At 42.5% G+C, this 57,671-nt stretch carries 47 protein-coding genes and 2 riboswitches (1 of these 49 running past the window's edge); of the genes, 22 read left to right on the forward strand and 25 right to left on the reverse strand.

Annotated features, from left to right (window positions below; all coding sequences use genetic code 11):
• Positions 1-564: 564 nt before the first annotated feature.
• The 3 genes from JMA39_RS05470 to JMA39_RS05480 are packed head-to-tail and all read left to right on the forward strand — an operon-like array spanning position 565 to position 2,466.
• Positions 565-921 (forward strand): hypothetical protein, encoded by a 357-nt coding sequence (locus JMA39_RS05470; RefSeq protein WP_202720833.1) that lies wholly within the window; start codon positions 565-567, stop codon positions 919-921.
• Entirely contained in the window at positions 918-1,871 is a 954-nt protein-coding gene (locus JMA39_RS05475) for a hypothetical protein (RefSeq protein ID WP_202720834.1), read from the forward strand. The genes JMA39_RS05470 and JMA39_RS05475 overlap by 4 nt, the downstream gene beginning before the upstream one ends.
• Positions 1,861-2,466: a hypothetical protein gene (locus JMA39_RS05480; protein WP_202720835.1), complete on the forward strand. Its 606-nt coding sequence runs from the start codon at positions 1,861-1,863 to the stop codon at positions 2,464-2,466. The genes JMA39_RS05475 and JMA39_RS05480 overlap by 11 nt, the downstream gene beginning before the upstream one ends.
• A gap of 350 nt (positions 2,467-2,816) precedes the next feature.
• Here the strand turns inward: JMA39_RS05480 and JMA39_RS05485 are convergent, their stop codons facing one another.
• From JMA39_RS05485 to JMA39_RS05525, 9 genes are all read right to left on the reverse strand, one after another.
• Positions 2,817-3,962, reverse strand: a complete 1,146-nt coding sequence (locus JMA39_RS05485; RefSeq protein ID WP_202720836.1) for a hypothetical protein — start codon at positions 3,960-3,962, stop codon at positions 2,817-2,819.
• Positions 3,963-4,691: 729 nt separating this feature from the next.
• Entirely contained in the window at positions 4,692-5,303 is a 612-nt protein-coding gene (gene cas6f, locus JMA39_RS05490; protein ID WP_202720837.1) for a type I-F CRISPR-associated endoribonuclease Cas6/Csy4, read from the reverse strand.
• A gap of 1 nt (position 5,304) precedes the next feature.
• The gene (csy3, locus tag JMA39_RS05495) at positions 5,305-6,402 is read right to left on the reverse strand and encodes a type I-F CRISPR-associated protein Csy3 (protein ID WP_202720838.1); all 1,098 of its coding nucleotides are present in this window, start codon (positions 6,400-6,402) and stop codon (positions 5,305-5,307) included.
• A 9-nt stretch (positions 6,403-6,411) separates the two neighbouring features.
• Positions 6,412-8,517 carry a type I-F CRISPR-associated protein Csy2 gene (locus JMA39_RS05500; protein WP_202720839.1) on the reverse strand — a complete coding sequence of 702 codons (2,106 nt, stop codon included), beginning with the start codon at positions 8,515-8,517 and terminating at the stop codon, positions 6,412-6,414.
• Positions 8,511-9,746: a TniQ family protein gene (locus JMA39_RS05505; RefSeq protein WP_202720840.1), complete on the reverse strand. Its 1,236-nt coding sequence runs from the start codon at positions 9,744-9,746 to the stop codon at positions 8,511-8,513. Before JMA39_RS05505 ends, JMA39_RS05500 begins: the two co-directional genes overlap by 7 nt.
• A 382-nt stretch (positions 9,747-10,128) precedes the next feature.
• Positions 10,129-10,305, reverse strand: coding sequence for a hypothetical protein (locus JMA39_RS05510; protein WP_202720841.1), 177 nt, complete (start codon positions 10,303-10,305; stop codon positions 10,129-10,131).
• A 30-nt stretch (positions 10,306-10,335) separates the two neighbouring features.
• A complete protein-coding gene (locus JMA39_RS05515; RefSeq protein ID WP_202720842.1) occupies positions 10,336-11,382 on the reverse strand; it encodes a serine/threonine-protein kinase in 1,047 nt (348 codons plus the stop codon).
• A complete protein-coding gene (locus JMA39_RS05520; protein WP_202720843.1) occupies positions 11,375-11,833 on the reverse strand; it encodes a hypothetical protein in 459 nt (152 codons plus the stop codon). Before JMA39_RS05520 ends, JMA39_RS05515 begins: the two co-directional genes overlap by 8 nt.
• Positions 11,834-12,264: 431 nt before the next feature.
• On the reverse strand, positions 12,265-13,074 hold the full coding sequence (locus tag JMA39_RS05525) for a hypothetical protein (RefSeq protein ID WP_202720844.1): 810 nt from the start codon (positions 13,072-13,074) through the stop codon (positions 12,265-12,267).
• Between the two features lie 229 nt (positions 13,075-13,303).
• Between JMA39_RS05525 and JMA39_RS05530 the strand changes: the two genes are divergently transcribed.
• Entirely contained in the window at positions 13,304-19,069 is a 5,766-nt protein-coding gene (locus tag JMA39_RS05530) for an ATP-binding protein (RefSeq protein ID WP_202720845.1), read from the forward strand.
• 88 nt (positions 19,070-19,157) lie between these two features.
• On the opposite strand, the gene JMA39_RS05535 is transcribed toward JMA39_RS05530, so the two are convergent.
• Positions 19,158-19,484 carry a helix-turn-helix domain-containing protein gene (locus JMA39_RS05535; protein WP_202720846.1) on the reverse strand — a complete coding sequence of 109 codons (327 nt, stop codon included), beginning with the start codon at positions 19,482-19,484 and terminating at the stop codon, positions 19,158-19,160.
• A 220-nt stretch (positions 19,485-19,704) separates the two neighbouring features.
• Here JMA39_RS05535 and JMA39_RS05540 point away from each other — a divergent pair, with 220 nt between their 5' ends.
• Complete coding sequence (locus JMA39_RS05540) at positions 19,705-20,229, forward strand: hypothetical protein (protein ID WP_202720847.1); 525 nt, start codon at positions 19,705-19,707, stop codon at positions 20,227-20,229.
• 4 nt (positions 20,230-20,233) lie between these two features.
• A complete protein-coding gene (locus JMA39_RS21390) occupies positions 20,234-21,634 on the forward strand; it encodes a DEAD/DEAH box helicase (protein ID WP_202720848.1) in 1,401 nt (466 codons plus the stop codon).
• Between the two features lie 58 nt (positions 21,635-21,692).
• Here the strand turns inward: JMA39_RS21390 and JMA39_RS05550 are convergent, their stop codons facing one another.
• The 11 genes from JMA39_RS05550 to cobC form a co-directional block, all read right to left on the reverse strand.
• A complete protein-coding gene (locus JMA39_RS05550) occupies positions 21,693-22,691 on the reverse strand; it encodes a TniB family NTP-binding protein (protein ID WP_202720849.1) in 999 nt (332 codons plus the stop codon).
• Positions 22,692-22,693: 2 nt separating this feature from the next.
• A complete protein-coding gene (locus JMA39_RS05555) occupies positions 22,694-24,547 on the reverse strand; it encodes a Mu transposase C-terminal domain-containing protein (protein ID WP_202720850.1) in 1,854 nt (617 codons plus the stop codon).
• Complete coding sequence (locus tag JMA39_RS05560; RefSeq protein WP_202720851.1) at positions 24,540-25,139, reverse strand: TnsA endonuclease N-terminal domain-containing protein; 600 nt, start codon at positions 25,137-25,139, stop codon at positions 24,540-24,542. Before JMA39_RS05560 ends, JMA39_RS05555 begins: the two co-directional genes overlap by 8 nt.
• A 171-nt stretch (positions 25,140-25,310) precedes the next feature.
• Positions 25,311-25,928, reverse strand: coding sequence for a cob(I)yrinic acid a,c-diamide adenosyltransferase (gene cobO, locus JMA39_RS05565; protein WP_202720852.1), 618 nt, complete (start codon positions 25,926-25,928; stop codon positions 25,311-25,313).
• A 363-nt stretch (positions 25,929-26,291) separates the two neighbouring features.
• Positions 26,292-27,821: a cobyric acid synthase gene (locus tag JMA39_RS05570; protein ID WP_202721280.1), complete on the reverse strand. Its 1,530-nt coding sequence runs from the start codon at positions 27,819-27,821 to the stop codon at positions 26,292-26,294.
• A gap of 42 nt (positions 27,822-27,863) precedes the next feature.
• A complete protein-coding gene (cobU, locus tag JMA39_RS05575; RefSeq protein ID WP_202720853.1) occupies positions 27,864-28,406 on the reverse strand; it encodes a bifunctional adenosylcobinamide kinase/adenosylcobinamide-phosphate guanylyltransferase in 543 nt (180 codons plus the stop codon).
• Entirely contained in the window at positions 28,403-29,182 is a 780-nt protein-coding gene (locus JMA39_RS05580; RefSeq protein ID WP_202720854.1) for an adenosylcobinamide-GDP ribazoletransferase, read from the reverse strand. The genes cobU and JMA39_RS05580 overlap by 4 nt, the downstream gene beginning before the upstream one ends.
• A gap of 118 nt (positions 29,183-29,300) precedes the next feature.
• Positions 29,301-30,329, reverse strand: a complete 1,029-nt coding sequence (gene cobT, locus JMA39_RS05585; RefSeq protein ID WP_202720855.1) for a nicotinate-nucleotide--dimethylbenzimidazole phosphoribosyltransferase — start codon at positions 30,327-30,329, stop codon at positions 29,301-29,303.
• Between the two features lie 103 nt (positions 30,330-30,432).
• The gene (locus tag JMA39_RS05590; protein ID WP_202720856.1) at positions 30,433-31,488 is read right to left on the reverse strand and encodes a FecCD family ABC transporter permease; all 1,056 of its coding nucleotides are present in this window, start codon (positions 31,486-31,488) and stop codon (positions 30,433-30,435) included.
• A complete protein-coding gene (locus JMA39_RS05595) occupies positions 31,481-32,371 on the reverse strand; it encodes an ABC transporter ATP-binding protein (protein WP_237732666.1) in 891 nt (296 codons plus the stop codon). Before JMA39_RS05595 ends, JMA39_RS05590 begins: the two co-directional genes overlap by 8 nt.
• Before the next feature lie 130 nt (positions 32,372-32,501).
• Positions 32,502-32,654, reverse strand: a riboswitch (cobalamin riboswitch).
• A gap of 411 nt (positions 32,655-33,065) precedes the next feature.
• The gene (gene cobC, locus JMA39_RS05600; protein ID WP_308440730.1) at positions 33,066-33,725 is read right to left on the reverse strand and encodes an alpha-ribazole phosphatase family protein; all 660 of its coding nucleotides are present in this window, start codon (positions 33,723-33,725) and stop codon (positions 33,066-33,068) included.
• A 260-nt stretch (positions 33,726-33,985) separates the two neighbouring features.
• Between cobC and metH the strand changes: the two genes are divergently transcribed.
• Positions 33,986-37,741, forward strand: a complete 3,756-nt coding sequence (gene metH, locus JMA39_RS05605; RefSeq protein ID WP_202720857.1) for a methionine synthase — start codon at positions 33,986-33,988, stop codon at positions 37,739-37,741.
• A gap of 70 nt (positions 37,742-37,811) precedes the next feature.
• Here metH and JMA39_RS05610 read toward each other — a convergent pair whose 3' ends face one another.
• The gene (locus JMA39_RS05610; RefSeq protein WP_202720858.1) at positions 37,812-38,555 is read right to left on the reverse strand and encodes a hypothetical protein; all 744 of its coding nucleotides are present in this window, start codon (positions 38,553-38,555) and stop codon (positions 37,812-37,814) included.
• Positions 38,556-38,906: 351 nt separating this feature from the next.
• Here JMA39_RS05610 and JMA39_RS05615 point away from each other — a divergent pair, with 351 nt between their 5' ends.
• The 13 genes from JMA39_RS05615 (at position 38,907) to JMA39_RS05675 (ending at position 52,474) form a co-directional block, all read left to right on the forward strand.
• Positions 38,907-39,077 carry a hypothetical protein gene (locus JMA39_RS05615; RefSeq protein WP_202720859.1) on the forward strand — a complete coding sequence of 57 codons (171 nt, stop codon included), beginning with the start codon at positions 38,907-38,909 and terminating at the stop codon, positions 39,075-39,077.
• A 233-nt stretch (positions 39,078-39,310) separates the two neighbouring features.
• Positions 39,311-40,228, forward strand: coding sequence for an urease accessory protein UreD (locus JMA39_RS05620; RefSeq protein WP_202720860.1), 918 nt, complete (start codon positions 39,311-39,313; stop codon positions 40,226-40,228).
• A 72-nt stretch (positions 40,229-40,300) separates the two neighbouring features.
• The gene (gene ureA / locus JMA39_RS05625; RefSeq protein WP_202720861.1) at positions 40,301-40,603 is read left to right on the forward strand and encodes an urease subunit gamma; all 303 of its coding nucleotides are present in this window, start codon (positions 40,301-40,303) and stop codon (positions 40,601-40,603) included.
• A gap of 48 nt (positions 40,604-40,651) precedes the next feature.
• Entirely contained in the window at positions 40,652-40,969 is a 318-nt protein-coding gene (locus tag JMA39_RS05630; protein ID WP_202720862.1) for an urease subunit beta, read from the forward strand.
• Between the two features lie 2 nt (positions 40,970-40,971).
• A complete protein-coding gene (gene ureC / locus JMA39_RS05635; RefSeq protein WP_202720863.1) occupies positions 40,972-42,675 on the forward strand; it encodes an urease subunit alpha in 1,704 nt (567 codons plus the stop codon).
• Positions 42,676-42,754: 79 nt separating this feature from the next.
• The gene (gene ureE, locus JMA39_RS05640) at positions 42,755-43,273 is read left to right on the forward strand and encodes an urease accessory protein UreE (RefSeq protein WP_202720864.1); all 519 of its coding nucleotides are present in this window, start codon (positions 42,755-42,757) and stop codon (positions 43,271-43,273) included.
• 3 nt (positions 43,274-43,276) lie between these two features.
• Positions 43,277-43,960 carry an urease accessory protein UreF gene (locus tag JMA39_RS05645; protein WP_202720865.1) on the forward strand — a complete coding sequence of 228 codons (684 nt, stop codon included), beginning with the start codon at positions 43,277-43,279 and terminating at the stop codon, positions 43,958-43,960.
• Positions 43,961-44,067: 107 nt separating this feature from the next.
• On the forward strand, positions 44,068-44,691 hold the full coding sequence (gene ureG / locus JMA39_RS05650; protein WP_202720866.1) for an urease accessory protein UreG: 624 nt from the start codon (positions 44,068-44,070) through the stop codon (positions 44,689-44,691).
• A gap of 188 nt (positions 44,692-44,879) precedes the next feature.
• Positions 44,880-46,118: a RidA family protein gene (locus JMA39_RS05655; RefSeq protein WP_202720867.1), complete on the forward strand. Its 1,239-nt coding sequence runs from the start codon at positions 44,880-44,882 to the stop codon at positions 46,116-46,118.
• 420 nt (positions 46,119-46,538) lie between these two features.
• Positions 46,539-49,820, forward strand: coding sequence for a mechanosensitive ion channel domain-containing protein (locus JMA39_RS05660; protein WP_202720868.1), 3,282 nt, complete (start codon positions 46,539-46,541; stop codon positions 49,818-49,820).
• A gap of 280 nt (positions 49,821-50,100) precedes the next feature.
• The gene (locus JMA39_RS05665; RefSeq protein WP_202720869.1) at positions 50,101-50,349 is read left to right on the forward strand and encodes a YdcH family protein; all 249 of its coding nucleotides are present in this window, start codon (positions 50,101-50,103) and stop codon (positions 50,347-50,349) included.
• 164 nt (positions 50,350-50,513) lie between these two features.
• Positions 50,514-50,613: riboswitch (purine riboswitch) on the forward strand.
• A gap of 90 nt (positions 50,614-50,703) precedes the next feature.
• Positions 50,704-51,699, forward strand: a complete 996-nt coding sequence (gene add / locus JMA39_RS05670) for an adenosine deaminase (RefSeq protein WP_202720870.1) — start codon at positions 50,704-50,706, stop codon at positions 51,697-51,699.
• Between the two features lie 433 nt (positions 51,700-52,132).
• On the forward strand, positions 52,133-52,474 hold the full coding sequence (locus JMA39_RS05675; protein WP_202720871.1) for a TM2 domain-containing protein: 342 nt from the start codon (positions 52,133-52,135) through the stop codon (positions 52,472-52,474).
• Between the two features lie 80 nt (positions 52,475-52,554).
• On the opposite strand, the gene JMA39_RS05680 is transcribed toward JMA39_RS05675, so the two are convergent.
• The gene (locus JMA39_RS05680) at positions 52,555-53,880 is read right to left on the reverse strand and encodes a hypothetical protein (RefSeq protein WP_202720872.1); all 1,326 of its coding nucleotides are present in this window, start codon (positions 53,878-53,880) and stop codon (positions 52,555-52,557) included.
• Between the two features lie 57 nt (positions 53,881-53,937).
• Positions 53,938-54,612: an RDD family protein gene (locus tag JMA39_RS05685; RefSeq protein ID WP_202720873.1), complete on the reverse strand. Its 675-nt coding sequence runs from the start codon at positions 54,610-54,612 to the stop codon at positions 53,938-53,940.
• Positions 54,613-55,193: 581 nt separating this feature from the next.
• On the opposite strand from JMA39_RS05685, the gene JMA39_RS05690 reads away from it, so the two are divergent.
• Positions 55,194-56,027, forward strand: coding sequence for a leucine-rich repeat domain-containing protein (locus JMA39_RS05690; RefSeq protein ID WP_202720874.1), 834 nt, complete (start codon positions 55,194-55,196; stop codon positions 56,025-56,027).
• Between the two features lie 372 nt (positions 56,028-56,399).
• Here JMA39_RS05690 and JMA39_RS05695 read toward each other — a convergent pair whose 3' ends face one another.
• Positions 56,400-56,864 carry a hypothetical protein gene (locus tag JMA39_RS05695; RefSeq protein ID WP_202720875.1) on the reverse strand — a complete coding sequence of 155 codons (465 nt, stop codon included), beginning with the start codon at positions 56,862-56,864 and terminating at the stop codon, positions 56,400-56,402.
• Between the two features lie 510 nt (positions 56,865-57,374).
• Here JMA39_RS05695 and JMA39_RS05700 point away from each other — a divergent pair.
• A protein-coding gene (locus JMA39_RS05700) for a basic amino acid ABC transporter substrate-binding protein (RefSeq protein WP_202720876.1) crosses the window boundary here: on the forward strand, positions 57,375-57,671 show its start. It continues 441 nt past the right edge of the window; the window shows 297 of its 738 coding nt (coding positions 1-297); its start codon is at positions 57,375-57,377; the stop codon falls past the right edge of the window.

Here is a 57,671-nt window from a genome sequence, read left to right on the forward strand (position 1 = left end):
ACTAGTAATGCTGATCCTTCCATCGATAACCTTACAAATAATATCGACAGTGAATTGGGATTGGGAGTCCATGTAAAACATCCTTAGTGCCCTCTGAATTTTGAATTTATTTATTCAGAAGACACAAAAAAAGAGTTACGTCAATTTCCCTTGGTAGTTACAGCAATGACAAAGTTGCTTGGTAATTAAGATACGACAGAATTGCTTGGTGATCACAGAGTCAGCGCAGATCTCGCTGACTCGAAGCTGGACAGAAACGGTTTAGAGTTAAAGCTCTTTAAGTAACAATTAGCATGAGGAGATGTATGGCAAACTGACACACCGCTAACGCTACCTTCTTCGATGCTGGTTTGGAAATACGAGAACCAATTAAGTAAAGACGAAAGTTTAAACTTCCTAAGTTACTCCAAAATGATATTAACCAGTTACAAAGCTACTTTACTTATAAGTCTCCGTTTCAATTAGGTTTATGCCTGTACTCATTTTTTTGTGGTAACATCTCGGCAGTGTGAGGAGAGATACAATATTTATACTACTCGGTAAAACCGACCAAAGGATTGAGGTATGCAAATAGAACAGATTAAGCCATTTATACTTAATTATGCGACGCAACGAGTTGCATCTTCAGCTCCATCCCTCGGTGGGCACTATTGTGACCAATTACACATGTGGGTCGAAGATGAATCTAACACGCCTATCATTAATATTGTTGATGCCAGAAACGCAGAGCTTTTAACAAAAACTAGTGTTCGAGTAGAACAAGATGATGAGTCATTTTGCCTAGAAATGCTAACGAAAACTAAAGTAAACGTCGAAAGTGATGATATGGATAGCAAACTGTGTCATCTAAGCGAATTACTAACTAAAACTGACGTCATTCAAGAGTCAGATGATAGCTCTAGTTGTATGGACATTGTATGATTCTTTTAGTAACAAATCAGCGAGATCTCACAACTGATTATATCGTCAGAGAGTTGCAGAATAGAAAAGTTCCGTACTACAGACTTAATACAGAAACCATTTCAGCTCATAAATGCTCTATTGGCTACAAGTCGTTAGATGATTGGAATATAGGTAATATTGAGGGGAAATCGGTGAGCTCAGCCTATTTTAGGAGGCCAAGCGCACCTATTTGCAGGCTTAAGTCATTAAAAATTGAAGAACAAGAATACGTACAAATGGAGTGGCTAGCTTTCTTAAAAAGCATCTATTCTAGACTTGACGGAAAATGGTTTAGTTCGCCAATAAATATTTCTTTAGCCGAAGATAAACCAAGACAACTTTTATTAGCTAGTGAAATTGGTTTTAACATACCTCAAACTATTATAAGTAATAACGTTAGTCATATTATATCTAGAACACCAAATAAAAACCTTATAGCAAAACCCTTACGTCAAGCACTTATAAGCGGTTATGATGAAAAAGTTGTGTTTACAAGTCGAATACCTAAAATCACCCACGAACATGAAGCGTCTATTTCTTTTGCACCATCGATTTTTCAGCAAGAGATAATCAAAAGATTCGATGTAAGGGTTACGGTTGTAGGTCAGAAGGTATTTCCTGTAGCTATATGGTCACAAGAAACTACTGAGACTGAAGTTGACTGGCGCAAAGGTGGTAACATTAACTTAGTTCATGAACATATAGACATACCTTCTAATATTAAAGATAAATGCATTGAGTTAGTAAACACGTTGGGTTTAAAGTTCGGAGCCATAGATTTAATTTGTGACAAAAATAACAACTATTGGTTTTTAGAAATCAACCCAAATGGTCAGTGGGCTTGGATAGAAAACCAAACCAAACTACCAATAGCTTCGACCATCGTTGATGAGTTATTAAAAATCAATGAGAATAACGATGAACGCTGATCTGTTTTGGCCCACACTTACAAGAAACAATAACAACATTGCTGATAAAGTTAATGAAGATATTTGTAAAATTCAAAATTCAAAACCAAAATCTGCCAGAACAGTTGTATTGGATGAAGCTAGACGCCTATACGACCAAGAACAAAATCGACGTTCAACTACAGATAGTAAAGCAGGAATCTATATTGCTATCTCTACTGCATTAATTCCAACGCTACTTTCATTAACTCCTTTTATAATGAGTGGCGAAAGACCAATAGTTTTAAATTTTATAATACTTTGTTCGTTTTTATTATCAATCATCACTTTAAGCAGATGTGCTTTGTGGTCTCATGAAGCATTACAGGTATCACCATTCTATCAATTAGATTGGAAGGTGTTAATTTCTTCTAAAAGTACAAAAAAACTGGAAATATGTCTAGCTAAACAGTTACTGTGTAATTTACGTAAAAATTATGAACTTACAAATGAAGCTGTTACATGTATAAAGATGGCACATGCACTAGTTACGAGTGCATGGATTTGGCTTTTTATTTGCATACTAGTTAGGTTATTCTCATATATATACGTAGATTTTATTGAACCAATTAACTAGTTCACTATCTTCTAGTATCTATATTGTAAGTGTTCACCTGTGGGGGACTGATGGTCTGATGCAAGTTACGTAAATTATAGCTATCAACCATTGCCTCAATTGATACTATTCCCACCTAGAACTACGATTATTTACAAGTAGGGTCTGGTGAACGGTTACGATAATTACACTACTGCTTACTAATTTAGAAAAAGAGGCTAAAACACAGGGGTGGACATAAGTTTGTTAGTGCTAAACTCAAATGATGTATATTTAGACTAAGAAATATAGGCCACCAGATATTAACAGGCTAAGCTTACGAAGCTATGGCCCGCTGTTTATAGTCCTTGTGAAATTGTCTTGTTATATTTTTATGTTTCCATTTCAGCTTCAAATTCTGCCATTTGAGCATCAAATTCTCTCCTTGCGTCATCTTCACATAAGTGACAAGCGAAGTAGACTATTTTGTCACGATCTCCAGTTACATATTCATCACAACGTTCGCAGAGCATAATACGCCAGCCTTGTACCCTGCAGAAGACACAAACCTCTATACCGTTAATTACAACAACTGAAGGTGTTTCAGATTCACAATTGTGACAATGACCAATAGGATAGCAACAAGCTAAATCATCATCATCTTCTTCTTCTCCTTCATCAACATAATCAATACGATATAACTTTGTGTATTCAGATAATGCATACTCTTCACTAATTGTATTTTGACAATGATTACACTTCTCATCAGGAAGCAAAAAATATGAGACTTGTTTATTACAATGATTGCAAGGAATTGAATCCTTAATCTCCATAGGGATTTCATCTTTTACATCACACACCAGGCATTCAAAATCTTTCCCCCAGTAATTGACTTTTTTAATTACTGCGCTATTTAGTTGGCAAGATGGGCAACTTACGACTTCATTCCCTTTATTCTTTTCAATATCAATTTTATTTTTAATCGCGTCATATTTAACTTTTAAAAATTCATTGTTTCTATAAATCCTTTTATTTAGTTCTTCAAAGTGCTTTCGATAATCATCAAAAGTTTCCGCCCACTGAGAACTAAGTAAATCGTATAAATAATACCAAGAAGCCCAATGCTCTAATATAACTACATTCTTTTTTTCACCAAAACCTGTATGAGCGAAATGGACTATTTGATTTCGATGCTCACCTATAGCCTTGAAGTTATCCATGGCTTCTTTTTTGAACTTTTCACCACATATATTTTTTAACCTTTTCTCAGACTGCTCAAGATATACAGAATGAAAATCACCATTTTCAAAGCTTGTAATCTTTGCTTCTTCTGGACGAGTAATGATTAATGACCAATGCTCTTTCATTAACCTTGCTTTAAATAAAAGCTCAATTGCGGTATATAAATCTATAACGGAATTTCTTGGAGAGCTTTCCAAGTGTTCAATTGAGGATTTCAAAAATAGAATTGCATTTTTTACTACAGAATTAAACCAATCGTCTTTATTCTGTTTTTTTTGATTGACGAATTTACCCACAAAGCCTCCAAAAAAGTAACATTTGTATACACGCCTTTCGAGTTTGCCCAGTTAGACCAATCAAAGCGAAAACGCACACTTTATTTACCTCGTGCCTCTTGCATATCGAGTATGCACTTCTTTTAGTTACTTGAATCTACATTGTTTTTTATTTTCACTCAATAGCAAGTCGTGACCTGATTACGCCTAATTTAGAGGATATTCGCAAAAATCTAATAATACTGTATAAACACAGGTGAACAGATGTACCGCTAAACAGATAGAGTTATCTTTCTAACTGATGAGTTAAAGTATTGCAAAGAGATCGATGCTGTATTGAACCAAATGCTGGCGCTAACGCATTTTGGGGCAAAAGTTGTTTAGAACTAAAAAGGTAAACCTTAGGGCATAACATCATTATCAGCGCCCCATATTAAAACAATAAAAAACCTCTTCTCATAAGAATAAGAAGAGGTTTTGCTGCCTATTCGGCAGATATCAAAGCATGATTAATTGGTTGTACTTCACTAACATTTTCAGCTGCCTATTCGGCAGGTCACGACCTTGCTTACCCGCTATATTATTATTTTCACTTTTCAGCTGCCTATTCGGCAGGTCACTATGAACTTATCAAAATTTCATTATTAAAACCAATTGCTAACTATAAATACCCTCTTTTAACCTTAATAAATCATCAAAGAAAAACATAGTAATTTATCAACAACTTAAGATTCACCTATAGAAAAAAGGTTAAATAGTTTCAACTAAGTGAGCTAGGTTTGGCACCGTACCATTCAACTGTTTATTAGTGGCAAAACCATAGCTGTTAAACATTGGCTCCGTTCGCTTGTTGGCCATACATCTCTGAATATGAAGAAGATAGTCTTGCTGACTTGTATCGCTACTCATGGCAATTCGGTGAAACGCTTCCCGATCTCTTGGTTCGGTGCTTTTATTTGGGTTAAAAACTTCCCCTCTTGCTAGTGCTCGTTTTTCTAAACGTTTTAATCGTCTTCTAGTTTCACCAACAAATATTTTTGCTATGTTTTGATTACGCTTAAATCTCACCTCTGCACAACCATCTGGAACTGCTTCAATATTACCGATGCTAAAGAATCCACACTCTTGCATATCTTGAAAATAACCTTGCTGCCTCAGTTCGTTCAATACACCTATATCAGTGTGAACAAACGCAATTATATTGCCGATTGATACATCAGACCAAGCTGGAAAACTTACCCCGAGCCCCTCTATTTTATGTTTATAAATAAAGCCATGCATAATTGAAATGCAACGCCCAGTAAGCAACGCGAGGTTTGCTTGTTCTGGTAAAAATCGCACCATAAAATAGTAGCGTTTCATACTAGGCCTTCGCTGAGGTTGTTTTAGCGGTTGTGGCTTCGGCTTTTGATTTGCTTTTGGCTTCAGCCTTTTTCTGGAACATGCCACCCTTTATTAACACGGCAAACAGGTAGTTGATATTGGGACTAATCGAATACTTCCCCTCAGCTAGCTGTTGCTTAAGCTCTGCAAGATAGAGCTCAGTGTTAACAAACAGAGAATAAAAACTCTGCTTAGATTCTGGAGTACGGCGTGCTACACCTATCTCTTTATCTGCACCATATTCATGAATACGTAATCGCTTTGAACCGTCACCATCCCACCAATCATCAATTAATTGCAGTGCAGCCCCAATCTTTACCGAATTAAAACTAACGGCATAACGACCATCAACACACTTCACTTTAGCAAATTGTTTTGAGGCTTCGCCCTGTGCCGCCTTTTCGCCAAAAGACTGGCTTGGGTAGATCTCTTGACAGAAAGCAGTTTCAATTTTTGCGGTGATATTGGCATGCCAAAATACTGTAGGATCAGTTAACGCTTGATGAACCTCATGACTTAGCTCTTCTAATACTTGCTGAGCATCGGCAGGCCAACGACTATCCCAAGCAAGTTGACGAGTATTAGCTATTTGATAGCTGTTACCAAAGCTAGTTTTAATCTCTATTTGAGAGTTCCCGGTATTTTGATTGCGCCAGAGCCAGGTGCCTAACAGCACATTTTTACAGTATCGAGTAGCTAGCTCTTTGTAACCATCACACGCTTTAAATGTGGCTGCGAATTCTTCAAGTAACGCGAATATGGTAGGTTCGCTGCAACCAGCAGGTTTAAGGGAGTTAGCTTGTACTCTTAATGAGAAACGACAATAGATATGCTCGACATTTGGCGGTACATAACACTCTTCAAGGATAAGGGGATTGCAGTGGGCTAAATCTTGCGGCGCTAAGTTTTTAGATTTGAACTGAGGAGTGAAGCCTTCAGTAAAACCCGCTTTTTGACCACGAATTCGGTTTATTTCAGCTTCAAGAGGGACAAAATCACTTTCAGCAGTTTTATAAAAGAAAATCGCTTTGCTTGGGTACAAGGAGCGGTCATATTTTAAAACATTGCATAACTCCATAAAGCTTCCTCAAATCCGTTTCATTAGCATTAAAGTTTCTTTTATATCGAGCATCCAAAAGGCTCGCCTAAAAAAGTTACTCATCCCCTGCAACCTTATATCAATAGCAGTGGCACACTCAACCACTCCTATTGCAGGCTCAGCATAACAATGTAATGGCTCGAACGAATACTTGCGGCTTTCAGGAGCTCCCAACAACAGATAACCCGACATTACTGGACACAGTGAAGCATGTTGCTTCAGCAGCCTCAGTAACCCATCAAGACTATCCATTTGATATCTGGTCGGCATTACCCATTTACCGGATGCAGGAAGCCGCCTTAGTTTTGAATAAAGTGATGCTTCGCTACGATACAGCTCGCACCATTCATTGACAGTGCCTATCTCAGGAGGATGCATTACCCCTCCGGCAAAGTTGGCAGGAAAGCTTGCCTTTATGGCACCAACAGAATTATCGAGTGCATCTAAGTCCTCTTTATAGCCATCGATATGCACCACGAGATCAAACACCAAATCACAGTGCCGGTTATCTACAATCCCAGCTCGCCTAAACTGGTTTTCTTTTGGCCCTTGCATACCGTACTCAGGCAGTTTTTTACCTGCTACAGATGAGTACTGACGGATAAACCACGAAAATGAGGTCATTCTAAGCTGAGTACCAAGCCTTTCATTTAATCGTCGTTGATAGTTATGCATCATACCCCACACAGCGGTTAACGACGGGATGCCGGCACAATAAGGATTAGATAACGCTTGGGCATCAAATACTCGTATGCCTTCCAAATACAAATAACGTTGCAGATTGTCTTCATCTTGATCTATTGCTACTGCATTTGGTTCTTTCGAGAGGTTATCGATTAACCATTTCAAACTGCTTTTTAATGGCTTCATCAAACGCTGATGGAAAGCATATTTCTGTAATGAATTTGAGTTAGACAGTACTGTGTTTAACAGGCTAAACATCGGGCTGAGTAACTCAATAAGGTTTTCTTTTGGCGCAGTTAAAAACTGATACTCAAATGAGCCATGAATACAGGCGAGTTTACTAGCGTTAACCTTGTTATCTTCCACCTCTAAACGCCACTCTAATAATGGTGATAACCATTCAGTTAGGGTTGATCTTACCTGCCTCATACAAGCAACTTTCTGCAGCCTACGTTGCTTCAATGCCAGTTCAGAACCGTTTGAAAGAAGACCCTCTAAGGCTTTTTTAAATCGAAGTTGTGATAACGCGCCTTGGTTTAGCACAGTTTGACAGGCTTGAACCTTTAATACCCAAGAGTCACTTAATCCATGCGCTGCACTTCCTATCCGAGGTGGATAATTTAACGCATTGACGTTGCCGCCAAGAGAAGCCGACAACTCACTAACAGCAGCAGGACGCGTAAACTCAATATTGGTGTATCGGCCCTGCTTAGCCATTGCTGCTTGTTGTATTTCAGCTTGCAGTGCGTGGCTAGCAACTGGCGTTATCGCCAAATAGCCATCTCGATAAGGCAGACGAACCTGAATGGAATATTTATCGACACGATTGGGGCTATAATCGTTAGGCAATGAAGCTTTTACTCTGCCGCACACATTCATGAAGTGTTTCACAGACATACCAAGTTGCTGAAAAGCTGTCTTCCACTCCTTAGGAGGCTCAACCAAAAGAATCGCGAGGCAACAAACACGCTCTTGCCAGATAAAATGACAGCTAAATAACTTTGCTAGATTCACTTTGGCACTGTCATGTGACCAACCTAAAGCTCTAATGCAATTTGCGCTACTCAATACATGAGGATGTGAAAACGGAGATGCTGCAATCAGCCTTTGTTTGCTGACTCGTATATCAGGGTACTTTAAATTATGCGTATGTAACCATTGCACCTCCTCAACACAAGCATCTATATGCGCATCAGTATTGAGTGTTTGCTTGGCTAACCTTTTATCAAGTAGATCATCAACCCGTTTTCTAGGGTAAGTCAGATTAAGTAGAATGGTTAATGCAGCAGCTTCACTGCCCGTCACATCTATCGGTGCGGTGTACGCGGTAAATGCTCGCCTTAATGCAATATTACGCTCAGCGATATCGTCAATGTCTAACAACTCTTGGAATTTCAGTTTATCTACCATGCTGATAAATACATCCCTTGTTTATCATTACCAAAACTCACCTTGTATTCGATGACTTGCCTTAGGTAAAACACACCAATATGAGGATCAATTCGAGTATGAATTTTCTGCCTCATTCCAGCTATTAACACGCCATCTTGGTAGAGTCGATATACTTGCTCATGGGTAGTTGAAAGTAATACTGCCGTTTCAGCCACAGAGACCAACATATCAGCCACATTAGGCTTTTTTGATTTTGGATGTGACTCAACTAGTTTGCTAAGGTAATCCATCAAAGCAAGATGGATAAAATGCGGCTCTTTATCTTCTGGCAGTAAACACTGAGACTGCAGAATCAGTTCTCCGTAAATAGACCGAAATGATGTGCGATTAAATAGGTCAATAAGCCTCGCCTCTGCACCAGAAGTCACCACATCGAGTTCTCGGTAGAAACTTGATGGCCAATCTTCAAAGTAGCCAACTGATCCATGTAGCATACATTCAGCATTTTTAACACGACGCTTCTGGTACCAAAGCAAAGCAGCAAATCGCTGAGTCGCTGATGTGCCCATAAATAACAGAGGATTGTTAGATAAAGCGTCACCTTCAAACAAGCTACGGGACAATACAACCGCTTGGCTATCGGCTTTCTCGCTCGGAGCTGTGGCAAACTCAAAGCCGCAAACGCAATGAGCAATAGATTCGTTCCCAATATAATTGATAGGTTGTTGGCAATCAGGGCAATGATGAAGCAGTTCACACTCATGCTTGGCACACACCTCAACAGGCTTAATATACCAAGCCTGGCGAATATAGGGCTCTTCTTTCAGGCATTGAGGACAAATAGGCACAGTCTCAATACCAGCTTCATCAGCGCAGCGAATAAAGCTCAGCGGAATATCAACACCATTACGGTGTACTGCCGACATACCTCCCACAAACGTTCTATTAGAGCGTAGTAAGGCTAGTTTTTGTAACTCATGTGGTGGTAAATCAAGGAGGGATTCAAGCAAGCTCAACGCCCGCATTCTAAAGTGGCTATTGTGCTTGGCGTGATAAACATTAAGGCGTTTTAGCTCGATAGGAAATGCACCATGAGCCTCAAAATCTAACTCATGCAACTCTTCGCGAATGGCCAAACTTAACTGCTGATACGAGTCAAAAAAGTTCTCAGCTACGACTCGCAGCAAGTAACTTTCCAGTGACTCATCAGAGAATGCTCGTGCTTTAGGAGAAAAGAGAAAAGCCATACAGCACCAAAACTAAGGAAGTCTTAGTTATAAACTATTCAATCTAGAGCTACTTTGCAAGGAAAATTAAAGCGTACTAAATAGTTTCTACCCCAAAACGAGCTTGCCATCTCTAAACGAGTAACCATATTTATTGACGTGCTTTATCGATTATATGAAACATCTTGATAAGTTCGGGACTGATACTGAGAAGATAAAGGGAATAGTGCGTTCAATGAGAACTATGGTGTTCGAAAACCACGAGAAGTTGTCTTTGGTTTTGAGTACAAAATGACTCCCTATGAAGCTAAGATCCAGAAGAAAAAGATGACTTAGAGGAGATGCGCAACGATGATCACTGAGTTGCAAGCATTAAAAAGCCGCGATTGCGGCTTTCAAGCTATTAGAGTCGAATATGTCCAGAAGGACTGATAGGGGCGCTAAAATCAACACCTTTATCTTGCTTACTTCTACCAGTTAAAGCTATGCGCTCTTTGTAACTGAGCTTAGAATTAACAGGTTTAGCAAGAGAAGATCGGCTGCAAAAGCTATCTCTAATACTTATTTTGTTTTTACTCATGCGACCTCCTATTTAGTCATACAGTAGTCGTTAGATACTTTGTCTTAAGAACCGCTTTAGCTCTGCGTCAGTTAAGTAATCTTTACTGTAATTAGCAGTTGCAGTTCGCTTATCCGTCGTACCTATTTTGAACGCAGTGGACTTGCGATCCGTATCTATCTGTAGACAGTGTAATACACCTGATGATGATCTTTTAGACCATTTTCGTATATGCTCATTTTGCTCATACTCCCAATCTAGGTAATTTTCGTCCACATCAGATATCGCATTGATAATCTCAAGGGCTGTTTCAAACCTATTGTCGGGATCGACTTCGAGACACTTTGTTATCGCGTCTTTTACTTTCTTATGTATGTGTGTAGGGATTAAATTTCTGTCAGGGAAAGTTCCATTTCCAAGGTCTTGTAAAAACTTACCTTGATCAAAAGCTCCACCTAGAGAGTAAGAATCGAACTGAGAGTTGAAGCAGTCACTGCCGACACACATTCGATACATTGTTAGGCCAGCTTGGTATATATCAAAGCTAGTGGAGAATTCTCGTGTGTTTATCGCCTCTGGGGGCACATGCTTACTGTACAATTGTTTTGGTGTTGTAAAGCCGTACTCATCCATGTGCATAGCAAGGCCAAAATCAGAAAGCATGGCCTCATTACGGTCAGAGAGCAGAATGTTATCTGGCTTTAAATCGAAGTGCAGTAGGTTGTTAGAGTGGATATTGTGTAAGCCACTAATGAATTGGACAGAGTAACGAATTATCTCTCTTAAAGTGAGAAACCTTTGGTTCATCATCCCACTCAAAGATCCATTTTGGTAGTAGGGCATAGTGATGTAAATAAAATCATTATCCTGACAGGCATAGTTGACTTCTACAACATTTGGATGTTTGTTATCGTAGACCTTTCTTGCCTCGTCGAAAAATTGTTCTGCATCGGAAAAGTTAGCTTTATTAATTCTCTTGAGCACCATTTCAGCGTTTAGAGCAGAGTCCAATATCCTATAAACGTCAGAGTTTTTACCTTCTTGTCCAATATCTTCAAGTATCTCAAAGGTAACTTCTGCTACTTGATATCTAGACATTTACAGCCCCCTTTGCAACTAAGATTGCCTCACGTTCTTTGTCTGAAAATGCCCCCCAGTCATTGACTTCGGCGTAATCTTCCTCATTTTTAATAAGGCTTTTCACCTTCGTTTTAGTAATCTGTAACTTTGAGGCAATGGTCGTTATTGCTCCTTGGTAGTGAGCTTTAAGCGTACTTGAAGCGAAAGTTTCTTGAATAACGCCTTCTATTTGTACACGCTCAATACTAACTTGCCTTGCCGTAGGCTCTGATAACCTAATTCCAGCTTTTTCTACTTTGAATTCTCGTAAAATATCTAAAAGAGTGGCACGAACATATTTTAGTTTCTCTGGGGTCTCTAGGGCATTAGGGATACAGACTTCTTCGACGTTTATAATTCGGTTTTCATCTGAATCAAAAATACAAAATGTAACTTCTGTTGGTGATACTCTTAAGCCTAGTGTTCGCATGATAACTTCCACTGTAGAAAAGATAGTTGCCAAGTATAATCATTGGGTTACATTATTCAATACATACTTATTGCAGACGCTACAACCCTCAGAAAATGTGTCCCCTCGTGTATGTGGCTCCCCCAAAAAACGTTCACAGACGCACGTAGACACATCCAGATTACGGGTTCAGGTCTTGTATTTTGCAAGATAAATGTAGTTGCGTATCAAATTAGGGCTTTCGAATAATTTGATTACTTGTACTAATCAAATTATTACTAGTTAAAATCAGAGATCTAGCTAGTTCTGTCCAAAATGGTTAAATACAAAACAAATATATTTTGTGCACTTGTATTATTCCGGCTAGTGCAAAAGAAAGACGGTTAAAGAGTCTCCCCCTATTTCTTCAACACTGACATCATGTAGCGCTTGAATCAGTACCAGACTTCTATTTAATTTCTGTTGTGACGGTTTCTCACTATCCTTATTGCATCTCCAGTGGCGAGCCTATCTGAAGAGAGATCCAATATCACGTTTATAATATCTGCTAATGCATTGTTACTAAAACGAAAGTCTGAGGGTAGACCATTTAAACCATCAAAACTGTAGTCAAAAGCCAATACAAAGTCTTTAATGTCAGAAGCCCTGCCTTTTAAAACGCTTTCAGGGAGCTCGCTGTGACTAGGCGACGGCTGAATTTTCTCAAAAGAAGCTATAGACTCAGCAACGTCAGCTCTTGTAGGCCAATATTTTAGATCAAACTGACCACGTAAGGACTGTATTTTATCTGAAACATAGCTTTGGTATAAGTGATTATCTTCGCTTGCCAGTTCAATCATATCAACAGTTGTTTGATAGTCACTTTTTTGAAATCCAGATAATTCATAGACTTCATCTTGTCTTCTTAGAGCAAAAGCTAGTTTCTCGGAAAGCTCTACTATTTCCTCTTTAAGTGTATTTAATTCTTTTAAATCTAATCTAACTTGGACTACATCATTTTTGCAAAAATCAATACTCATCCAAATATATTCAAGTGTTAACCATATGTACGCATTATTTGGGGGATATCCATCAAATTTATCAGAGTATCCAAATTTCTTTATCAACTCATGGAATACTAGAGTGAGCTCATCAGCTCTTTCTAGCATTCTCTCCATCACAGGCCAATAGCTCATCCATATATGATTTTGTTTATTACTTTTCAGTTCTCGCTCTATAAAAGCTTTACAGAAAGCTGTAGGGCTGTTGGTTGGGAGTGCCATTAACTAATTCCTTATTCGTACTTTTCGTTAGTGTACTTAGAGTACGCTTTATGAGTTTAATTGCCGTATCTAAAGAACAGAAAATGTTAGGGTTTAGATCGCTCGTGAAAATCAATATCGAACAAAGCTGTACATCTCAAAGATGATAGCCATACCCACCTTAATCAATGATTTTTATAGAAATTACGTATAACATGGATTTTATACTTGGCAGATTAGAAAAATTGATATGAAAGTCAAAAATTCCGCAATTATTTATACTGGATACGATTATCAAACTCTACAAGGAGTGAAACTACTTGCCGAGTGGATCCATAGTCCTACTAGATATTTGAGAGTGGCTTTCGAGGCTGACAGAGATGGAAATGAAGCTCCGGAAGGGATAGATGATATTGTTTGTGAGCGTCCAGATGGTGTTAAAGATTTTTGGCAGGTCAAGTTTACTCCTTCTTCAGAAAAGCATGAGAATGGCCTCACTTGGGATTGGCTTTTAAAAATTTCAGGGAAAACGGCGAAGTCTCGTTCAATTCTTAAAAAACTTTTTGATGCTATTTCCGCTGTACCCGATGAAAAGCTCGGTGATGTTGTTTTGCTAACCAACAAGCGGCCAGATAGGGTTATGGAGTCTTGTTTATGTGAGGAAAATATCAATTTCACTCAAATTGATACCGACACGCAGAGTAAGATAATTCATCAACTGGGAAGTTGTGAAGCTGCTAAATTATTTTTTTCGAGATTAACTATTCAACACAGTGATTACGACTATCCAGCGACAAATCGTAGTGTTCGTTCTGAGCTGCTAAAATTTTCCGATCATGCAGGTGTTGAGCGGCTTATAGCAAGATCTCGAGAGTGGGCAATGTTCAAAAACAATCCACCTGAAAACGGCTGGATTCGCCTTAACCATGTTAGAGAAGTCTTATCACCGAAAAGACCTGAGCCTATTCCGGAGATATTTTCCGTACCAAAGGACTACAGTCTTCCAAATAACGAGTTTCATAATGGATTATTTACTAACATTATCAATTCAAGTGGTGGTGTAATAACCCTAACAGGTAAGCCTGGCGCGGGAAAAAGTACATATTTATCATATCTATGTCAGTCATTAGAGCTACAAGACATTCCGCTAGTGCGCCACCACTATTTCTTATCGCTGGGAGATTCAACGGACGACAGGCTAAGCCCAAGAGTTGTTGCCGAATCTCTGCTGTATCAAATTAATAGTTTTCACAAAGAGATCGGTGCGGATACTTCTCAACCAGAAAACTTACGTGAAGCATTAAAGTCTTGCGCCGATTACTACAAAACCAAAGGAAAGGTCTTTGTAGTACTGATTGATGGCCTAGATCATGTTTGGCGAGACAATGCTAAAAATAAGAAACCATTAGATGAAACTTTCAGACAACTGTTACCTACAACAGATAACTTAGTAATACTTGTTGGCACGCAACCAGTTGATGATGAATTACTTCCTAGGATACTACTTACTCATTCACCGAAGCGGAATTGGCACTGGTTGCCTGAAATGTCTGGCAATTCCATATATGAGTTTTTAAAACTACATGTTGAGTCAGGTCGATTATTCATGAACTGCCATGATGATCATGTGGATGAAGAGATTCAAAAAAGTGCAAGGGCATTGTTAGATAATACCAATGGATATCCTCTACATTTAATTTATTCAGTTGAGTTTCTTTCCCAAAATGGCTTAGCACTTTCATCATACCAAGTTGAGAGACTTCCTCCGTGTTCCGATGGCAATATCACTACTTACTATTCAGAACTGTGGCGTAGCCTCACTTATAGGCAACAAGATGTTCTACATCTTTGTAGTGGTTTTCAGTTTGCTTGGCCGAGACAAGCGATTGGTACCGTTGTAAAAGACGAACATGACTACGCACCTAGTGTAGATGCAGTGGCGCATATGCTGTCTGAAGGAATATCAGGATCAAGGCCTTTCCATGAAAGTTTAGTGGTGTTTGTTCAAAACCAAGAAGATCACCAACAGCGAATAAACGCATTGCTACCATGCGTGTGTGATTGGTTGTGCTCAAAAGCACCAATACACTTAAAAGATAACTGGCTTTGGTCTAGCCAAGCTAGAGCTGGCGACTCTTCCGAGCTACGACTTGGTGTTACTCGAGATTGGGTACTCGATAAACTTGTTATTGGAATGCCTGTTAAGTCGTGTATTCGGCTGCTATCCGAAGCAGAAACATATGCGTTTAGAGAACTTAAATATGCAGAGGCATTTAGACATCGAGAACTGAAAACCAGACTATTTAATGGCCCTGAGTTCCAGACATGGGATTCCACTAGTCTTGGGATACTGTCATTAGTTAACGCAGACGAGCCTTCTCTGAATGAAATAATTTCTGGTCAGAATGAGTACTCGCCAATCAAACTCGCTATATTGGCAATTGTCTTGTGGTCTACAGGAAAAAGAGAACAAGCCAAGCTCTTATCAATGAGTGCTATAGACAGGTATAGATCAAAAACAAAGCTACTATCTTCACGACACTCACAGAACGATGAAGCCGAAGTAACTGCATTGATAAAAGCAGGAGTATTAACCGACAGCCTTAACTATGATGTGATTTTTGAAAATGAAATCTTTTCCGATTGGTCTGAAGGATGTTTAGCAAGCTTTAGAAATGCATGTCTGATAAAAAAGGATCTCGGTTTACTTTTAAGGGCTTGGGATTGCTTACCAGCCAAAGCACCTCAAATTTTTCAATTCGAACTGGGTGCCATTAGGCTAAGTATTGTAGAAGATGCAGATATTACCTGTAGGCCTGAATATAAACATTTCTCATCACAAAAGTTATCTTGTTTTGTTGATCTGTATTCTAAACATAAATTTTCAAGCATAACTGCTTATGATTTTGTTAGTACTTCGCTTTCACAATTTAAGGTGAAAGCATCCAGTGATTATTATGACTGGTTCTTTTCTTCTCTTTGTATCAGGTTAAATGCTGAAGGCGATTACTCTTGGCTGCCTGTCAGTGCTTCTTCAGAACAAGTAGATACTTCCAATCACTATCATTTACTCAATGAATTATCAGACTGGATTTCTCGTGAGCTTGTAGCAGGAAATTCATTACACTTTGACTTTGTTTGTTCGATATTTCCATCCGCTCCAATTTTGGATGAGATCCAATGGGAGAGTCGTAGATCAGATATAACACTAAAGCGAAAGTGGATTGAAATTGCAGCAGACTGCCACCTTATAACAACCAAATCTGAAATTGAACGTGATGAGTTGAAACATACAATTGATAGCGGCTTATATAGGGTTGACTGGCTGAGGCTTTGGTATAAAGACATTGGTCTTAAGTTACTTAGTGATGAGGCTGTAGAATTGCTAATAGAAAGTGATTCTAATCGCCAAATAAATGAACTAGAAAGTACAATTGAAAACTCTAATGCATATCTGGAACTCGCTCAAATAGCATTTTTTCATGATAAGTTAGAGTTGTATGAAGAATGCTTAAAAAAGACATGGGACTTTGTACTTGGTTATGGGCATCACAAAGATCCAATGATCTTTGATATTTTGAAAGCTGTAGATTATCTTTCTGCGATAGATCCAGATTCAGCCCTGACAGTATTAGAAAGAATCTCACCAATCATTTTCAATATCTCAGAGTTTACCGATGGAGATGGAACTAGACATTCTACGTCCTCATTATCATCCTTAGTTGCGAGGTTAAACCCGCAAACAGCAGCTTCAATGTATGAAAAGAACCTCATCGATGGGGAATGGTCCTATGCTGAAGAGGCCATTTTGAGCTTGCTTCAAAGGTGTAGTTTTTCTTTACCTATAGTAAAGAGTTTGTACCTTACAGGTCTAGATTCTGCCAATCATCAAAAACTCAGAGAGCAAATTGAAAATGGAGATGCAACTGCTATTCAGATTTCAAATGAAATTGAGTGCTTACTTGGTATTAATGTTCAACGAGCGTCAGAAGATAAGCATTCGAAGACAGATGAGTTCGATGATAAAATAACATTACAACCATCGGATTACCCGCCAGAAAAATACCAAGAACTGGTAGCCGCTCTAAAAGGGAAATACAGTACTCGTAAATTCTGGAAATCGTGGTATCAACATTGGGTTGAGCAAGATAAGGAACTTGAGTTACTACAACTATTCATTCCGCAAATACCAACACTCACTGATCGTCTTGATGATAAGCGATACTTGCTAGATTTACTGTTTTTAAGCCAGAGAAAACTGAACGGCAAAGCACAAGCATTTAAGTTGTTGGTCGCCGCTCATAATGCAATGAATGGTTGGTCTGATTGGTATGAGAGTTCTGAGAACAGCATCATTAGACTTAAAATTGTTGCAGAACAATATCCTAAAAAAATTGATGAGTTTATTAAGCTAACTACATCTGAGCCAGCTAGTTGGAAAAGTAAGTTTGGTGACTTAATTATTCCTAATGATAAATTAGTATTTTTATTATCTCAAAGTGGTAGAAGTGAAGAAGCGCTTCAACTGACATTCAAGATGGTTGAAAGCTTAGAAGAAAGCGTACGTAATCTAAAGCTAACAAAACCAACCTGGGATTGGCAACGAGACGACTCTGCAGAAGAAGCTTTAACTAAATGCTTAGTTGCAAGGCTTAAGCTCCCCATCCCATCCATTAAACTATGGGTAATAGAGCAAATTTCATGTCTATTAGTTGAGAAACACTCAAGAATTGAAGACTTGTTAAAACAAGACTTAGCTAATAGAAAGCAGGAATCTGAATGCGTAGAAGTACTATGTGTATTTTTAGTCGCCAAATCTAAAGGGTATAGTTGTCCTACTAATTTAGGGCAGTATGTAAATGCAAGGTCTACACTGTCTGATTTAATTCTCAATGAGTTAATTACAACCCCCCTGGATTTCGGAAGAGATGCTTATGTATTCACTCCTTTTGCAGTTCTAGATGGTGATAATCATCGATTTGAATATTATCAAGGAAGCCATGTTCCATTTTTGTATCACTCATGGCTCAAGAAAGAAGAGGAAAGAACGGGCCTAGCTTTCACTGACCACTATCGCTCTGAGTGGAATAATACTTTTGAATATATTCCATCATCAGCGACAACTATTGATTACTTTATGGGTGGTGATAGACAAAGAACTACAGGTCAATTTTACACGCAAGCAAGTCATCGTGGTCGTTCCGCTTATTTGCGAACAATAGAGAATGCAAAGCAGTTCTTCGGTATGCCAGATTCTTACGCAGCACATTTATCAATACCTGCATTGCCTATCGAGCCCGCATTTATAGGACTCGTACCTAGAAAACCGACATGGGTACCTGAATGGGAAAGTGAAATACTCCCTGACAGAGATAACTTGATTCGGTTTATTAAAGACATATTATTCCGCTTTACTACAGCTAACGAATCCCATGATTTGTTAGCTCTTTCGATGCCAATTAAGCTTGATAACGATTGTTGGATTGATTTAACAATGGTTAAAGCAACAGCTGGTTTTGAAGAAACTACAAATATTGAAATACAAGAACGCATGGGTTGTTTAACCGTTGCTTCTCTTCTGAAGCCAGAGCTGTCTTATGAGTTTGACGTTAAAAAACAATCCGAAAGTAGGATGTTAGCTGTTACTCCTTTCCCATTCATGAGATACGGACATTGGCATTCAGACCTTGAATCTAGAGGTCTTTATATTCCTATGTGTAATATTGATAGAAAGCAGCTAGTCGGTTCATCTATTGGTAGTCAATTTTGTTATTCGGTTGATGATACCAAAATTGGTTTTTCTTCGTATTGGTATAATGATTGGCTGCCAGTTCACCCCAAAGGTATTCGCTCTCTTTGTGGCTCTTATACCGCAGTACAAAAAGATAATTATGCCCGTTGGTTGCAGGTTAGTACTAAAAAGAAATACTTCTACTCTTGTAAGGTTACAGTCCTTTCATCTAAAGATACTTTTCGAGAGCATGTGATTGAAGAGTTAGTTTTTACTATTGAATAAAAATCGTCAGGAAATATTACCTTTTAAATTTTAACAATGTTTTCAAGTCAATATTGGACAAAAGCTATAATTCACTTTTGTCCAATTCCTACTCGCCTCTATCGATAGATTTAGACAACTGCGCTATCAAAATATCTTTTTCTTCATCACTCATTTGATCTAAAAGACATAGTAGTTGGGCACTCTTTTCTGACTCACAGAAAAAATAAGCCACAGGCACACCTAGCTCGTCCGCCATCGCTTTTAGCGTGGCGTAATCGGGAGTATGCTTGCCTTTCTCATAATGATTCATGCGTGCGCTTGCCGTCCCCGGTTCCATTCCTAACTGAATGCCCAGTTGCTTTTGGCTGATACCCAGCGCTTTTCTTGCCTGCTTAAGCCTAAGCGGCAGTGGATTGATCTGCTTTTCTGACACTTGTTCATTATTGTCTGATCCTAGATAACTTAGATTGTCTTAGTTTTTTCACTTAAGGTATACTAAGGAATCCTTAGCTTTTTAAGTGACATTGTCAAGTTTTAGCCTAATTAGATAAGAATCGAATCGATAAGAGGGAGAACAGATAGAGGAAAACAATAAGAAAAACGTCACGGATTGGCTCATTACATATTGAAATTATTAACAATTGGTAAATACCGTGAACGAATCAAAAATCCGTATAAACAAAATACTTATTAGTATCTTAAAAAGTAAAACACTGTCTCAATTTACTGCTATTGAGTTGAAAAAATTGTTCATAGAACAAGTTCCAGCCACAAAAAATAAAGATGCCAGCCAACTAGTGCATAGAACACTCAGCAAATTATGCCAAATTGGGTTCCTAGAAAAGCGTACTGATAGCAAAAAGGTATTATTTTCTAAGACATTAACTTTTGATGAGAGTCGTCTATATCCAAGTAAACCACGCAGCCAAACGCCACAACCGAGTGTAGTGAACCGCGGTACAGCTCAATTACAGAAACTCAAAGCCACACTTAACCAATATCAAATTGACCTGTTGGGACATATTGGTGAAGCCGAGGAGTTTAAACGGCTATTTCACGAGTACCCTGAAACAAAAGCGACTCTATATTGCCGCTATATGGATGCACGTAATCAAAGCTCATCAATGGTTGGTAAGATTAAAGCCGTAGAAGCCTGTATTAGCACGTTAGAAGGGTAATGCTGTGAAACTAAGGTCATGGCAGCATGCTTGCGTTAAAAAGGCACTTAAGGTCTACCAATCACAAAGCCACTTTATGTGCTTAGCAACGCCAGGGGCTGGTAAAACGGTCATGGCTGCTGAGCTAGCAGCAAAGTTAATCGAGATGGGTAACGTTGACTTTGTCTTATGTTTCTCACCATCATCAGAAGTTAACGAGAGCATTAGATCGACTTTTTCACGTCGACTACAAAAACGTTTTGACGGTTTAATAGGAGCGATAGGAAGCGTTTTCACTTACCAATCTATGTCCTCTTTAACACCTGCTTTCTGGCAACTGCTTCATAGTCACAATGTCTTGGTTATTATGGATGAAGTACATCATTTAAAAGGCACGGAGCTTAATAATGCCAATGCCTGGGGAGAAGAGGTTCTTGTTAATATTCAAGATAAAGCCAAGTATACATTGGCCTTGTCTGGCACCCCTTGGCGTTCAGATGCTGCTCCTATCGTATTATCGAAATTCACTGAGCCTGATAACACGATTCACTGTGATTTTGTTTATGGTTTAAAACAGGCTGTTACTGATGCTGTATGTAGACAACCTAATATAGCGCTAATAGATAACGATAAAATCAGGTTAAATGACAATTGGGAATCTGAAACGTTTACCTCTATAGCAGCGCTATTAGAAGGCTCAAGTTTCGGCTATGAAGCACTAATACATAATCAGCAAATTTGTCATTACATGCTTAATCAAGGCGTTGGTAAACTAAAAGATATACGTAGAACCTCTCCCTTAGCAGGTGGACTTATTGTTGCTTCATCAATTAAGCACGCTAAACAGCTTTACCAAACGCTAGTGACCGACTTTAAGCAAACGGCCTGTATCGTTACCTCCAAGTTGAAGCATCCTTCACACACGATTAAATCTTTTAGACAGAGCGATATTCAATGGATAGTTAGTGTTGGTATGATCTCTGAGGGCACTGATATTCCAAGGCTACAAGTTTGCTGTCACCTGAGTCGCATCAAAACAGAGATGCATTATCGCCAGGTGTTAGGTCGGATCTTGAGAGTCACTTCCTGTGATGCTCAACAAGCTTGGTTATTCACTTTAGCTGAAGCTAGCTTTATTGAATTTGCTTATCGTATCGATCAGGATCTTCCCGATATGTCCGTCGTTTTTGAACAAGATGAGCAACAAGAACTAAACTTGGCTTTATCTCATAAACCGACCTCTACAGAGTTTAACCACGACGTAAGCAGCAATCTACACTTCTCAGATATATCACTATCCACTAAAGCAGCCATCCCACCACATCTAACTGATATTGAGGAAGAGAACAGTTACAACTTGGCCCTGTTAGGCGGATACAAAGAACAAATAGTGAGGATGTTTGATACTCATTTACTGAGTAGTTGAGCTAAGGTCTATAAATTTGATTTGAGGTATTCTCCAAACGACTAAATCCTCTCCTTCATTACTTCAAACTCAAGATATCATTGAGCGCCATCGGCTTAGTATACTTTGGACCTATTGTAAGCTGATCAACAGTTTGCATATCAGAGTTAATGCGTGAAGCACTTTCAACCTCTTTAAACTTCAAATTTTCAATAGGAATTTCGAACAAATTGGGTTGCTCAGGAAACAGCCTTGAGTAAGCTGATATCAGGTGCCTTATAGATATCGTATTACTCTTTTGATTTAATGCACAAATTAACGCTTCTATTAATAATTCTTTTAATAAACGATTTTCACCGTTACTTGCGGCAAATAAACGAGCAGAGAGATCTGGAGATGCAAAATCTGGTGGAAACGCAAGTGGCATGCGACAGGCCAAACCCTTGATATAGCTGAGATAATATTTTCTTTTAACATTATCTATGTAATGAAAATGAGTCAGTTTTCGTCTACGAATAAGTCGAGATTCCCATTGAGGATCCTCGCAAATTTGCTCAGCCCATGGCATTCCTACAAAAGCTATCGGAACTTGAGCCTCCTCGCTTATGTATTTTAGAGAGTTACCAATAGCTTGACGCTCTTGCTTACTTTTATATTCGAGTATCTCTTGAAACTCATTGATAATAATCAGCTCAACCTTAGTGCGTTTTAAGGCATTTACTAACTTCTGCTCTAAATTTGTAGCAAAGCCCCGGCGCTTGTATTGACTAGTACCAAATAGCTCAAGATCATGAAGCATCTGAACGAGAGTACTATCCAGGTCACGCTTAGCAGATATACGAGTTACTAATATTGGCGTTTGTCTACAACTTAGTTGAGAGGCCAATGCCTTGTCCTTGTAATGGTCAATCAAAGCACTTTTCCCTGTTCCAGCTTCACCCGTAATCAAGATGCATTGCTGATCTTTCGAGAGCAAACGCCGCGATCTTAAACTGTCCAGCTCATCCATTATATTTTTCACATGATCGTGCTCTATATAACATAAGGAAAACTGTGTCGCTGTAGCCATTATATCCATACTTAAAACGCCTCTATGTCATCACTATTCCAATCAAAGGTGTCGATGCTATTGTTATCATTTTTAGGCGCCTTCACAGATGGTAAAGTTTGCGAGGTATTCACAGGTACCGTTGAATGAGCAGTATTACTGTCAATGCCTTGGTATTTTGCTAACTTCTTCATTCCTTTTTGCTTTTGTTTGTTAGCCCATGCTTGATTGACCATCTGATCAATTTCCAACCGGCTCTGCGCAATCGATACTGAGTCTTGAGAGTCGGTAACGTTTTTTCGGCGATTCTTAATATTGACCTTGTGCTGAGTTAGCGTGAGTCCAATGATATAGTCACCGGAATCTTTAGCGGGCACCTTGAGGTAGCACTCTTGCTGTTCAAGATAAACATAAATGTAGCTTAAATCATGAGGGTTAATTTTAATATCAGCTTTCAAGCCACGCTTAGAGGCAACTGGCGTGTATTTTCGATACTCCAATAACTCCGGTGAATCGTACCGCAAGTGCAAAAACTGTATACCATCTTTTGAAATAGAACGAGTGTCTAAAATTCCTAGTTTGACACACAGATGCTCTTGGTCATCACCGGTATATTGGATCGGTGGGTAAACAGACATCCCCTCATACCATTTTGCAATTGGCACTCGTGTTTTTCGGTCATCTGCTTTTTGGTTATAAACCTCAATAATCCATTTGTGCAGTAATTCATTAAACAAACTAAAACTTATGGCAGCTTCTTTATCAGGTTGATAATCCCCTTTGGCGTCTACACTTCTAAAGTTTTTCCCTGGAAGTGAGTCTAAAAACTCAGTGTTTAACGTTCTAAAGAAGCGCTCGACTTTGGGCTTTTTCCAAGGTTTGCCAACGGGATTGTAACTCGTGTTAATACCAAGCTCTTTACAAGCTGACTCTAACGAATCCCCCCAAAACTCAACCCCATTATCAACGACTAAAAGCTCAATTTTTCCATGGCAAGGCCACTCGGTATTAATACTTGAAAATCTATCTATTACATCATCTTTGCTCAGCATCGTATTAATTAATGCTGCTCGAATAGATAAATAACTAGGCTCATTAAAACTGACGTAAAAACCCACAACACAACTACTGTAGCAATCAACGAGTGCGGTAATGGTTGGCCGACCAATCACGGTCTGGTTATCTTCCATTAATACGGTGAAATCTAGTACCGTATGATCAATCTCTACTCGCTCCATGACACTGGTTGGCTCAGCAAATTTATCACCTAGCTTGTATTTTTTTTGCACATAGCTACGACCAAAACGAGCTAAGTCAACATCATAGGGTTCTAAATTTTTAATACGAGCATTAAAGCCAGTATAGGAAATAGGAATAATTTCTCCTGAAACTAAACGGCTATTTTCGACTTGAATTAGATCACAATAATAACGATAGGTAGTTGCGATACTTGGACGCTCCTTTCGCAAATACTTATCTTCTAATGCTTTATTAAAATAAAAATCCCCACTGCTATTTTTAAGGCTTCTGTTACCTTTTTTGCCATGGGAGGGAATAAGTGCAGTTATACAGAAATTAGACTTTCGAAACTTACTATACCAAGCAGCAATAGCACGCCACTTTGGCTTAGATTCATTATCATAGGAGGTCATCTGTGCCAGCAGAGGATCAATATTCTTCTGGGTCCAGCCTCCATCTATACGTTTTTCAATAAACCTGATGTAGTACAAACGCTTTTTAGTTTCATATTGAATTGGTTGATCATACATCTCGAGAGATTTGCTAGCATTAATACTAATCGAGACTTCGGCATCACTATTTACACTAAAAAGCTCTGCATCTAGCTCGTCAATTTCATCCCTAAATAGGTCAGTATCTTCATCCATGGGCGATAGAGAGTTCAGTATCTAAACCAAAAGGAGTCGCATCTAAGTCAAACTGTATTAGCCCCTGTGATGCGCCAATTAGAACCAGTTTATTAAGTTGCCCTTGGGTTAACTTGGATTCATCAAGTAACTCACGCACTGTCACGACACCAAGCCTACGTACCAATGACAATACCCATTCAATTTGAGTATTGTATTTTGAATCTCCAGAATAGCGGTGTAACAGTTTAAGATTATTAAGGAGTGGACCTTTGTGTAGCTGTCGTTCTGTGATCAATCTGAGTTCTATACCAAGCTCAATACAAAACTGCTGTTTATGCTTAAACCTGTGCTTTACCTCTGGATCACTAGCCTCTTTTGAACACTTAACTTCATAGTAGATCTGCTTACCATCTGCGCTTGAGACCAGAAAATCAGGGGTATAAGGAAGGGACTTACCGTAATATTGGTAATAAAAACCGATAGGTTGTGCTTCAAAGGCTGACACCGATTTACTGTATTCAAAATGAAAACAAGCATCAAACTCTAATGAAGACTCTAGCGTTAACGAAGCACGATTCTTTAAGCTAGCGAACTTAAAGAGATTCTTCACGCGAGAGTGCTTTATGTTTCTTTGATACATAAAAACACTCGGATGTAGTTAAATGACAAATAAACACTACACTATGTAAACTTATAGTTCAAATTATGCACACTTATTTGTCGCTATGCAGACTTATATGTAATTTATGCAGACTTATGCTTTAAACAACATGGACGAAATTTAGTAATCGAAGCCGGGCTGGGCTTTAATTCCAGCTTCAAACGCGTGCTTGACTGACTGCACCTCACTCACCGTATCAGCCAGCTCGATAATCGCCCGATGACACGCTCTGCCCGTCACTATCACGTGCTGCATGGGTGGGCGATGCTTTAGCGCTTCAATCACCCGCTCAACCTCTAGATAGTGATAGCTAATCATGTACGTCAGTTCATCGAGCATCACTAGATCGACACTGTCGTCTTTAAGTAACTTCTCTGCGGCCTCCCACGCTCGCAGCGCTGCTGCAGTATCTTTTTCTCTGTCTTGGGTTTCCCAAGTAAAGCCTGTTGCCATCACATGAAACTCGACGCCAGCGCCTTCTAGCAGGCTGCGCTCACCGCAGTTCCAGTTGCCTTTAATAAATTGCACCACAGCGGTTTTTTTGCCATGACCAACTGCACGGGCAACCGTGCCAAAACCAGAGGTGGATTTACCTTTACCGTTACCAGTTAATACCAACAAGATCCCTTTCTCTTCTTGAGCACGAGAGATCTTGGCATCGACTCCCTCTTTGATCCGTTGTTGGCGCGCTTTATGGCGCTCAGCTTTCACGTCCTCGGTCGACTTATTATCCGTCATATTACGTCCCTATTTTATCCCTTAAACACCAATCTAATTTGCTAACTCATTTAAAAATGTTCAGCTATTACCATCTAGAAAAAGCACTTCACCCCATAAGAAACGCATTCATTTATTACGTTTAATAACACAAGCCAAACTCAGTAATGGCGAGGCTTTGAACAGTTATATTTATGACGTCCGCACATCATATTTAAATCGTTTAGTTAGCACACAAGTTACGTTTAACTTTCAGTCAAAAAGACGGTTTTTACAGCATTAAGAGCTTTTCTACTGCTTAGCGCTTATAAATACATTTTTCGACTTATTCACAATACTCAGTATGCACTCACCAGGTTATTAAGGGTAACGTTAACCCGCCCCCTAACAGGGATCCCAGATCTGCTCGAGACGTTCGAGATCTAAATGCTGCTCAAGTACATCGGCGAGTCGGTCGAGTTGCTGCTCACGCACTCGATTAACATCGACCACCTCGGCCTGCTCCATCCCTGCCCACTTGAGGATCAACTGGCATGCCTCTGGCGAATCAAACAAGCCATGTAGATAAGTCCCGAATATCTGACCATCGCTGGATAATATGCCCTCAGCTTGACTAGGCTGTTCATCAAGATTAACTTGCTCGCCATTTTTAGGAGTAAGGGTTAATGGCTGAGCCAGCGGCATTAACAGACGAGATTGACCGCAATGGATCTCATATCCCTGAACACTCGCGCTTTCACCAAGTAAAGATAAATGCCCTTCGACCTGCTGTAGCACCTTAGTGTCTGTTAGTTCTGTCACCAAAGGCAGTAGACCTAGACCGTCACTGCTACCCGCACTATCTTCGATCCCATTTGGATCGTCGATCGCCAGACCTAAGATCTGGTAACCACCGCAGATCCCAAGCACCTTTCCGCCATAACGCAGATGTTTATCTATCTCTGTGTCCCAGCCCTGCTGGCGGATAAACGCTAGATCGGCACGAACATTCTTGCTGCCAGGTATGATAATTAAATCTGCGCTCGGCAGCGGCTGCTTGCTTTGAGACTGGCTTTGAGCTTGAGTCTGCAAAGACACATAATTAAAGTCTATCTGTGGATTGAGCCTTAAGGGATCAAAGTCGGTATGGTTGCTAATGCGTGGCAATACCAATACCAAGACTTTAAGTTTTACCTCGCTAGACTTTTCTGGTGCGGCAATCAAGGCATCTTCGGCGTCTAAGTGCAGATCATGCAGGTAAGGCAATACTCCCAGTACAGGCTTATTAGTGTAGTTTTCTAGCCAATCTAAGCCGCCTTGCAACAAGCTAATATCGCCGCGAAAACGGTTGATCACAAAACCTTTTACTCGCGCCCGCTCCGTATCACTCAAAAGAGTCAAGGTACCGACTAAGTGAGCAAATACGCCGCCCTTATCGATATCGGCAATGATGATCACCGGACAATCCACCTCTTCGGCAAAGCCCATATTAGCGATATCACCTTCGCGCAAATTAATCTCAGCGGGGCTACCCGCTCCCTCCACCAGCAACATGTCGTAGTTAGCGGTTAAACGCTGATAAGACTCCAGTACTGCGGCCATGGCCTTGACCCGATATCCTTGGGCATTTTTACCAAAATAGTCTTCAGCCTCCATCTTCATCAAAGCTTTACCATGCACAATCACTTGTGAACCAGTATCAGAGCTTGGCTTTAAAAGAATAGGGTTAAAGTCGATTTGTGGCTCAAGTTTACAGGCTACGGCTTGCAAGGCTTGCGCACGACCAATCTCACCGCCATCGATCGTCACCGCGCTATTAAGTGCCATATTTTGCGGCTTAAATGGCGCAACTCTAACGCCTTGTCTTACAAATAGGCGGCACAGACCCGCCACTAAGGTGCTCTTACCCGCATCCGATGTGGTGCCCTGCACCATCAGTACTTTGCTCTTATTTGATGTTGCCACGAATTGGCCCCCCTAACCTTTTAGACACTGTGACAAACCCGCGGTCACTAAGGTAACTCTGTCTGCTATTGCCGCAATCTCTTGATGCAGCCAGCCCGCCTCATCGACAAAACGACGGTTTAACTCCCCTAGTGGCACGATGCCGCAGCCAACTTCGTTGCTCACCAAAATCACACTACCCGGCAGCTCTGTCAATGTCTGCAAAAATGCAGTCTTAACCTGTTGCCAGTCGTCCTCAGGCTTTAGCAAGCGATTGGTCAACCAGAGAGTTAGACAATCGACTAAGATGATGCTGCTTTCGGTGGCGTGTGCCTTTAAGGCGGTAGTTAACTCAAGCGGGCACTCTATGGTACGCCAGTTAATTTCATCGGTTTGACGCTGAGTTTGATGGTGATTAATACGCTGAGCCATTTCGCTATCGAGTGCCTGCGCGGTAGCGAGGTAGAAACACTCGCTATCAACATTGTCTTGGGGCTTAACTAAAAGCTGTTTCACTTGCGCCTCGGCGAAACGGCTCTTACCGCTGCGAGCACCGCCTAATACCAGATGGATCACCAGCTGACTCCTAAAATAAGCAAGAGTAGATAACAACTCAACTCAGCCCCTTGCTGGGCGGCACCTAAAGTGTCACCGGTATAGCCACCAATCTGGCTTCGAAACAACCTGATAAAACCGTAGCGTACGATGATAAGACCCGTAATCAGCACTAATGCAGGCACTAAACCAACTAACAGCAGTGGCAATAGGCCTAATATCAGCAAGATAGATAATTCGTTTATCCCCTGCTCTTGGGCAAGGGGTTTACTCTTGCTGGTATCTGACTCACTCACGTATGGCTCAGAGAAAATAAAGCTCGCGGCAACGACACGACTTAGACAGTGACCAACAATCAGCGCGAGACTGACACTGCTTGGGTCAAACAGCGCAAGCTCTGTTAGCAGCTGCCACTTGAGCAATAAGGCTAACACCAACGCTAACGCCCCATAGCTGCCAAGGCGCGAGTCCTTCATGATGCTAAGCTTGGCCTCTACCGTCCAGCCGCCCCCTAGGCCATCGGCAGTATCGGCTAGACCATCTTCATGAAAGCCCCCCGTGACTAACACGCTGGTTATCATGGCGAACACTATCGCAACGGAGGGCGATACCCACTGCAGCATCAAGCTGTAAACCGCCGCACTAATGATGCCCACCAGCAAGCCCACCAGACCGAAGTATCGGCTCGCCTTATTAAGTTTATCTGCATCCACCTCAATCCATTTCGGCATAGGAATTCGAGTAAAGAATCCCATCGCGATAAAGAAAAGATTGAGCTGTTTTTGCCAAGCTTGCATGTAAATCTCCGATTTTAGGCTCTAGGCTCTAGGCTCTAGGCTCTACAAAAGAGGCTAACAGTAATGCCCTAGTACCTGGATTTTTCTTTTCCTAGGACCTAGGCCCTTCTTTTCAAAACTAAATCTCTATCCCTACATCTTGAAAGCTGGCCATCTCGTTATAGAAATTTGTTGCCGCTTGAATTAGCGGTAAGGCTAGCGCCGCGCCCGTGCCTTCACCGAGTTTCATACCGAGCTTTAATAGTGGTTTAGCCTGCAAAAACTCCAGCATAAAGCAGTGACCCTTCTCGTCAGATTGATGAGCAAAAATCATATAGTCACGTACATTCGGGTTAATCTTCACTGCGGCTAATGCGGCTGCGCTGGCAATAAAACCATCGACAATAATGAGCATGTTACGCTCAGCGGCGGCAAGCATGGCCCCCGTCATCTGCACAATCTCAAAGCCGCCAACACAAGCGAGCACCTGCATAGGATCGTCAAACTCACAATGGTGTAGCAGTAGCGCTTGCTCAACTAGCATCTTCTTGCGCTTAAAAGTTGCCGCATCGATGCCCGTACCTCGGCCAACACAATCTTCAGCCTTCATTCCTGTTAGCGCTGCCATCATCGCTGCAGCAGACGAAGTGTTGCCGATGCCCATCTCGCCTAAGGCAATCAAGTTGCAACCGTTTTGATGGTGTAGCTCGACTCTCTCACTCGCCATCTTAAAGCCTTGCTTCACCGCGCCAAGAGTCATGGCTGCGCGTTTGTGGATAGGGCCGGTACCGGAGCCTAAACGCTGATTAATCACACCGGGTAAGTTTTCTATCGGCTTTAAGATGCCGCAATCAATCACCTCTAAGCCAAAACCAACCTGACGGGTAAACACGTTAATTGCCGCACCACCATTCATAAAGTTGTACACCATCTGTGTGGTGACTTCACTTGGTGCTATCGATACGCCTGAATCAGCAATACCGTGGTCGGCAGCAAATACCATCATCTTTGGATTGCTAATTTGCGGCTTGTCTTTACCCAATACACGAGCGATTTGCAGCGCCAAGGTTTCCAAGTCGCCCAATGCCCCTAGCGGCTTAGTTTTTGTGTCTATTTTTTGCTGAATGACATCATCAAATTCAGTACTTACAGGTTTAATATCAAACATCTTTAGCTCCCCTAACCGCTCAATAAGGATTAATTACGCGCACGACTATCACAACAGCCATTACTAGCAAACCTACCACCACTATCACTTCTGCGATGTTTAGCTAGATCCGCCTAGCGCTGCGACTGCCTAAAATAAATAGAAAGAAAATACTGCCCATCACCGAGGTAATAATCCCCACCGGCAGCTCTTGGTAACTCAGCACTGTTCGGGCTAATACATCGACCCAGACCATAAATAATCCGCCAAGCAGCGCCGTTAATAACAGTGGATATCGCCCCGGAAACAGCAAGCGCACTGTATGTGGCACCATCAAGCCGATAAAGCCAATTCCACCACAGTTAGCCACCAGAATCGCGGTGATTAGCGAGCACAATAACAACATGTAAAGCCGCAAGTGACCCACGTTAACCCCTAAGGTATGGGCGGTTTCATCACCGGCTCGCATCGCTACAATTTGCCTCTTATTCAATAAGATAATCAAGGTAGCAATCAGCACGATTGCAGCGGGTAGCCACAGGCCATGCCAGCTGGCCTTGGCAAAGCTACCTAAGGTCCAAAACAGCACAGAGGCCGCGGCTTGTGGGCTGGAAAAATACAACATCAGGCTTGCCATCGCGCCAAACATAAACGAGATAGCCACCCCTGAAAGCAGCATACGCTCAACCTGAGTACTTAAGTTGCGGCCGCATAGGCTCAGCACCATCACCACAGAAAGGCTAGCACCGATAAAGGCGCCAACAGGCAGGCTGAGCCAGAGCATACTTTGACTAAAGAAGGTTAACGCCACCACGGCACCAAAAGAAGCGCCGGATGAGATCCCAAAAAGATAGGGGTCGGCTAACGGATTACGAGTCACGGTTTGCAGCACACTGCCCGCTATCGACAAACCCGCTCCGGCGATAAAGGCCAGTAACACTCGCGGTAAACGCAGCTCCCAAATAATTCGCTCCCTCACTCCCAATGATTCGCCAATTCCCAATAGCTTATGACTGAGTACATAGAACACATCGGCAGAGCTAATGCTCGCCGCACCAAAGCTTGTGGCTGCAAATGGCGTAAGCAAGGTTAAAAAAGCGAGTAATACAAACAGCAGAAACTCAATTGGCCGCTGCGACTGCTTAATCCCACCAGCCTGATCAATAGAGGGGTTAGTCATCTTGGCCTCCAACCATATCGACCCGTGTTGAATCATGGCGAGCGTGATGCGCTGAAACGTCATAACCATAAAAGTAACTAATCAACGGGTTACCATGTTGTGGGTGTGGGCGAATTTCACAGCACACATCAAATACCTCGGCGATGCGCTGTTCGGTCAGTACCTTTTTTGGCGAGCCCTTTGCCACACTGCGGCCATTATTTAATAGCAGTAACTCATCGCACAGTGCACTGGCGAGATTAAGATCGTGAATTGAGGTGATAACGGTAATATTAAGGCTTCGCAGCAGCTCCAAGGTTTGGATCTGATAGCGAATATCCAAGTGGTTAGTGGGCTCATCGAGAATAAGCAGTTTAGGTCGCTGAACTATGGCTCTAGCAATCAAGGCACGCTGCTTTTCCCCGCCAGACAAGCTCTCATAGGCTTGATTGGCTTTATCTTGTAGGCCCACTTTTTCAAGCGCCTTAGCGACCACTTCACGGTCAGCGCGACTGGTAAAGTCAAACGCACCTTTATGGGGAGTTAACCCTAACGCCACAAGCTGAGCGGTGGTCATCTCAAAATGATGTGGGGTGTCTTGCAGCACAACGGCAATCTGCCGCGCAAACGCTTTGGCCGACAAGGTATTAATTTCGTCGCCAAACAGATGAATGCAACCTGATGTGGGTTTAATAAAGCGGTATAGGCAGCGTAGTAGACTCGACTTACCCGCACCATTAGGGCCAATAATGCCCAACATTTTGCCTTCAGCGAGGCTAAATTCAATGGCCGATAAAATCGCTTTACCACCTAGCTGCCAGCCTAAGTCTTGCACCGACAGCACTGTTTTTGCGTCAGAGTCAGCTTGGGTACAAGGGTTGTTTACGCCTGTCCATTTTGTCATGACAGGCATTCGCCCCAGCCTCTTAGCCCAGTCTCTAGTTTCATTTTTTTGTCTCCCTCGAGTCGCCCGCTCGAGTTAATGCGTATAGGAATACACTTTTAACCATCAATACATACAGAAGAAGATGTATTGAACAAGATTAAGTTAGGCAGGTATCTGACTTGGAAAATTGCGCGAGGCCAATCTTCCCTACAGTTGCGGGTACAGTCCGGACTCAGCCAAGGCTTACAGTCAGCTTCCGGTTCCCTTTATGCCGTTAAGCACCTAACTTTCTTTTTTATCACTGACGTTGAAGCCAATTTCAACGCTAAAAATGATAACGCTGCAGTTTAACACGCCTTCGAGCATTTGCGTGCTGAGCTTTTTTCTTATCTAGCAAATTAAAACAAGGTCCTAGATCCTAGGACGCTTCGCTTCGAGGACGGGCTGCGCCCTGCTAGGAAAAGCAAAAATCACGACCTTTGTCTCTTCTTTGCTTTTCCGGCTTCTCCCGTCTTTGCTTTTCCTAGGACCTAAAACCTTTCTTTGCTTTTCCTAGAACCTTCTTTTCCTAAAACCTAGGACCTTTCTTTACCTTTCCTAGGTCCTTCTTTTCCTATGACCTAGGGCCTTTCTTTGCCTTTCCTAGGCCCTTCTTTTCCTATGACCTAGGACCTTTCTTTGCCTTTCCTCGGTCCTTGTTTTAACCCTTCTATTAACCCCAATTGAGTGTCATGTACTGCTTGTCGCTATCGTGCAATACATCTATCTCTACCTTGGCGGCATAGGGCAGTTTAAGCGAAGTGTAAAAACCACCAGCCTGGCTGACCCCTAACGCTTTGGCGATCAAGTGACGGATCACGCCGCCGTGAGTCACCAATAACACACACTGCCCTTGATGCGCTTCAAGCATACTCTGCCACGCATCGCCGATACGATACTCGAACGCCTGCATCGATTCGCCATTGGGTGGCGGTATTTTCCAAGGGTTTGCCCAGTAAGCATCAAGCTCTGCGGCATAACACTGGTAAAGCGTATCAAATGTTTTCCCATCCCAATCACCGAAGTTCAGCTCTTTAAATCTGTCTTCAATGACAAAGCCTAACTGATGTTTCTCGGCAAACTGTTGAGCGACCTTAGCGCAGCGAATAAGCGGAGAACTCATCACAATATCGGGCAGACAATCATCAGGAGACTCATCTGACAACGTTCCTGAAAACTCATTTGAAAACTCATTTGAAAACAAGGGGGAAAGCGCCGTTTGCATCTGCTTTTTTCCCTGCTCAGTAAGTGCCACATCGATCTGGCCGCGCAAAATATTGCCACCTTCACATTCGCCATGCCTGAGTAAAATAACCTTAGTGGTTTGCATCATTCCCGCTTACCTTCATTATTTATCAGCCACTTAGTTAAAATTCATTGGCTTTTAATGCTGAAAAAGTATCATGCTTTAACACTTGCACTTTTCGTCACGCCTCACGTATTATGGACGTCTATACGTATAAATGTCCAAACAAAATAATTGGCAATCCAACATTGGGTCGCCTAAATGAAAATAATGGACACGACTTACATAAGAGCATTTACGAAAAATAATTAAGAATATACTTTTTTGCGAACTGGTAGGAATTATCTATGGCAACCTGTACCCCAACACATGCCTTGAGCGCAGTAGCACATACTCAAGACACGGCCGATAAGGTTTTAGCACAGCTTACCCAAAAACTTCATGATGGGATCCTTATCCTCGATGGCGCAATGGGCACCATGATCCAAGATCGCAAATTTGAGGAAGTCGACTTTCGTGGCGAGCAGTTCAAAGACTGGCATTGTGATGTAAAGGGTAACAACGACATGTTGGTGCTCACCCAGCCAGAGGCCATCAAACAGATCCATAAAGAGTACCTATTCGCGGGCTCAGACATTATCGAGACCAACACCTTCAATGCCACGCGTATCGCCATGGCCGACTACGACATGCAAGCGCACTCGGCCGAAATCAACCTCGTTGGCGCACGCCTCGCCCGTGAAGCGGCCAATGAAGTCGAAGCTGAAACGGGCCGCAAATGCTATGTGGCGGGGGTACTAGGGCCAACAAACCGTACTTGCTCTATCAGCCCAGATGTGAACGACCCGGGTTACCGTAACGTGAGCTTCGATGAACTGGTTGAAGCCTATATCGAGTCAATCAACGGTCTGATTGCTGGCGGCAGCGACATCATCATGGTAGAAACCATTTTCGACACCCTTAACGCCAAAGCCGCGTTATTTGCTATCGAAACTGTGTATGACACTCAAGGCTTCCGTCTGCCCATTATGATCTCAGGCACCATCACCGATGCCTCTGGCCGCACGCTTACCGGACAAACTACCGAAGCTTTCTATAACTCGCTGCGCCATGTTAAGCCACTATCGATTGGCCTTAACTGCGCCCTCGGCCCAAAAGAACTTCGTCCATATGTAGAAGAGCTATCTAAAATCTCTGAGTGCTTCGTGTCGGCTCACCCGAACGCCGGACTGCCGAACGAATTTGGCGGCTACGATGAGACTCCCGTGCAAATGGCTGAGGTCATCGAAGAGTGGGCAGAGGAAGGCCTGCTCAACATCATCGGCGGCTGCTGCGGTACCACGCCAGAGCATATTCGCGTTATACGCGATGCCGTAGTTAAGCATCATGCCCGCAAACTCCCCGATATTCCTGTAGCCTGCCGTCTATCGGGGCTTGAGCCGCTAACCATAGATGAAAACTCGCTATTTTTAAATGTGGGTGAGCGCACCAACGTTACCGGCTCAGCTAAGTTTTTACGCCTTATCAAGACAGGGGAATATGAAGAAGCGCTATCAGTTGCTCGCGATCAAGTCGAGAATGGCGCACAGATCATCGATATCAATATGGATGAAGGTATGCTCGACGGTGTTGAGGTGATGCAAAAATTTCTCAACCTTATCGCCTCTGAGCCAGATATCTCACGAGTGCCAATCATGATCGACTCCTCCAAATGGGAGGTGATTGAAGCGGGTCTAAAGTGCATTCAGGGCAAAGGCATCGTTAACTCAATCTCACTCAAAGAGGGTGAAGAGAAGTTTATCGAACAGGCCAAACTGGTTAAGCGTTACGGCGCAGCAGCTATCATCATGGCCTTCGATGAGGTCGGCCAAGCCGATACCAAAGAGCGCAAAATCGAGATCTGTACCCGTGCCTATAATGTGCTCGTCGATAAGGTCGGCTTTCCACCAGAAGATATCATCTTCGACCCCAACATCTTCGCCATCGCTACGGGTATCGATGAGCACGACAACTACGCAGTCGACTTTATCGAAGCCACTCGCGAAATAAAGCGCACCCTACCTTATGCGATGATCTCGGGCGGAGTGTCGAACGTCTCTTTCTCGTTTCGTGGCAACAACCCTGTTCGCGAAGCGATTCACGCCGTGTTCCTCTATCACGCGATTCAAGCGGGTATGGACATGGGTATTGTCAATGCTGGCCAGCTGGCGATTTATGATGATATCGATCCAGAGCTAAAACAGAAAGTCGAAGCGATTGTACAAAACCAGCCTTGCCCGAGCGCAGACTCGAGTAATACCGAGTTATTGCTAGAAGTCGCCGAGAAGTTTCGTGGCGACGGCAGTCAAGCCGTTAAGAAAGAGGATTTAGAGTGGCGCAGTAAACCTGTAAATGAGCGCTTAGCCCATGCACTGGTAAAAGGTATCACCGACTTTATCGATGCAGACACCGAAGAAGCCAGAGCGGCGGCGTCTCGACCACTAGATGTGATCGAAGGCCCCTTGATGGACGGCATGAACATCGTTGGGGATCTATTTGGTTCAGGTAAGATGTTCCTGCCACAAGTGGTAAAATCAGCGCGAGTGATGAAGAAAGCCGTGGCTTACTTAAACCCTTATATCGAGGCCGAAAAAGTCGAGGGGCAGTCAAACGGCAAAATTTTAATGGTCACGGTGAAAGGCGATGTGCACGACATAGGTAAAAATATCGTCGGCGTGGTGCTAGCCTGTAATGGCTATGAGGTCATCGACTTAGGCGTCATGGTGCCGGTCGAGAAAATAATCGAGGTGGCTAAAGCTGAAAATGTCGACATTATCGGTATGTCAGGACTTATCACCCCAAGCCTCGATGAGATGGTGCATAACGTTAAGAGCTTCCATAAGGCAGGCTTAACCATTCCATCGATTATTGGCGGTGCCACCTGCTCTAAAATTCATACTGCGGTAAAAATTGCACCTCACTCGCCAGAGGGGGCCATCTATATTGCTGACGCCTCCCGCGCCGTGCCTATGGTGTCAAAACTCATCAACAATGAAACGCGCCAAGCCACTATCGACGAGGCCTACGCCGAATATCAGATGATGCGTGATAAACGTAATTCTCAGGCTAAACGTAAAGAGATCACCTCTATAGAAGCGGCTCGTGAAAACCGCTGCCAACACGACTGGGCTAACTACAACCCATTTGTGCCTAACCAGCTTGGTCGACAGGTATTTGATGACTACCCATTAGAAGATCTGCTGGAACGTATCGACTGGACCCCCTTCTTTCGCAGCTGGGAGTTACATGGACACTTCCCACGTATTTTAGAAGATGAAGTGGTAGGTGTTGAGGCGCGTAAGCTATACAGCGACGCCAAGGAGATGCTCAATAAAATCATCAGTGAAAAGTGGCTAACCGCCAAAGCCGTGATTGGTTTATTCCCTGCTAATACCGTCAATTATGACGATATTGAGCTTTACACAGACCAGACTCGTAGCGAAGTTGCACTCACAACTCACCACCTGCGGATGCAGATTGAACGTGTGGGCAATGACAACTTCTCTCTAGCCGATTTTGTGGCGCCAAAAGAGAGTGGCGTTGCCGATTACATGGGTGGCTTTGCTGTCACCGCAGGTCACGGTATTGACGAGCATGTGGCCCGATTTGAAGCAGCCCACGACGATTACAGCGCGATTATGCTCAAATGTTTGGCTGACCGTTTAGCCGAAGCCTTTGCCGAACGGATGCATGAACGGGTGCGTAAAGAGTTCTGGGGTTATGCTGCCGATGAAAGCCTAGATAACGAAGCGCTTATCAAAGAAAAATACAAGGGGATTCGCCCGGCACCGGGTTACCCGGCTTGCCCTGATCACACTGAGAAAGGCTTGCTTTGGGACTTGTTAAAGCCTGATGAAACTATCGGCCTTAAGATCACCGAGAGCTATGCCATGTTCCCAACCGCAGCGGTATCGGGATGGTACTTTGCCCACCCACAATCGCGCTACTTTGGCGTGACCAACATCGGTCGCGATCAACTAGTAGATTATGCGGCGCGTAAAGGCATGAGCATAGAAGAGACCGAGCGCTGGCTAGCCCCTGTACTAGACTATGATCCTGAATAAAGAGTGATCCTGAATAAAGAGTGTTCCAGAATAAAGCCTTGCCGCAAATCTGAAGCTCTAGAACAAAGAATCAGACAGAAATATTACTCATACAAGGCTTAACATTCGTCGAGGCTTTATCATTATTCAATGATAAAGCCTCATACTGATTAATCGTCATCGCAACTTGACTCAACAAGCCTTCCGCTCCTTTAGCAGCCTCACTCTCATAAACCAAAGGCACCATAGTTAAATGATGGGATTTAGCCTGCGTATCGATAAACTGTAGCTGAGCCCAAAATAGATTTGAGATAAGATGAAAAAGGCAACTACCAACCCCGAGATGACGCCACTTTGGTACCACATAGGCGTACAGCAAATAACAACAGCCACCAATTTGCCGCTCATGACAGGTATTATCATCTGAATACCAAGAGTCGACTAATCCAACATTAAAGGTCACAAAAGCCACAGGCGTTCGCTTTTCCTCTTCTGCGAAAGCAACTAAGCGATAGTGTCTTTGATGCCGGCTTTCCGATAGGTGACTCACTGGGGTCAGAGTATTGAAAATTTGCTGAATGGCAGCATTATCATCGGCACTCTTGCTACAGAAGAATTGCTGTAAATCAGTGGTGTTCTCATGACGAGAATCATCATAAATGCTAACGCAAGGTATAACGGATGACTCATCTAACTCAATAGAAGAAGGTGCCCGTAGGCGCAGATCTTTTTCAGCTAATGTTTGGATAAAGCCACCTTGTAATTGAAAGTGACTAAAATCATCAAGCAGGTGAAGTAAAGGGAAGATCTCCGCCTTACTTTTATGAAGGGCCATATTCCGCTCCGCTCAATCAACTCATTATCTGCATAAGTAATAAAAAGTTTCAGAACAAAATACAGACAACATTGTGCATTAACTATAGGTGCTCACTTTCAACCTGTAAAATGCATGAACACTAGGCTTTATATGGCTTGTGGCTTAATTCAAACCCAAGCTATTGTATATAAAGACAAGCCTCCCTCTCGCGACTTAATCCCATTAAAAATCAGATTTTCTTCGCACTTGTCGCTCACTTAGTGATCTCTGTCATTGTTTTTCGGCCGAAAAGGTTTACTATGGCGGCTTCTCAGGAGGAATGTTCTTTCCTCCGCACTGCTTACCACAATTTATTTCAGGATATACACAATGAAGAGTCTTCTTCCTACATTGATCATGCTATTGATCCCGTCTGTTTCATGGGCACACCCAGGTCATGGTGCTGTTGGCTTATTCCACCACCTATCTGATGTTGCACCACTTATCTTACTTGCCGCTATTGTTGCCGGCTATGCGATTTGGGTTCGTTCAAAGCGCTAACTATTCACTACTTTTTATTCATTAGATTTTAAAGCGCACGCAGCCGTTCTAGCACAGGATCATTTGGCACTCTTGTCGCCGCTGTCAGCCTAAATTCTCAACAACTTTAGATTGTTTGGGCCAGCTAGTTGCGCGCGTTTTTCAAAATCTATATCAGGATCACATGCTCATGTTTTGTAAGTGTGATCTGTTGGCTTGCGATTTTGCCTTCATGATTTGGATAAATTTGAATAATGAATATTCCACAAAGCGTGTGCTTTAAACGCCCAGAGTCTGATGCTGGCTGGCGTGCGGAACTGCGCCTTAAATATGGCATTAAGCGAGAAAAAACTCGGCTTTTAGAGCGCCATCAAATAGGGCCGTTAACGGTTCAAAAGACATTTTTCCCCGAAGGTGCGGCTTGTCATACCTATCTTTTACACCCACCAGGTGGCGTGGTTGGCGGCGATCAACTCAGCTTCACTGTTGATGTCGAAGAACAGGCCCATGCGTTATTAACCACTCCGGGGGCGACTAAGTTTTATCGCAGTAATGCAGAGCAGGCCTGGCAAAGCCAACAATTGAGCGTGGCAGCATCTGGCTTACTCGAGTGGCTTCCCATGGAGAATATTTTCTTCCCTGGTGCTAACTGTAAGTTACTCACTCAGGTGAATTTAACCGCCAATGCCCGTTTTATTGGCTGGGAAATGCAATGCTTCGGTCGTCCACAACTTGGAGAAGAGTTCAATTACGGACAAGTCTTAGGCCAGACCTTTATTTGTCGTGATAACAAGGTGTTATTGACTGAAAGTCTACGGGTTCAAGATCAGTTTCAATTCAAGCAAGCAGCTGCAATGCGCAACTTCGCTATGACTGGAAGCCTGTATATCACCCCTGTTGATCGCGAGCTTATCGACAAAGTGAATCAAGTGATTGATAAGCAGCAAGCGCGCTTCGCAACTGAGATTGTGCTGGGGTCAAGTGAGCTAGGCAGCTCCTCAATGAGTAGTGCAATGACCCTCAACAGTCCGGCTGAAAATAGTTTATTGGTGGTACGTGCCTTGGGGCATCAAACCGAACCTATGATGGCCAGTTTTGTACAGATCTGGCGCTGCGTTCGCCAACATTGGTTTGGTCAGCTCCCCGATGTACCGAGGATTTGGTCAACTTAAGCTCTGCCATTCACGCTTAATAGAACTCAAAGTTTCACCTACAACCCCATTGATTTTAAAGAGAGTTATGCCATGGAACTAACCCCAAGAGAAAAAGATAAGTTAATGCTATTTACCGCTGGCCTACTCGCCGAGCGTCGGCTGGCACGAGGCTTAAAGCTCAACTACCCGGAAGCTGTCGCATTAATCAGTAGTGCCATTTTAGAGGGCGCTAGAGATGGCCGCACAGTAGCTGAACTGATGAATTATGGCCGCACAATTTTAACCTCAGAGCAGGTTATGGAAGGTGTACCTGAGATGGTGCATAACGTGCAGGTGGAGTGCACTTTTCCAGATGGCACCAAGTTGGTCTCCATCCACGAACCCATAGTTTAAAAAGATGTTGTTAACGGTTAATCGAATACGTTGTTTAAGGACCACACCATGATCCCGGGTGAAATTATAATAAATAAGAATCTTGGTGAGATTGCGCTCAATCAAGGCTATCAAAAGCGAACACTATCGGTCGCCAATATTGGCGACCGCCCTATTCAAGTTGGTTCTCATTATCACTTTTACGAAGTGAATCAGTTTTTAAGTTTCGACCGAGCCCAGAGCTTAGGTTTTCGCCTCGACATTCCCGCAGGGATGGCTGTTCGATTCGAGCCGGGGCAAAGCCGAACAGTTGACTTAGTCGCTTTTTCCGGCAAGCGCATTATTCAAGGCTTTGATGGCCAGATCATGGGGAAAATTAAGGAGTAAGTATGGCTACAATCTCAAGACAGGCTTATGCCGATATGTTTGGCCCGACGGCTGGCGACCGTGTGCGTTTAGCTGACACAGCATTGATTTTAGAGGTTGAAAAAGATCTCACCACCTATGGTGAAGAAGTTAAGTTTGGCGGCGGCAAGGTGATCCGCGATGGTATGGGGCAAAGTCAGGTATTGAGTCAAGATTGTGTTGATGCCGTGATTACCAATGCACTCATTCTCGATCATTGGGGCATAGTCAAAGCCGATATCGGCATCAAGCATGGCCGTATTGTCGGTATAGGCAAAGCTGGCAACCCCGATGTACAACCTAATGTCGACATCGTTATTGGCGCAGGTACCGAAGCTATCGCAGGTGAAGGAAAAATCATTACCGCTGGCGCGATTGACACTCACATTCACTTTATCTGCCCGCAGCAGGCTGAAGAAGGTCTGTGTGCTGGCACAACCACCTTTATTGGTGGTGGTACAGGCCCTGTTGCGGGCTCAACGGCCACTACAGTAACCCCAGGCACTTGGAACATGCACCGCATGTTAGAAGCGGCAGATGAGTTACCCATCAACGTGGGGTTATTCGGTAAAGGCACAGTGAGTAACCCTGATGCCATTCGCGAACAAATCAGCAACGGGGCTATGGGGCTGAAAATTCATGAAGATTGGGGCGCAACTCCAGCCGCCATCGATACCTGTTTAAGTGTTGCTGATGAGATGGACGTGCAAGTGGCTATCCACTCCGATACCTTAAATGAAGGCGGCTTTTACGAAGCAACCGCTAACGCCATTGGCGATCGCGTCATTCACGTATTCCATACTGAAGGTGCTGGCGGCGGTCATGCTCCCGATGTCATCAAGTCGGTGGGGGAGCCTAATATCATCCCGGCCTCGACCAATCCGACCATGCCTTACACAGTCAATACCGTGGATGAGCATTTAGACATGTTGATGGTATGCCATCATTTAGATCCCGCTATCGCTGAAGACGTTGCCTTTGCTGAGTCCCGCATTCGTCGTGAAACCATTGCCGCTGAAGATATTTTGCATGACTTAGGCGCAATTTCGGTGATGAGCTCGGATTCTCAAGCAATGGGACGCGTGGCCGAGGTCGCCATGCGTACCTGGCAATGTGCCCATAAAATGAAGTTACAACGTGGACCACTCGAGGGTGACAGTGAGGATGCAGATAATACTCGCCTAAAACGCTATGTCGCCAAGTACACCATAAATCCCGCTATCGCCCATGGCATAAGCCATGAAGTGGGCTCCATTGAAGTGGGCAAACTGGCGGATATCGTGCTGTGGGATCCCGCATTTTTTGGCGTCAAACCCGCGTTAGTGCTCAAAGGCGGCCTAACTGTTTATGCGCCGATGGGCGATATTAATGGTGCCATTCCTACACCACAACCCGTGCACTATCGGCCTATGTATGCCGCAACAGGCAAGGCCCGTGCTGCTACATCCATGACCTTCTTGCCAAAAGCGGCAATTGAGGCCGCCATACCAGAAAAGCTCAAGTTAACTCACCTTATCGGTGAGGTTAGAGGCTGCCGCAATATCAGTAAACAGGACATGATCCACAACAGCTATGTACCGCATATCGAGCTCGACTCACAAACTTATGTGGTAAAAGCCGATGGCATGCCTTTGGTGTGTGAGCCCCTTGCGGAGCTGCCAATGGCACAACGCTACTTCTTATTTTAATTGTTTGAGTTTGTTTTAACTTTCAAAGCCATGCCGAATGTTGCCCTATTGACTCAGTCGGCTTATTGAAGAGGTCAAAATGATTAAGTTAACCCAGATATTACCCCAAGCATCCCACATTGATGCAAAAGTGTGTTTAACCATGGTTGAACGCACAAAAAGTCGATTACGTATCGTCCTTGAAGACGGTCAAGATGCCGGCTTGATGTTACCTCGAGGACACATTTTGCACCATGGGTCATTACTGGCTAGCGACGATGGCTTTGTGGTTGAAGTCGTTGCAGCTAAAGAGCAAGTATCCACCGCTCGTAGCCATGATGCGACCCTTTTTGCCAAGGGCTGTTATCACCTAGGCAATCGACATGTGCCACTACAAGTTGAAGCCGGATGGTGCCGATATCAACACGATCATGTATTAGATGAAATGCTGATGGGGTTGGGGCTTGAGGTGAAGGTTGAGAGTGCAGCATTCCAACCTGAACCCGGCGCTTATGGCGGCACTACAGGTGGGCATTCCCATGGAGAAGTTTACGACAGCAGCTTAGAAAAAATGGCTAACAGCCATCATCACGAGCACTCCCACAGCCACGAACATTAAGCCATGTACAACATCCAAAACATGCTGCCAGAGTTGCGCTTGTACCAGTTGATAAGCCCCTCTCTCCCTGTTGGAGGCTTTACCTACTCTCAAGGTTTGGAGTGGGCAATTGAACAGGGCTGGGTATCAACAGCCGAGGCGCTAGAAGAGTGGCTCAAGAGTCAGATGCTTGAAAGTTTAACCCATCTTGAGCTGCCTATTTTAGTGCGAATTCAAGGTTACCTAGCAGCCAGTGAATACGCGCAAGCTCAAGCTTGGTGTCACTATTTAACTGCTAGCCGTGAAACTAAAGAGCTACGACTAGAAGAGTATCAACGAGGCATCGCTTATGCCCAATTACTACCAAAGCTTGGGCTGAGATTAACCCCAGAGCTAACCACTATGGTGCAAACCTCTCAGTTAGCCGCCTTTGCTTTAGCCATCAATCAATGGCAAATCCCGCTAGAAAAAGCACTAGGGGGCTACTTATGGAGCTGGCTTGAAAATGCCGTCGTTGTGGGGATAAAACTGGTTCCACTTGGCCAGAGTGTCGGCCAACAGCTATTGATGTCACTGGCAAGCTGTATTCCAGCAGCGGTAGAGAAAGCACTCACCATACAAGATGATGAGATAGGCAGTTTTACACCGGCACAGGTGATGGCGAGTTGCCGTCATGAGCATCAATACACTCGGCTATTTCGTTCTTAGCCGCAACGGTTTTAATCCACAACAATTGAACTGTGCTCGCAACCATTCGAGCAGATCTCACCTAAGGCTGTGGCTTAAACACGCCTTAATCCTACTTAGGAACAAACATGACTGAATTAGATTACAAACAACCACTGCGGATCGGCGTAGGTGGCCCCGTGGGCTCAGGAAAGACAGCGCTATTAGAAGTGCTGTGTAAAGCACTGCGGGATAAATACCAAATTGCTGTCGTCACTAACGATATTTACACCCAAGAAGATGCCAAGATTTTAACCCGCGCAGAAGCCTTAGATGCAGACCGGATTATCGGCGTCGAAACTGGCGGCTGTCCCCATACCGCCATTCGCGAAGATGCATCTATGAACTTAGCCGCTGTGGAGGAGTTAGCAAAGCGCCACAAAAACTTAGATGTGGTTTTTGTTGAAAGTGGTGGCGATAACTTAAGCGCAACCTTTAGCCCTGAGCTGGCAGATATCACCATCTATGTCATCGATGTGGCCGAGGGTGAAAAAATTCCCCGCAAAGGTGGCCCAGGGATCACCCGCTCTGATCTATTAGTGATTAATAAAATCGATCTTGCTCCCTATGTTGGCGCTTCTCTTGTGGTAATGGATCAAGACACCCAGCGCATGCGCCCTGAAAAACCTTATGTTTTTACCAATATGAAAACTGGCAAAGGCGTACCAGAGATCATCACATTTATCGAAACTGCGGGCATGCTCAATAGCTAACGGCTGCCCCTCATACGGCATAGCAGCTCCCCTTCAAGTGACTGCTGCCTGCAATGACTCGTAAGCTGTCACGAATTAAGTAGCAAGTCATTAGCTGCTATCAACTCAACGGTGATTTTCATCTCAATGCGATGCAAACACCACAACCTGAAATCTACGGATTAAAAACCTAGAGGTAAATAATCAACATGAGTCACGACATCATAAAAGTTTCAAAAAACACAGCCAATGCGCCACAAAATGCGCTGTCTACACAAACTGTCGCCTTCTCTCATTACAACAACATTTCAGCACAACTGCCGGTTAACCCAAACACGGGTGATATTGTTGTTGGTAATGTAAAAGATCAAGCAAAGCAATGCTTAACCAATATAAAGGCCATCGTTGAAAGTATCGGTCACGTTATGGACGACATGGTCAAAATCACGGTATTTGTTAAGAATATCGACGACATGGATGCTATTGATGAAGTCTATGGCACATTCTTTTCGGCGCCGCTGCCAACTCGCACTGTTGTGGCAGTAAAAGCGTTACCCCTAAGTGATGCCTTGGTGCAAATGGATGCCTTGATTTCAAATGGCGAAGGCACTGCACCACAAGCTCCGTGCCCATTGGTGAAAGTCTCTAGAGATACTCAAGATGCGCCAACCAGTGCCATCTCCTCACAGACTGTCGCCTTCTCTCATTACAATAACCTTTCGGCACAACTCCCTATCGAGCCAACAACGGGGAAATTGATTGCCGGCGGTATCAAGCAACAAACCAAGCAGTGCTTAAATAACATTAAAGCAGTATTAGAGAGCATCAATCATGTGATGGGCGATATTGTAAAAACAACCATCTACCTTAAAGATCTTGCAGACATAGCCGCGGTAAATGAAGTGTGTTCAACCTTTTTCAACGGCTACGTACCTGCACGTACCATAGTCAATGCAACAGAACTGCCAATGGGGGCTTTAGTGCAAATAGATACCGTCGTGTCGCATGGTGACGGCACGCCACCACAACCACAAGAAGACAGCCGTTTCATCATGATAGAAGCAAGTAATACCAACAATGCGCCAAAAGCGCCCTACTCGCACACTGTTGCATTTTCACACTACAACCATGTTTCAGGCCAGTTGCCAATCGATGCCACAACGGGAGAAATAGTTAGCCCAGATGTCGCTGAGCAAACTAAGCAATGTTTAAACAATATAAAAGCGATTATCGAGAGCGTTGCACATGTGATGGATGACGTGGTCAAGGTCAATATTCAAGTTGCCAATATCGAAGATATGGACGCAATCGACCAAGTCTACAGCAACTTTTTCAAAAAGGAGCTGCCAGCAAGAACCGTCTTTGCAGTGTCGACATTACCAATGGGCGCTTTAGTACAAATTGATGCGGTTATTTCAAACTGTGAAGGTACCCCACCTCAAGCATAGTAAGCCGTTGTTAGACGACTAGGTATCTTGAAGGCTCCTATTCACAACGCCTGAATAGGAGCTTTTTCTGGAAAATTATTTTTCTATATTGAAAATTAATCACTATATTCAAAGTGGTTAACAGTTTTTGTCTTCACAGAGACTATACATAAAAATGATAGGGTTAAGTGCCGATGATGTAACCACTTAAATCCTGTATAACAATCTCCAACTCATCAAAGCATTTCGAAACCACTGAAAAGTCTTCTCAAACTTTCTGTTTATCCTTGGCGTGAATAAAAGCCGTTGAATCGAGAGTAAAGGTTACCTGTAAAGCTAAATAGCTCAAACCATTCGACTTAAAGCTTACAATGAAACCAGCATGTTTTGACGAGGCGTATACACTTATAGCTATGGAACTCCTATAAAGGTGGCAGGGAAGTGAGTCGAAAAACCGAATTAAACAACAAAGGTCGTCTATGGTGGCTTTGCCTGTTTTTTGGGGTGATGCTTTTTTCCTTATCTTCAAGCGCACAAACCCTACCTGACGCCGCTTTCTTTAAAAGTGAAATAACTCGCCTTAATAGTGAATCCCCAAAAAATGAAGCCTTAATTAGTCAATATGAGACCCTACTTTCTCGGGTTAATGGCTACAAAAAGCAGAAAACCAGCCGAGATGAATATCGAAATATCATCAGCCAGTTCCCTATGCAGCGAGAGCGTTTATTAAAAAAAATAAATGACGTGGAGCAGCTGGATATCTTTAATGTTCTCCATAAGACTAAGTACAACGACCTTTCACAATCTATCGCGACACTACAGGCGGCGGTTACAGAATGGCGCTCAACCTATCAATCCAATAGTGATAAAAACAAGCAACTAATTAATGCAAGAACGGCATTACCGCAGTCTCTGGCGCAAATCGATCGAGAAATAGAGAAAGCCTCAATCGTTAAAAGTGATACCGATGCTCAGCTAGAACAGTGGCTCGAATCAACCAACTTGACCATGCTCAAGCTTCAACGACAAGTGACCTCCGCTCAATTACAAAGTTTAGACGAGCGCACTGAATTACTAGGTTTAGAGCAGCAATTGTTGAATAAAAAAATTCAAACTGCCTCACCAATCCTGATTGAGTTACAAGATAAATTGACACGAGTTGAGCAAGCCTCAGTGAAAACTCTGATCGAACAAGCAAGGAAGGTTAGTGAGGATTCAGTGCAAGAGGGAGCTGAAAATCAACAGCTGATAGAACAACTCAAAGCTTATACCGTTGAGTTAGAACAAGTACTGGCAGAGATAGATCAAGCTCGGATCTCCTATCAAAAAGTTGAAGCCGAACAGCGAAGTTTGATGGATGAACAGCGCTTAATAAAAAACAACTTAACCTGGTTACGTAATAGTACCGCTTTTGGCGCTTCAATTCGGGCACAACTACAACGTTTACCAGCTAAAGTGAATACTCAATATATCCCAGATATCATTGCCAAAGCCCACATTCGAAAATATGAGATAGGGCAAGAAACAAATAAATTTGCACTTCAAGCCACGGCAGCGGGAGATACTGCAAAGAAAAAAGCGCCAGACAAGGTCACCAGATTATTGAGTGAGTTATTAGTTCAATTGGCAAAAGATTATGAAAAACTCATTTCGGCATTGAGTCAGTTAAAGTTAGCTAAAGACCAATACGCTCAAGCAGTTGATAAGGCACGCACTTTCTTAAAACAGCAACAATTATGGACACGCAGTAATGTACCACTTTGGCAGCATCTAACGGATTTTAACGCAGAGGTCTGGTTTGGGTCGAAAACACCATTTAAAGAGATACTCGATAAGAGCACACCGGGCCAGTCTGTATCATTTTTAATGCTATTCGCCCTTTATACCAGTCTGCTTGTTTATATAATGATTCGGCTAAATCGATATGCTGCACGGCGTAAAGATGAGCTTCAAAAGGTGTTTGGCCACCCACTTAAAGACCGTTTTCACTTTACCGTTTCGTTATTCTCATTAGCCATTCTATGTGCGCTTATTTTACCTATTTGGTATGCAATAACGACATGGGGAATATATTGGTTTTGGCCTGTCCCTACCTCAAACGAGATCACGACACTCATTTTTGCCAGTGCATCCGCTTTATTTGTCGTCGAGTTAATCCATGCCCTGAGCTATAAGCAAGGCGTACTACTTTTACACCTAAACTGGCCAGATCATATTTGTAGTTACCTACATAAAGGAAGTCATCAAGTTCGCTGGCCGTTTGTCATTTTGCTACTGTCTATTTTTATGGCAGAACTGATTTCAGGCACCAATGAAGCAGAAATTTCGCGGGTATTATTCCTATTACTGATGGCGGCGATGATGACGGTGTTTATTTCGCTGTTAAAGAAAAATAATCTGCCTTCCACGTTACCTTCGCCTCTCAATCAAGGTGTATCTTTATATCTGCTTCGCTTGGTCATTATCGGTTCCTTTATCGTCATCGTTATCATGGCTGTGATGGGACTCTATATCGCGTCATGGGTTTTACTTATCTACCAACAGCTAACACTTTATCTAGTGTTAGCCGTTTTGCTTACCTACCAAATGGGTGAGCGATGGTTAAAACTAGAGCATAGGCAACTCAGCTATCAACGCCTGTTAGCACATCGCGAAGAGTTGATCGCTCAGCAGCAGGAACAAGCGGATGAATTACCCGAAATTACCGAACTCAGAGAAACCATTCCTGATGTGGAAGAGCGCAGTTTAGCGAGCGAGCAGATAAGTGAACAATCGTTGACTCTGTTACGCGGCCTTTCATTGATTGGCTTAGTTGTTGCGGTGTTAACTCTATGGTCAAGCGCATTAGAGATGACCAGCTGGTTAAACAATATTGTTGTATGGCAGGTTAATGAAGTGACAGAAACCGGCGTGAGCCTTATGGATGTGACTCTACAATCATTGCTTTATGCTATCGTCACGTTAATCGTGACCCTTGTCGGAGTACGAAACTTACCGGGAATTTTGGAACTGTTGATCTTGCGTCGTCTTGATTTGGCTCCTGGCGCGGGGTATGCGGTAACGACCCTGCTACGCTATATGATCTTGATGGCTGGCTTGATGGGGGTATTTTCGATACTGGGCTTTCAGTGGTCTAAGTTGCAATGGTTAGTTGCTGCGTTTGGTGTAGGCTTGGGGTTTGGATTACAAGAAATTTTCGCCAACTTTATTTCTGGTTTAATCCTCCTATTTGAACGGCCTATACGAATTGGCGATATTGTCACGATTAATGATTTATCGGGAACGGTCAGTAAAATTCAAACCCGTGCAACCACCATTATTGATTGGGATAACAAAGAAATAGTGGTGCCGAATAAAACCTTTATTACAGAGAAATTGATTAACTGGTCATTGACGAGTCCCATGACCAGAATAGTAATACCGATTGGAGTGGCCTACGGCTCTGATATCGATCAGGTCGAGACCTTGCTGTATCAAATTGCAGATGAGCATCCATTGGTATTACCCGATCCCCAACCTTCTGTAGTGTTCCTATCGTTCGGTGCAAGCAGTCTGGATTTTGAATTGAGAGTGCATATCACCGCGATTGAACTGCGCCTATCAACGGTTCATATCATCAACAAAAATATTGATCGCTTGTTCCGAGAGCACAACATTGAAATTGCATTCCCGCAAATGGATGTGCATGTTCGCGACTGGCCGCCTAAACCTAATGACGTATAAGTTTCTATTTTGAGCCGAGTTTTTGTGTATTAAAAAACAGATGAGCAACTCTATTTAATGCGCCTTTTTAATTAATGCTTATCTCTCTACTATTGCTATTTTAACTGTAGGATAAACTTCTTTTCCATCAAAGAGTAAGGGGATATTCACTGGTTATTTAGCATCGACTATCGCTAAAACCTGCAGAGCTCTCACTTTGATATAAATACCGCTGTTATAGTGAGGTCTGTTCCAAAATAAATTGTTTCCGTTCACCAGTTCAGTGCTTCAAGGAGCATCTATGTTAAATGAGAATCACGCACTTATTTTTGACTTCCCTGAGTTTAAACAAGATATTGTTTACTTGAACTATACCGACAAAGAGTTCGACAAGTTATCCAAGCAGTACCATCTGCTTGATTATGATATTCGCCAGCTAGAAATTGCTGGTAGTCCTACCGATGACGAACATATGCATCAACTAAAATTGACCCGCGCTAACTTAAAAGACACCCTATTCAAAAAGCTCAAAGCGCACCACGATGAATAAACTTTTGGTCGATTAACTACGAGCCAAAAGGATGAGTTCAAACTCCCTTTTGGCTTACAGCTCCATCATATCAATCCCCTAGCCCACTCGATGGCGCTATTTTGATGGAAGTATACTCTTTCTTATTTGTAACGGATCTCTTCCGTAAATGACTAAATGAGTGCTAAAATTGGGGGTTAACGCTTCGTATAATCTCAATGATATGGTTTGAGAGTTTCTACCAAGAGCCCTAAACTCTTGATTATGAAGACTTTACTTTATGAATGCTGATCTGGTATTGGTTCACTGTTGCTGTGCGACAGTTTGAGCATTGACTTACTAGCTTGGCTTAACCACTCAATAAAGGAGAGCTTCATGAATTATCTACAGCTACCCAAAATCGATCTTCACTGCCACCTAGACGGTAGCGTTCGCCCGCAAACTGTTATCGACCTTGCCAAAATTCAAGGCGTATCCATTCCAAGTCATAACGTCGACGACATCAAAGCCTTAATGGTGGCACCAGAATCTTGCCCTAACCTTGATGAATACCTAACTCGCTTTGCACTGCCGGTATCGGTTATGCAAACAGAATCAGCGCTTGAGCGTATATCCTTTGAGCTATTTGAAGATGCAGCTTTAGAAAACGTGAAGTACTTAGAGGTGCGTTTTGGCCCTCAGCTTCACCGTAAGCAAGGACTAAACTTCGAGCAAATTATTGCTAGTGTCGTTAAAGGTATGCGCAGGGCTGAAGCCCTTTATGACATTAAAGGTAACTACATCCTATCTATCATTAAGGTGCTACCAAAAGATGATATTAATGAGGTGATTGATGCTGGCGCTAAGTTCCTTGATAAAGGAGTAGTGGCGTTTGATTTAGCGGCAAGTGAAGAGCCTGGTTTCTGCCATGAGTATATTCCTTACGCCAAATATGCCCTCGATAAAGGCTACCGCATTACGATCCATGCGGGTGAGCAAGGTGTTGGACAGAACGTCTATGATGCAATCTCACTTCTAGGCGCCGAGCGGATCGGCCACGGCATTCATATCAATAACCATAAAGATGCTTATGAGTTAGTACGAGCTGAGGCGGTAGCACTCGAGGCCTGCCCTAGCAGTAATGTGCAAACCAAAGCGGTTGAGAGCATAGAAAGTCATCCATTAGGTGAGTTCTATCGCGATGGTCTACTGGTCACCATTAACACAGATAACCGCACCGTGTCAGACACCACCATGACTAAAGAGCTACAGCTGGCGGTAGAGAAGTTTAACTTAAGCGAACAAGACTACTTTAAGATCTACAAAATTAGCGCTGAGAACTCGTTTGCGTCTAACGAAGTAAAGCAGTCGCTATTGAAGTATATTGGCTAGAGTTTAAGGCTAGCGCTTTAGCTAAAATTACGAGCAAAACCTAATCACAAAAAAGGCTATTAACCTCAGTTAATAGCCTTTTTATTATGAACTGCCTTACTCTGGCATGTGTATAGTTTTTAATTACATCAACTACACTAGCAACATCTTTATTATCTTAACAGTCTAATTCGAATACCAAGGGCTACGGCTAGCCATACCGTCATCTCCATATAGATAAAATCTACATTGATTGAACTCAGGCTAATTTGAACTGAATCGAACCTTAAGATGCTCGCATAACTTTTAAGCTCTCCCTTCACTAAGCATAACAAGACCAAAATTAGCGCTTTTATTTTAATTTTGTGAACTAGGCACCTATGTTTCGGCGCACACTTGTACACATAATGGAGTATTAGCCAGATATCAGCAGTATTGACTATTGGAGTTTGCAATGCAGAACATAGATTGCCCACAGTGCAACCATAAAATCGACCTTAATTCAATCTCTTGCCCCCAATGTCATGCCGCACAAGGGTTAGAATCCTTGGCTGGAGTCGATCCTGATATGCGTATCAAAAACCAGAAGCTCGCCATCTGGTTTAGCTTCCTGCTTGGTGGATTGGGGCTACATAAGTTCTATTTAGGTCAGCACCTAAAGGGCAGCTTATATTTAGCATTTAGCTGGACGCTGGTACCTATGGTCGTTGGCTGGGTCGATGCGGTTCGCACCTTAAAGATGACACCATTTAACTTTGAGCAGCGCTACTGCAAAAGAGTGTCACAAGGATTTTAAGCCGCTATTTTTATTGAGCGCTTAAACAACTGAATATAAAAAAGACAGCATATGCTGTCTTTTTGTTTTATCACCCATGATTAAGGTCTTATATAAGACTGCTGATCAAGGTCGAAACTCAATCGCATGTAATTAGTTTCATAATCAAGAGAACTTGTGCCTCTTTCATCCATACGACTTCTTTCCGCTAATAGCATACGCCAGGTGCTTAGGGGCTTTTCTGAGCCATAGCCTCTAATACCAATCTGTAATCTAGGTGAGTAAAGTGAGTCAAATTTAGCATCTAAATTTGCAGGCAATTTGAGATCCGGCATGCTGCCTGATGCCCCGCCCCAAATCGTCCAGTCTGCATCCCCATTATCGATATCACCCGATAAGCTCATATGGGTTAATGCAACATTACCAACACCGCTAAAGTCATACTGGTACGGTGCTTGACCTGTAGCAATTTCATTAAATAATAGGTAAACCGCATCAGAGAAACCGTTAGCAGTATCCCAAAGCATTATCGGAGAAGTCTTGCCCTCAGATGTAACTCGATGTCGTGCAGAGCTATAATTATCAGCTCTAGCATTGCCAATGTTTTCTTGCCCCATTCTTGCAGGCCAAACATAGCTACTATTAGTTAATGTTGGGTAAACAAATACGAGATCGTTTTGACTATAATTGGTCCAACCTTCAAATGAGCCGGCATATAAGATCCGTGCATCATAAGGATTGACATAATCGACCGCTACGCCCTGATGAGTAAAGTCGCTCAAGCCCAGTGTATATTGAGTTTTATCGGCTAAATCGATGCTGCCAGCTAGACTGCTCTGCCCATCTGCGGCAATCAATTGTACATCTATTGGGCCTGTTCCATCACACCACTCAATTGAGGGCGAACTAGTCAATGGCGTTAACTCGTAGCTTCGCCCCCCCAGATACAGCATACTGTCTGGCGCATCTGCGATAAGCGACTGCACAGGAAACTCGACCTGTTTACAGTTACAACCGACTTCATCCTTGTCATCAGAAAAATAGGTAATACCTTGATCGCCCGCTTCAACGTCAACATTAGAAATAACGATAAGTGTTGGCTGTTCTTTATAATAGTAGTGACTCTCTGCAGTTAACGTGAGGTGTTTAGCGTTACTCGGCCAGTTTGCTGTGAGCCCGCCGCCGCTATCGGTAACGTACTCAGAAATTATGTCACCCGCATTGTTGTGAACAAATACGTTTACACCAGACTTAGGCTTTTCAATTCCACATTTATTACTCACAACTGTATTTAGGGTAATTTGCGGTAAATTCCCACCAGACGAACCTCCATTATCAGTAGAAGCTGATGAGTCATCACCGCCGCCTCCACAAGCCGTTAAAACCAAGGTTGAGATTGCTGTTAGCGTCCATTTTTTTACTGTCATATCTTCTTCCTGAATATGTTTGGGTTTGTAGAAGTTAAATTTTGAGCCTGTTCTTTATCACTGAATTCTGACTACAACGGTTCTCCCTATATAGTCGTGGAGTGCACGGCGTTTTTCGTTAGATAACATGGTAATAAACTCTGAAATAGCCCAGATGAATGCCAATACGCCAAATACAACCATGATATTAATGAGTGAGTCTGAAATATTACCATTTAGCCCTACGGTCACTCCGACATATAACAGTAAGCCTAACCAGAATGCATTAATGGCGAAGTTAACCGACTCTCTGCGGAGCGCTTGTTTAAGCCCAATTATCGTCTCGTCATCATGATTCAAGACCTTAACTTTTAAGCACATTTTCCCAAGAGTCTGACCGAAGAAACCATGCATTAGGATAATGTAGAAACAAAGCTGCATCCCATGAATGGCTTGTTGAAAATGGTTCTGCTGATCGTACTCAACACCAAATAAGTAGCATTGGCCGATAAGTAACGCACTGAACAAGATCCCATCGAGCATAGCCGCCCAGAAACGCGGCCAAAAAGTCGAATATTTACTAACTTGCTCACGACGCTCACATTCCTGTTTATCCTCTTTTAGACAACGAGGATCCTTGATGAGCCTAATAATCTCAGCATAACGTTCAGGGTACTGCTCTTTATTTATATGCTGCTCTACATCAAGTAGCTCATCATAACTATACGAAGCATAGTCGGGGATTTTATCCATAAAATCGCGCTCTTCCTTTGAAACATTGCATCTGTTTTTATAAAAACACAGAATTTGAATGGTGATGGCTAGGCTTAAAGCCGCCTTTTAAAAAATCATTAACTGCCAGTTTTTTAAAGGCTTTTTTCGGCATTGCGATAAGAAAGGGGATTCAATACAAGCAGACCGCTTATCCATTATTGCGGTTTAGACTTAGTTCATCTTCCTGATGCAAGTTTTGACTACCTTAAAACCTAGGCAGCGCCGTCATTTATTAGCTGTTTGCTTTTTATTTAGTCAACGAGAATAGCTTTTTTATCCATATACTGTCTACCTAAGACCAAAATTAATGAATATTTATCAATAAAGACATAAGCTTAAGTATCACCTAATTTAAGTCGCAAAATTGTGTAGAGCCACACTATAATGAGAATTGTTGTTTGCAGAAAAACCTCTACAGGCAATTATCCATTTTAGTAATTGTTGACTGTTGTCGCTGTATCCTATTGTTCATAAAGGTAATATTTAAAACTCGCGTTACGTTTTTTTATTACGCTTTCCCAGTTTCCGACAAAGTTTTCAACAAAGGATTAGACTTAAAAATGAATTACAAACAACCACTAGCCATGACCCTTATCACTCTGGCTGTAAGTAGCAGTAGCTTCGCTGCAGACTATCAAAATGTTAATGATATTCCGTTCCAAGATAGTAACTTTAAAAGCTGCGTATTAGCACAAAAGCTGCAGGATCCTGCTGCAATCACTAAGCTAGTTTGCCGTCAAGCTAAGGTGAATAATGTTGATGAACTAAACTACTTTCCGGCACTTGAAGTATTGTGGATTTCTGGCCCACAATTGACTCAGGTCGACTTGAGCAACAACCCAAAGCTTAGTGAACTTTCAATCACCAAATCCAAACTATCCCATCTGGACGTAAGTAAAAATACTCAACTAAAAGAACTCAATATTAGCTTCAACCAAGTCATGGATATCGATCTTAGCCATAACCCAAAGTTGACCGATATCAGCGTGGTTGGCAATCAACTGACTCAGTTAGATCTTAGCCAAAATCCTGAGCTTAAATACCTTTGGGCAAAAGAGAACCAACTCACCGCTATGGACTTTAGCCACAACCCAGCGTTAGTCCAAGTAGGTTTAACTGACAATCAACTAACCGATATTGATGTCAGTCAGAATAGTGAGTTAAATAGTTTAGCGTTAATGTATAACCCGCTAACAGCTGTGGATGTAAGCCATAATCCAAAACTGACTAAGCTACACCTGACTGACAATAAACTCACTACTATCGATGTTAGCCACAATCCAAAACTAAGAGCTCTTTGGGCAACCGGCAATCCACTGACAGAGCTTAATATCAGCAATAACCCTTCGCTCAATGATTATGAAGTCGATGAAGGCGTTAAAGTCAGCGAGTAATTTAACCACTCTCGAATTATTTATATGAATTTTTAGACTAGAAAATACATATATAAAAAGTTCGGCACTTGCACAAAGTGTCGGGCTTTTTTACAACCGGATAAGCAACGGATACTGAAGCCTATCGCTTAAATGACTATCATTTAAATGACAACTGTTTAGAAGACAGCCTCCACATTGCTGGCTAGCAAACATCAATGAAGGGCTAAGAGATTTTCCCACTGTATTTCGCCATCACAACTTTTCCCTGAAGATGCCGAACATGAGTTGCTCACAGGTATCCATTTTTCTTTAAAATAAAGTATGTAAGCTATTAAAAACCATTCTAGCCTGGTTTATTGCCTTTTGAATGTAAGACTTAAAGCGAAACCCCTACCTAGCATTTTCAGCTTGCTCTTTCTTCTCGTGTTCTAGTTTTTGATTAATCAACTCTGTAAGCTGAGCAGATAGGGCGCCAATTTGTAACTCTAGCGCCTTTCGCTTTTCAGCACCTGCTTCAGTGTTATCGCCCTCTAAACACTGTAAAGCTTGTCGAAGTTCATCAAGCTGCTTTTTTAGCATCTCAATAACTTCATCAATTTTTTTCTTTGGCTCCTGACTGGCTTCCGGTGGTTCACTACTCACCTCTTTCAAGCCCCCTCCTCCATGGAGTACTTTACCTAAGTCAGACGCTAACGCTTCGTGACCCGCAGCCGAAATAGATACGGTATCATTTGTCTGGCTTACCTCCTGCTTAGAATGGCTGTCAACAGCTGAACGGTTCGCCACTTTAACTCGCATTTGACTGTAATCACCTGTCGCAGGTAAGTCACTTGCGTTCATTATTGGGATATTCATCAAAGTTCCTTCTCTTATTATAGTTTTCCCGCCTACCTAGTTAGCACTCACCGCTAAAATAGCGAGCAACATTACACAAACAAAGGTAAGCACTTGTATCAACAACTATCGACAAGTTAGCAAACTACCTTAAATGAACTGTTCAGAATTGTGACCTAAGGCAAAAAAGAGTTGCAATAAACCAACTCAACTTTAGAAGCCAATATGAGTAATTGACCCGTTATTAGAAACATAACTTACCTGAATTAATTACTGTAAAAACCAGATAACCATAGCCTTTTCCTGCCTGTAAAAAACAATAACTATTCACAAGACATAAAACACCAAACTTTACCAGACAAGCTAAAAAGCGTTAATACCGTGTTAAAAAATGAAAAATACGATTAATAGTTAATCATCTGAACATCTACGCACTGAATTTTTAATCATTTTGAATGAATAATTATTGATTTTAACTTTTATCAGTTTATAGTCGATGCCAGTTGAGTATTTTGATTAAGAGAGTTGAAGATGAAGAAGTCAGTATTGGTTGTAGCAAGCTTAGGTTTAACAGGCGCATTAATGTTAACAGGCTGCGGTAAGAGTGATGATGTACTTGTTGTTGGCACTAATGCTTCATTCCCGCCTTTTGAATATGTAGGTGGCGCTAGTGGAGATGAGATTATGGGCTTCGATATCGATTTAGCTCAGCAGATAGCTAAAGATGCAGGTAAAACACTCAAAATTGAGAATATGAATTTTGACTCGCTAATCGTAGCGCTCAATGCTGGCAAGGTCGACTTTATCGCCTCTGGCATGACCATCACT

It is taken from the genome of Shewanella schlegeliana (assembly GCF_016765635.1).
Lineage (GTDB): Bacteria > Pseudomonadota > Gammaproteobacteria > Enterobacterales > Shewanellaceae > Shewanella > Shewanella schlegeliana.

Excerpts from the sequence above, each read along its gene's own strand:
- JMA39_RS05500 (WP_202720839.1), bottom strand. The coding sequence starts at position 8,517 with ATGGTAGATAAACTGAAATTCCAAGAGTTGTTAGACATTGACGATATC.
- cas6f (WP_202720837.1), bottom strand. The coding sequence starts at position 5,303 with ATGAAACGCTACTATTTTATGGTGCGATTTTTACCAGAACAAGCAAAC.
- add (WP_202720870.1), top strand. The coding sequence starts at position 50,704 with ATGAATTATCTACAGCTACCCAAAATCGATCTTCACTGCCACCTAGAC.
- JMA39_RS05480 (WP_202720835.1), top strand. The coding sequence starts at position 1,861 with ATGAACGCTGATCTGTTTTGGCCCACACTTACAAGAAACAATAACAAC.
- JMA39_RS05675 (WP_202720871.1), top strand. The coding sequence starts at position 52,133 with ATGCAGAACATAGATTGCCCACAGTGCAACCATAAAATCGACCTTAAT.
- JMA39_RS05610 (WP_202720858.1), bottom strand. The coding sequence starts at position 38,555 with ATGGCCCTTCATAAAAGTAAGGCGGAGATCTTCCCTTTACTTCACCTG.
- JMA39_RS05595 (WP_237732666.1), bottom strand. The coding sequence starts at position 32,371 with ATGACAAAATGGACAGGCGTAAACAACCCTTGTACCCAAGCTGACTCT.
- JMA39_RS05665 (WP_202720869.1), top strand. The coding sequence starts at position 50,101 with ATGTTAAATGAGAATCACGCACTTATTTTTGACTTCCCTGAGTTTAAA.
- JMA39_RS05590 (WP_202720856.1), bottom strand. The coding sequence starts at position 31,488 with ATGACTAACCCCTCTATTGATCAGGCTGGTGGGATTAAGCAGTCGCAG.
- JMA39_RS05620 (WP_202720860.1), top strand. The coding sequence starts at position 39,311 with ATGAATATTCCACAAAGCGTGTGCTTTAAACGCCCAGAGTCTGATGCT.
- JMA39_RS05580 (WP_202720854.1), bottom strand. The coding sequence starts at position 29,182 with ATGCAAGCTTGGCAAAAACAGCTCAATCTTTTCTTTATCGCGATGGGA.
- csy3 (WP_202720838.1), bottom strand. The coding sequence starts at position 6,402 with ATGGAGTTATGCAATGTTTTAAAATATGACCGCTCCTTGTACCCAAGC.
- JMA39_RS05690 (WP_202720874.1), top strand. The coding sequence starts at position 55,194 with ATGAATTACAAACAACCACTAGCCATGACCCTTATCACTCTGGCTGTA.
- JMA39_RS05510 (WP_202720841.1), bottom strand. The coding sequence starts at position 10,305 with ATGAGTAAAAACAAAATAAGTATTAGAGATAGCTTTTGCAGCCGATCT.
- JMA39_RS05680 (WP_202720872.1), bottom strand. The coding sequence starts at position 53,880 with ATGACAGTAAAAAAATGGACGCTAACAGCAATCTCAACCTTGGTTTTA.
- ureC (WP_202720863.1), top strand. The coding sequence starts at position 40,972 with ATGGCTACAATCTCAAGACAGGCTTATGCCGATATGTTTGGCCCGACG.
- JMA39_RS05530 (WP_202720845.1), top strand. The coding sequence starts at position 13,304 with ATGAAAGTCAAAAATTCCGCAATTATTTATACTGGATACGATTATCAA.
- JMA39_RS05570 (WP_202721280.1), bottom strand. The coding sequence starts at position 27,821 with ATGGTGCAGGGCACCACATCGGATGCGGGTAAGAGCACCTTAGTGGCG.
- JMA39_RS05550 (WP_202720849.1), bottom strand. The coding sequence starts at position 22,691 with ATGGATATAATGGCTACAGCGACACAGTTTTCCTTATGTTATATAGAG.
- metH (WP_202720857.1), top strand. The coding sequence starts at position 33,986 with ATGGCAACCTGTACCCCAACACATGCCTTGAGCGCAGTAGCACATACT.
- JMA39_RS05685 (WP_202720873.1), bottom strand. The coding sequence starts at position 54,612 with ATGGATAAAATCCCCGACTATGCTTCGTATAGTTATGATGAGCTACTT.
- cobT (WP_202720855.1), bottom strand. The coding sequence starts at position 30,329 with ATGTTTGATATTAAACCTGTAAGTACTGAATTTGATGATGTCATTCAG.
- JMA39_RS05475 (WP_202720834.1), top strand. The coding sequence starts at position 918 with ATGATTCTTTTAGTAACAAATCAGCGAGATCTCACAACTGATTATATC.
- ureG (WP_202720866.1), top strand. The coding sequence starts at position 44,068 with ATGACTGAATTAGATTACAAACAACCACTGCGGATCGGCGTAGGTGGC.
- JMA39_RS05630 (WP_202720862.1), top strand. The coding sequence starts at position 40,652 with ATGATCCCGGGTGAAATTATAATAAATAAGAATCTTGGTGAGATTGCG.
- JMA39_RS05520 (WP_202720843.1), bottom strand. The coding sequence starts at position 11,833 with ATGCGAACACTAGGCTTAAGAGTATCACCAACAGAAGTTACATTTTGT.
- cobC (WP_308440730.1), bottom strand. The coding sequence starts at position 33,725 with ATGATGCAAACCACTAAGGTTATTTTACTCAGGCATGGCGAATGTGAA.
- ureE (WP_202720864.1), top strand. The coding sequence starts at position 42,755 with ATGATTAAGTTAACCCAGATATTACCCCAAGCATCCCACATTGATGCA.
- JMA39_RS05505 (WP_202720840.1), bottom strand. The coding sequence starts at position 9,746 with ATGGCTTTTCTCTTTTCTCCTAAAGCACGAGCATTCTCTGATGAGTCA.
- JMA39_RS05470 (WP_202720833.1), top strand. The coding sequence starts at position 565 with ATGCAAATAGAACAGATTAAGCCATTTATACTTAATTATGCGACGCAA.
- JMA39_RS05645 (WP_202720865.1), top strand. The coding sequence starts at position 43,277 with ATGTACAACATCCAAAACATGCTGCCAGAGTTGCGCTTGTACCAGTTG.
- JMA39_RS05655 (WP_202720867.1), top strand. The coding sequence starts at position 44,880 with ATGAGTCACGACATCATAAAAGTTTCAAAAAACACAGCCAATGCGCCA.
- JMA39_RS05615 (WP_202720859.1), top strand. The coding sequence starts at position 38,907 with ATGAAGAGTCTTCTTCCTACATTGATCATGCTATTGATCCCGTCTGTT.
- ureA (WP_202720861.1), top strand. The coding sequence starts at position 40,301 with ATGGAACTAACCCCAAGAGAAAAAGATAAGTTAATGCTATTTACCGCT.
- JMA39_RS05555 (WP_202720850.1), bottom strand. The coding sequence starts at position 24,547 with ATGGATGAAGATACTGACCTATTTAGGGATGAAATTGACGAGCTAGAT.
- JMA39_RS05695 (WP_202720875.1), bottom strand. The coding sequence starts at position 56,864 with ATGAATATCCCAATAATGAACGCAAGTGACTTACCTGCGACAGGTGAT.
- JMA39_RS05515 (WP_202720842.1), bottom strand. The coding sequence starts at position 11,382 with ATGTCTAGATATCAAGTAGCAGAAGTTACCTTTGAGATACTTGAAGAT.
- JMA39_RS05525 (WP_202720844.1), bottom strand. The coding sequence starts at position 13,074 with ATGGCACTCCCAACCAACAGCCCTACAGCTTTCTGTAAAGCTTTTATA.
- cobO (WP_202720852.1), bottom strand. The coding sequence starts at position 25,928 with ATGACGGATAATAAGTCGACCGAGGACGTGAAAGCTGAGCGCCATAAA.